56 protein-coding genes (1 of these 56 running past the window's edge) are annotated in these 57,671 nt (G+C 35.6%); 21 read left to right on the top strand and 35 right to left on the bottom strand.

The features are described from left to right. From bioD to C3L50_RS05560, 10 genes are all read right to left on the bottom strand, one after another. A protein-coding gene (gene bioD, locus C3L50_RS05605; protein ID WP_103805186.1) for a dethiobiotin synthase crosses the window boundary here: on the bottom strand, nucleotides 1-547 show its 5' portion. It extends 71 nt beyond the left edge of the window; only the first 547 of its 618 coding nucleotides appear in the window; its start codon is at nucleotides 545-547; its stop codon lies beyond the left edge, outside the window. Beyond that, nucleotides 548-955, bottom strand: coding sequence for a putative signal transducing protein (locus C3L50_RS05600; RefSeq protein ID WP_103805185.1), 408 nt, complete (start codon nucleotides 953-955; stop codon nucleotides 548-550). It lies immediately after the preceding gene. Between the two features lie 5 nt (nucleotides 956-960). Next, a complete protein-coding gene (locus C3L50_RS05595) occupies nucleotides 961-2,118 on the bottom strand; it encodes an aminotransferase class I/II-fold pyridoxal phosphate-dependent enzyme (RefSeq protein WP_103805184.1) in 1,158 nt (385 codons plus the stop codon). Nucleotides 2,119-2,255: 137 nt separating this feature from the next. Next, nucleotides 2,256-2,537 carry a F0F1 ATP synthase subunit epsilon gene (locus tag C3L50_RS05590; RefSeq protein ID WP_103805183.1) on the bottom strand — a complete coding sequence of 94 codons (282 nt, stop codon included), beginning with the start codon at nucleotides 2,535-2,537 and terminating at the stop codon, nucleotides 2,256-2,258. A 77-nt stretch (nucleotides 2,538-2,614) separates the two neighbouring features. Beyond that, nucleotides 2,615-4,126, bottom strand: a complete 1,512-nt coding sequence (gene atpD, locus C3L50_RS05585; protein WP_103805182.1) for a F0F1 ATP synthase subunit beta — start codon at nucleotides 4,124-4,126, stop codon at nucleotides 2,615-2,617. A gap of 247 nt (nucleotides 4,127-4,373) precedes the next feature. Continuing rightward, entirely contained in the window at nucleotides 4,374-5,900 is a 1,527-nt protein-coding gene (locus tag C3L50_RS05580) for an SGNH/GDSL hydrolase family protein (RefSeq protein WP_103805181.1), read from the bottom strand. A gap of 36 nt (nucleotides 5,901-5,936) precedes the next feature. Further along, the gene (locus C3L50_RS05575) at nucleotides 5,937-8,807 is read right to left on the bottom strand and encodes a TonB-dependent receptor domain-containing protein (RefSeq protein WP_103805180.1); all 2,871 of its coding nucleotides are present in this window, start codon (nucleotides 8,805-8,807) and stop codon (nucleotides 5,937-5,939) included. Between the two features lie 269 nt (nucleotides 8,808-9,076). After that, nucleotides 9,077-10,924: a glutamine--fructose-6-phosphate transaminase (isomerizing) gene (glmS, locus tag C3L50_RS05570; protein ID WP_103805179.1), complete on the bottom strand. Its 1,848-nt coding sequence runs from the start codon at nucleotides 10,922-10,924 to the stop codon at nucleotides 9,077-9,079. A 9-nt stretch (nucleotides 10,925-10,933) separates the two neighbouring features. Next, complete coding sequence (locus C3L50_RS05565) at nucleotides 10,934-12,703, bottom strand: DUF4270 domain-containing protein (protein WP_103805178.1); 1,770 nt, start codon at nucleotides 12,701-12,703, stop codon at nucleotides 10,934-10,936. A gap of 20 nt (nucleotides 12,704-12,723) precedes the next feature. Continuing rightward, entirely contained in the window at nucleotides 12,724-13,530 is an 807-nt protein-coding gene (locus C3L50_RS05560; RefSeq protein ID WP_103805177.1) for a glycogen/starch synthase, read from the bottom strand. Between the two features lie 78 nt (nucleotides 13,531-13,608). Between C3L50_RS05560 and panC the strand changes: the two genes are divergently transcribed. From panC to C3L50_RS05535, 5 genes are all read left to right on the top strand, one after another. Next, a complete protein-coding gene (gene panC, locus C3L50_RS05555) occupies nucleotides 13,609-14,487 on the top strand; it encodes a pantoate--beta-alanine ligase (protein WP_103805176.1) in 879 nt (292 codons plus the stop codon). Nucleotides 14,488-14,501: 14 nt separating this feature from the next. Beyond that, on the top strand, nucleotides 14,502-14,852 hold the full coding sequence (gene panD / locus C3L50_RS05550; protein WP_103805175.1) for an aspartate 1-decarboxylase: 351 nt from the start codon (nucleotides 14,502-14,504) through the stop codon (nucleotides 14,850-14,852). Nucleotides 14,853-15,024: 172 nt separating this feature from the next. Beyond that, nucleotides 15,025-16,173, top strand: a complete 1,149-nt coding sequence (locus C3L50_RS05545) for an alpha/beta hydrolase (protein WP_103805174.1) — start codon at nucleotides 15,025-15,027, stop codon at nucleotides 16,171-16,173. A 2-nt stretch (nucleotides 16,174-16,175) separates the two neighbouring features. Continuing rightward, nucleotides 16,176-17,537, top strand: a complete 1,362-nt coding sequence (radA, locus tag C3L50_RS05540; protein WP_103805173.1) for a DNA repair protein RadA — start codon at nucleotides 16,176-16,178, stop codon at nucleotides 17,535-17,537. A gap of 21 nt (nucleotides 17,538-17,558) precedes the next feature. After that, complete coding sequence (locus C3L50_RS05535) at nucleotides 17,559-19,520, top strand: transglycosylase domain-containing protein (RefSeq protein WP_103805172.1); 1,962 nt, start codon at nucleotides 17,559-17,561, stop codon at nucleotides 19,518-19,520. 133 nt (nucleotides 19,521-19,653) lie between these two features. Here the strand turns inward: C3L50_RS05535 and C3L50_RS05530 are convergent, their stop codons facing one another. The 4 genes from C3L50_RS05530 to C3L50_RS05515 all read right to left on the bottom strand — a co-directional run bounded on the left by C3L50_RS05530 (nucleotide 19,654) and on the right by C3L50_RS05515 (nucleotide 23,176). Next, nucleotides 19,654-20,691 carry an aldo/keto reductase gene (locus C3L50_RS05530; RefSeq protein ID WP_165783978.1) on the bottom strand — a complete coding sequence of 346 codons (1,038 nt, stop codon included), beginning with the start codon at nucleotides 20,689-20,691 and terminating at the stop codon, nucleotides 19,654-19,656. Between the two features lie 143 nt (nucleotides 20,692-20,834). Then, a complete protein-coding gene (locus C3L50_RS05525; RefSeq protein ID WP_133158853.1) occupies nucleotides 20,835-21,215 on the bottom strand; it encodes a hypothetical protein in 381 nt (126 codons plus the stop codon). Nucleotides 21,216-21,423: 208 nt separating this feature from the next. Beyond that, complete coding sequence (locus tag C3L50_RS05520) at nucleotides 21,424-22,365, bottom strand: OmpA/MotB family protein (RefSeq protein ID WP_103805170.1); 942 nt, start codon at nucleotides 22,363-22,365, stop codon at nucleotides 21,424-21,426. 46 nt (nucleotides 22,366-22,411) lie between these two features. Further along, entirely contained in the window at nucleotides 22,412-23,176 is a 765-nt protein-coding gene (locus tag C3L50_RS05515) for an exodeoxyribonuclease III (RefSeq protein WP_103805169.1), read from the bottom strand. Between the two features lie 117 nt (nucleotides 23,177-23,293). Between C3L50_RS05515 and C3L50_RS05510 the strand changes: the two genes are divergently transcribed. Then, complete coding sequence (locus tag C3L50_RS05510) at nucleotides 23,294-25,096, top strand: GNAT family N-acyltransferase (protein WP_103805168.1); 1,803 nt, start codon at nucleotides 23,294-23,296, stop codon at nucleotides 25,094-25,096. 27 nt (nucleotides 25,097-25,123) lie between these two features. On the opposite strand, the gene C3L50_RS05505 is transcribed toward C3L50_RS05510, so the two are convergent. The 4 genes from C3L50_RS05505 to C3L50_RS05490 all read right to left on the bottom strand — a co-directional run bounded on the left by C3L50_RS05505 (nucleotide 25,124) and on the right by C3L50_RS05490 (nucleotide 27,531). Next, nucleotides 25,124-25,588, bottom strand: a complete 465-nt coding sequence (locus tag C3L50_RS05505) for a DUF2752 domain-containing protein (protein WP_103805167.1) — start codon at nucleotides 25,586-25,588, stop codon at nucleotides 25,124-25,126. After that, nucleotides 25,563-25,943, bottom strand: a complete 381-nt coding sequence (locus tag C3L50_RS05500) for a DUF4234 domain-containing protein (protein ID WP_103805166.1) — start codon at nucleotides 25,941-25,943, stop codon at nucleotides 25,563-25,565. The genes C3L50_RS05505 and C3L50_RS05500 overlap by 26 nt, the downstream gene beginning before the upstream one ends. A gap of 69 nt (nucleotides 25,944-26,012) precedes the next feature. Next, nucleotides 26,013-26,435 carry a DUF805 domain-containing protein gene (locus tag C3L50_RS05495; RefSeq protein ID WP_103805165.1) on the bottom strand — a complete coding sequence of 141 codons (423 nt, stop codon included), beginning with the start codon at nucleotides 26,433-26,435 and terminating at the stop codon, nucleotides 26,013-26,015. Between the two features lie 151 nt (nucleotides 26,436-26,586). Further along, nucleotides 26,587-27,531, bottom strand: coding sequence for a 2-hydroxyacid dehydrogenase (locus C3L50_RS05490; protein WP_103805164.1), 945 nt, complete (start codon nucleotides 27,529-27,531; stop codon nucleotides 26,587-26,589). A gap of 164 nt (nucleotides 27,532-27,695) precedes the next feature. On the opposite strand from C3L50_RS05490, the gene C3L50_RS05485 reads away from it, so the two are divergent. Next, nucleotides 27,696-28,535 (top strand): toxin-antitoxin system YwqK family antitoxin, encoded by an 840-nt coding sequence (locus C3L50_RS05485; RefSeq protein WP_103805163.1) that lies wholly within the window; start codon nucleotides 27,696-27,698, stop codon nucleotides 28,533-28,535. A 226-nt stretch (nucleotides 28,536-28,761) separates the two neighbouring features. Here the strand turns inward: C3L50_RS05485 and proC are convergent, their stop codons facing one another. The 13 genes from proC to C3L50_RS05425 all read right to left on the bottom strand — a co-directional run bounded on the left by proC (nucleotide 28,762) and on the right by C3L50_RS05425 (nucleotide 39,711). Further along, entirely contained in the window at nucleotides 28,762-29,538 is a 777-nt protein-coding gene (proC, locus tag C3L50_RS05480; protein ID WP_103805162.1) for a pyrroline-5-carboxylate reductase, read from the bottom strand. Nucleotides 29,539-29,550: 12 nt separating this feature from the next. After that, nucleotides 29,551-30,903, bottom strand: coding sequence for a magnesium transporter (gene mgtE / locus C3L50_RS05475; RefSeq protein ID WP_103805161.1), 1,353 nt, complete (start codon nucleotides 30,901-30,903; stop codon nucleotides 29,551-29,553). Then, entirely contained in the window at nucleotides 30,893-31,672 is a 780-nt protein-coding gene (gene rsmA, locus C3L50_RS05470) for a 16S rRNA (adenine(1518)-N(6)/adenine(1519)-N(6))-dimethyltransferase RsmA (RefSeq protein ID WP_103805160.1), read from the bottom strand. Before rsmA ends, mgtE begins: the two co-directional genes overlap by 11 nt. 46 nt (nucleotides 31,673-31,718) lie before the next feature. Then, entirely contained in the window at nucleotides 31,719-32,042 is a 324-nt protein-coding gene (locus C3L50_RS05465; protein WP_103805159.1) for a DUF485 domain-containing protein, read from the bottom strand. Nucleotides 32,043-32,051: 9 nt separating this feature from the next. Further along, nucleotides 32,052-32,375: a DUF4286 family protein gene (locus tag C3L50_RS05460; RefSeq protein WP_103805158.1), complete on the bottom strand. Its 324-nt coding sequence runs from the start codon at nucleotides 32,373-32,375 to the stop codon at nucleotides 32,052-32,054. Nucleotides 32,376-32,447: 72 nt separating this feature from the next. Continuing rightward, on the bottom strand, nucleotides 32,448-34,226 hold the full coding sequence (locus tag C3L50_RS05455) for a tetratricopeptide repeat protein (protein ID WP_103805157.1): 1,779 nt from the start codon (nucleotides 34,224-34,226) through the stop codon (nucleotides 32,448-32,450). Nucleotides 34,227-34,279: 53 nt separating this feature from the next. Continuing rightward, nucleotides 34,280-34,654, bottom strand: coding sequence for a YbbC/YhhH family protein (locus tag C3L50_RS05450; RefSeq protein WP_103805156.1), 375 nt, complete (start codon nucleotides 34,652-34,654; stop codon nucleotides 34,280-34,282). A 58-nt stretch (nucleotides 34,655-34,712) separates the two neighbouring features. Continuing rightward, on the bottom strand, nucleotides 34,713-35,984 hold the full coding sequence (gene serS, locus C3L50_RS05445; RefSeq protein WP_103805155.1) for a serine--tRNA ligase: 1,272 nt from the start codon (nucleotides 35,982-35,984) through the stop codon (nucleotides 34,713-34,715). Between the two features lie 206 nt (nucleotides 35,985-36,190). Next, nucleotides 36,191-36,730: a DMP19 family protein gene (locus C3L50_RS05440; protein ID WP_103805154.1), complete on the bottom strand. Its 540-nt coding sequence runs from the start codon at nucleotides 36,728-36,730 to the stop codon at nucleotides 36,191-36,193. Nucleotides 36,731-36,804: 74 nt separating this feature from the next. After that, on the bottom strand, nucleotides 36,805-37,410 hold the full coding sequence (locus C3L50_RS05435; RefSeq protein ID WP_133158852.1) for a hypothetical protein: 606 nt from the start codon (nucleotides 37,408-37,410) through the stop codon (nucleotides 36,805-36,807). Nucleotides 37,411-37,503: 93 nt separating this feature from the next. Then, the gene (locus C3L50_RS16285) at nucleotides 37,504-37,668 is read right to left on the bottom strand and encodes a hypothetical protein (RefSeq protein WP_165783977.1); all 165 of its coding nucleotides are present in this window, start codon (nucleotides 37,666-37,668) and stop codon (nucleotides 37,504-37,506) included. Between the two features lie 11 nt (nucleotides 37,669-37,679). Then, complete coding sequence (locus C3L50_RS05430; protein WP_103805152.1) at nucleotides 37,680-38,696, bottom strand: PDDEXK nuclease domain-containing protein; 1,017 nt, start codon at nucleotides 38,694-38,696, stop codon at nucleotides 37,680-37,682. 100 nt (nucleotides 38,697-38,796) lie between these two features. After that, a complete protein-coding gene (locus C3L50_RS05425) occupies nucleotides 38,797-39,711 on the bottom strand; it encodes a hypothetical protein (protein WP_103805151.1) in 915 nt (304 codons plus the stop codon). Nucleotides 39,712-39,953: 242 nt separating this feature from the next. On the opposite strand from C3L50_RS05425, the gene metG reads away from it, so the two are divergent. From metG to C3L50_RS16280, 6 genes are all read left to right on the top strand, one after another. Next, nucleotides 39,954-42,014 (top strand): methionine--tRNA ligase, encoded by a 2,061-nt coding sequence (gene metG / locus C3L50_RS05420; protein ID WP_103805150.1) that lies wholly within the window; start codon nucleotides 39,954-39,956, stop codon nucleotides 42,012-42,014. Between the two features lie 69 nt (nucleotides 42,015-42,083). Then, on the top strand, nucleotides 42,084-42,770 hold the full coding sequence (locus tag C3L50_RS05415; RefSeq protein WP_103805149.1) for an HAD family hydrolase: 687 nt from the start codon (nucleotides 42,084-42,086) through the stop codon (nucleotides 42,768-42,770). Nucleotides 42,771-43,077: 307 nt separating this feature from the next. After that, nucleotides 43,078-44,310: a hypothetical protein gene (locus tag C3L50_RS05410; RefSeq protein WP_103805148.1), complete on the top strand. Its 1,233-nt coding sequence runs from the start codon at nucleotides 43,078-43,080 to the stop codon at nucleotides 44,308-44,310. 158 nt (nucleotides 44,311-44,468) lie between these two features. Then, entirely contained in the window at nucleotides 44,469-45,098 is a 630-nt protein-coding gene (locus C3L50_RS05405; RefSeq protein ID WP_103805147.1) for a chloramphenicol acetyltransferase, read from the top strand. Nucleotides 45,099-45,253: 155 nt separating this feature from the next. Continuing rightward, nucleotides 45,254-45,772, top strand: coding sequence for a ferritin (locus C3L50_RS05400; RefSeq protein ID WP_103805146.1), 519 nt, complete (start codon nucleotides 45,254-45,256; stop codon nucleotides 45,770-45,772). Nucleotides 45,773-45,914: 142 nt separating this feature from the next. Further along, entirely contained in the window at nucleotides 45,915-46,088 is a 174-nt protein-coding gene (locus C3L50_RS16280; protein WP_165783975.1) for a hypothetical protein, read from the top strand. Nucleotides 46,089-46,136: 48 nt separating this feature from the next. On the opposite strand, the gene C3L50_RS05395 is transcribed toward C3L50_RS16280, so the two are convergent. Beyond that, entirely contained in the window at nucleotides 46,137-46,565 is a 429-nt protein-coding gene (locus C3L50_RS05395) for an HRDC domain-containing protein (RefSeq protein ID WP_103805145.1), read from the bottom strand. A 24-nt stretch (nucleotides 46,566-46,589) separates the two neighbouring features. Further along, on the bottom strand, nucleotides 46,590-46,922 hold the full coding sequence (locus C3L50_RS05390; protein WP_103805144.1) for a single-stranded DNA-binding protein: 333 nt from the start codon (nucleotides 46,920-46,922) through the stop codon (nucleotides 46,590-46,592). 232 nt (nucleotides 46,923-47,154) lie between these two features. Here C3L50_RS05390 and C3L50_RS05385 point away from each other — a divergent pair, with 232 nt between their 5' ends. The 8 genes from C3L50_RS05385 (at nucleotide 47,155) to C3L50_RS05355 (ending at nucleotide 55,210) form a co-directional block, all read left to right on the top strand. Beyond that, nucleotides 47,155-48,459: a TIGR00341 family protein gene (locus C3L50_RS05385; protein WP_103805143.1), complete on the top strand. Its 1,305-nt coding sequence runs from the start codon at nucleotides 47,155-47,157 to the stop codon at nucleotides 48,457-48,459. Nucleotides 48,460-48,491: 32 nt separating this feature from the next. Next, nucleotides 48,492-49,037: a YfiT family bacillithiol transferase gene (locus C3L50_RS05380; RefSeq protein ID WP_103805142.1), complete on the top strand. Its 546-nt coding sequence runs from the start codon at nucleotides 48,492-48,494 to the stop codon at nucleotides 49,035-49,037. 108 nt (nucleotides 49,038-49,145) lie between these two features. Next, nucleotides 49,146-49,496 carry a hypothetical protein gene (locus C3L50_RS05375; RefSeq protein WP_103805141.1) on the top strand — a complete coding sequence of 117 codons (351 nt, stop codon included), beginning with the start codon at nucleotides 49,146-49,148 and terminating at the stop codon, nucleotides 49,494-49,496. An 18-nt stretch (nucleotides 49,497-49,514) separates the two neighbouring features. Then, the gene (locus C3L50_RS05370; RefSeq protein ID WP_243400346.1) at nucleotides 49,515-51,881 is read left to right on the top strand and encodes a M28 family peptidase; all 2,367 of its coding nucleotides are present in this window, start codon (nucleotides 49,515-49,517) and stop codon (nucleotides 51,879-51,881) included. Between the two features lie 156 nt (nucleotides 51,882-52,037). Next, nucleotides 52,038-53,897, top strand: a complete 1,860-nt coding sequence (locus tag C3L50_RS05365) for an amidohydrolase (protein WP_103805139.1) — start codon at nucleotides 52,038-52,040, stop codon at nucleotides 53,895-53,897. A gap of 49 nt (nucleotides 53,898-53,946) precedes the next feature. Next, complete coding sequence (locus C3L50_RS16210) at nucleotides 53,947-54,153, top strand: hypothetical protein (protein ID WP_133158851.1); 207 nt, start codon at nucleotides 53,947-53,949, stop codon at nucleotides 54,151-54,153. A gap of 1 nt (nucleotide 54,154) precedes the next feature. Continuing rightward, on the top strand, nucleotides 54,155-54,487 hold the full coding sequence (locus tag C3L50_RS05360; protein ID WP_103805138.1) for a hypothetical protein: 333 nt from the start codon (nucleotides 54,155-54,157) through the stop codon (nucleotides 54,485-54,487). A gap of 198 nt (nucleotides 54,488-54,685) precedes the next feature. After that, the gene (locus C3L50_RS05355) at nucleotides 54,686-55,210 is read left to right on the top strand and encodes a hypothetical protein (RefSeq protein WP_133158850.1); all 525 of its coding nucleotides are present in this window, start codon (nucleotides 54,686-54,688) and stop codon (nucleotides 55,208-55,210) included. 222 nt (nucleotides 55,211-55,432) lie between these two features. Here C3L50_RS05355 and C3L50_RS05350 read toward each other — a convergent pair whose 3' ends face one another. Continuing rightward, on the bottom strand, nucleotides 55,433-56,548 hold the full coding sequence (locus C3L50_RS05350; RefSeq protein WP_103805136.1) for an IS91 family transposase: 1,116 nt from the start codon (nucleotides 56,546-56,548) through the stop codon (nucleotides 55,433-55,435). After that, entirely contained in the window at nucleotides 56,527-57,306 is a 780-nt protein-coding gene (locus C3L50_RS05345) for a tyrosine-type recombinase/integrase (RefSeq protein ID WP_243400345.1), read from the bottom strand. Before C3L50_RS05345 ends, C3L50_RS05350 begins: the two co-directional genes overlap by 22 nt. Nucleotides 57,307-57,671 lie beyond the last annotated feature (365 nt).

The following is a 57,671-nucleotide window of genomic DNA, read 5'->3' as shown; positions in this document are numbered from 1 at the left end:
CTTGTTCGATTCTTCCAATACATTTCACTCCAGTTTTATTCAAAATTATCGATTCGGAAGATTTATTTTCATCACCACTGAAAATGATTCCAACGATGTTTAGTTGTCTGTTTTTTAAAGCCTCAATTGTCAATAAAGTATGATTGATACTTCCCAAATAATGGCGAGAAACAACAATAACTTTATAATCTTTTTGGATTAAATCGATAACGCAATCATTGTTGTTTAATGGAACGAGAACACCGCCAGCTCCTTCTATAACCAAATGATTTTTGGTTTCGGGTTCTTTACTATTTTTTAAATCGAGAGTAATTCCGTCTAATTCAGCTGCCAAATGTGGACTGGCTGGCGTGTTGAGCGCATAAGCATTAGTATGGAATTTTGACTCCGTATTTGAAATATAGCTTTTGATTTTATGACTGTCGGAATTCTCCAAATCACCAGCTTGAATGGGTTTCCAATAATCGGCTTGGAGTGCTTCGACAATGATGGATGAGGCAATGGTTTTGCCAACATCAGTAGAGATTCCTGTAACAAATATTTTCATTTAATTGAATTCAAAATTACACTTATTGCATTTGTATTTATGCTTGGAATAAAAAGGCAATGTTCCTAAAAGCAATGAAAAAATGTAAATGATAAGCGATTTCAAATCTTTTACGGAAGTGACCATATCTATTTGCTCTGCCCCACAATTTGGACATTTCAGTAATTTATGATCATCATCTAATGAATATTGACTCACTTGAGAAATAATGTCTTTCGCTTTCGGATAATCCTTTTGGTTAACAAAAAGTTTTACTCCACCGACGGCATTACTGTATAATGGATTGGAATCGACAGTATAATTATCCCGCATAAAAACGGCAATGCCTTCCGACTCTAATTTTCCTTTATAAATTATTGCTTCGGATGAATATTGATATGCCCCTATTAATTCAAAAATATCTTCCATAAATTTTAAAAAACAAAAGTACTCAACAAACTTAAGACTCCAGAGATTTCTTCTTTCGAATTGAAACTATGCAAACAAAACCGTAATCGTTCCTGTCCTACCGGAACCGTTGGCGACAAAATGGCTTTCACGTCAAATCCTTTTTCCTGAAGTTGACGGGCTATCGATTTTACGTTTTCGTTTCCAGGAATAATGGCACTTTGAATGGCTGATTTACTTCTAACAAACATCGGTTTCAATCCTAATAGGTTTTTTTCTTGATTGAAATGAACGATGTTTTCTCGAAGTTTTTCGATGGTTTCTTTTTCGGATTGTAAATTTTGATAAGCCACTAAAATTGTGGCAACCGAATGCGGAGAAAGTCCCGTGGTGTAAATAAAACTTCGTGCAAAGTTGACTAGATAATCACACAATTCCTGACTTCCCACAATGGCTGCTCCGTGACAGCCCAATCCTTTTCCGAAAGTCATTATTCGGGCAAAAACTTTATTTTGCAAATCCAGCATTTGAACTAGTCCTTCACCGTTTTCTCCAAAAACTCCCAAAGCGTGTGCTTCGTCAACCACTAAATAACAGCCGTGTTTTTCAGAAACAGCTACCAACTCATCCATATTCGGGCAATCACCATCCATAGAAAAAACGGTTTCGGTTACAATGTATATGGGTGCTGGGTGTTGGGTGTTGGGTGTTGGGAGAAATTTCAGAAGCAAACGTTCCAAATCCTCAAAATCATTGTGTTTGAATTTATAGGATTTGGCATTCGACATTATAATCCCATCCCGAATGGAAGCATGACACAATTCATCATACAAAATCAAATCGCCTTTTTGAGGAACGGAACTAAAAAAACCCACATTAGCATCGTAACCCGAATTGAAAATCAAAGCCGATTCCGACTGATGAAATTGGGCAATATAATTTTCCGCTTCTTGATACATTTTGTGGTTTCCTGATATTAATCGAGAACCTGTTGCCCCGTTTTGAATGCAATTATTATCCAATAAATACTGATGCGTTTGCTCAAAAATGGTCTCATTTTTTGAAAAACCAATGTAATCATTAGACGAAAAATCGATTAAATTATTGGGCGCAGCCAATTTTCGCAAAGCATTGTTTTGCTTGCGGATTTCAAGTTTGGTTGTGAGATTTTTTGGAAACTTCATAAGGGTAAAGTTAGGAAAAAATGGAACGCAGATGAAACAGATTTGCCAAAGCAAAAACACGGATAAACACGGATTTTTTGACATAAAAAAAGTCACACATTGCTGTATGACTTTTAATTCTTTGCCTTGAAATTGTCTTAGTCTGCTAAAACAATTACTTTATTGTCTTTCATTTCGATTGTTCCCGAAGCAATAGCCAAAGTATAAGTTTGTGGATTTACTTTCGTAAACTTAGCCTCTACTTCCTCAGAAAAATTAAAACTTGGTGCTGCAATTTTCACTAGTCCTTTTCCTAAAATAGAAACAATCGAAGCGTGATTATCCAAAATTTGAAAGCTACCATCAACTCCAGGTAAGGTTACCGAAGTAACTTCTCCTGAAAATAATTTTGCTTCTGGTGATACTATTTCTAAAATCATAATTTTTTAGTTAATAGTTGATGGTTGATGGTTGATGGTTGTTTTCTAACAACTATCAACTAACAACTAACAACCAATTACGCTTCTGCCAACATTTTTTCTCCTGCTTCGATAGCGTCTTCAATTGTACCTTTAAGGTTGAAAGCTGCTTCTGGCAAGTGGTCTAATTCTCCATCAATAATCATGTTGAATCCTTTGATGGTATCTTTAATATCAACCAAAACTCCAGGAATACCTGTAAATTGCTCGGCTACGTGGAAAGGTTGAGACAAGAAACGTTGTACACGTCTAGCTCTTGAAACTGCCAATTTATCGTCTTCAGAAAGTTCTTCCATACCCAAAATTGCGATAATATCTTGCAATTGTTTGTATTTTTGAAGAATTTCTTTTACTCTTTGTGCACAGTTATAATGCTCATCACCAATAATGTGTGGGGCTAATATTCTAGAAGTAGAATCCAATGGATCTACCGCTGGATAAATACCTAACTCAGCAATTTTACGAGACAATACAGTTGTTGCATCAAGGTGAGCAAATGTTGTTGCTGGTGCCGGGTCAGTTAAGTCATCCGCAGGAACGTAAACCGCTTGTACAGATGTAATAGATCCTTTGTTTGTAGAAGTAATACGCTCTTGCATGGCTCCCATCTCAGTTGCCAATGTTGGTTGATATCCTACAGCAGATGGCATACGACCCAAAAGTGCCGATACCTCAGAACCTGCTTGTGTAAAACGGAAGATATTATCAACGAAGAAAAGAACGTCTTTTCCTTGGTCTGAACCTGCTCCATCACGGAAATATTCTGCGATAGACAATCCTGAAAGTGCCACACGAGCACGAGCTCCAGGAGGTTCGTTCATTTGTCCGAAAACGAAAGTAGCTTTAGACTCTCTCATTCCTGGCATATCTACTTTTGACAAATCCCAGCCTCCATTTTCCATAGAGTGCATGAATTCTTCACCGTATTTTATAATTCCTGACTCTAACATCTCACGAAGCAAGTCATTTCCTTCACGTGTTCTTTCTCCTACTCCTGCGAATACTGAAAGTCCACCGTGACCTTTTGCAATATTGTTAATCAACTCTTGAATCAATACTGTTTTACCAACACCAGCACCACCGAACAATCCAATTTTTCCTCCTTTTGCATAAGGCTCAATCAAATCGATTACTTTAATACCTGTGAATAAAACTTCTGATGAAGTTGATAAATCTTCGAATTTTGGAGCTGCTTTGTGAATTGGCATTCCATCAGCACCTTTTTTTGGTAAATTTCCTAAACCGTCAATTGCATCTCCGATTACATTGAACAAACGTCCGTAAACATCTGCCCCGATTGGCATTTGAATTGGAGCTCCTGTTCCAACTACCTCATAACCTCTGCTCAAACCGTCTGTTGAATCCATCGAAATGGTACGAACGGTGTTTTCACCAATATGAGATTGTACTTCAAGAACTAATATAGTTCCATCTTTTTTTGTGATTTCTAATGAATCATAAATTTTTGGAAGTTCAACATCTTTTCCGTTGAAAACTACATCGACAACTGGTCCGATGATTTGGGCAACTTTTCCTATTACTTTTGACATTGCTTATGTATTTATTAAATAGCTATTCAGGTTTATGAATAACAACTAATCGACACTAATCGAGTAGGTTTGTTTTTCAGGTGGCAAAGATAATTTTTTAAAACATAAAAATCAATACTTTTTTTATAAAAAAACAGAGCTTGTTTTAAGTTCTTCTCAAAGAATAGAAATAAACCCTTAAAAAAGACTAAAAACCAAAAAACCACCACATTAGATGTGATGGTTTTTTAATTTATTTTTTTAATTTTTAAAGAGACTTTGGAAATAAAATTCTATAATCTGCTAAACTTATCCCTTTTAAATTTGAACCGTATGTTAGATTTATAGCTTCGATAAATTTATTTGCGATTAAAGCATATCCTCTTGGTGACGGATGAACACCGTCTGTCGAAAATCCTCCCCCTGTTATAAAAGCACTAGTAACCGTAAATCCATTTGCCGAAACACCTCCGTTTGCAATTTGGGTCATCAAAGCGTTTGTATCAACAAATGCAAGCCCTTTAGCCGTTGCAACAGCTTTAATTTTAGCATTGTATGCATCAGTAGCTGTTTTTACTAATGCCACTTCGCTATAAGTTAATGTAGCTTTGTCCTCCATTGGATAAGTTACTCCTATCGTATTGTTATTTGCAGGATACCCTGGTTTAGTTGTACCAATTGTTGCGCCAGAGGTTAACAATATATAGTCTCTAGTTGCAGAAGCATTACTAGCATGACGCGCTTTTCCATACAAAGCGCCTAAAAAAGAAGCTGTTGATAGTGGATAATTGAATGGTGCTCCTTGAAATGCAGCTGTAAACAATGCCGTTGCGTCGTAAGTCAACATTTCGTCTGCTATTAAAAGTGGGTTTGTTGAACTGGCCGTTAGGGTTTGAAAACGAGCCGCTTGTCCAACAGAAGCCAACATACTATTCATAGCTCCGAAAAATGGATTTAGAGATCCAACTTGTGTAGCGTTTAATGGCACTGGATTTGTCGCGATGTAGGTAAAAAAAGGAACTGTATTTACATAAGGAATATTGGCAATAACTCCTTTTGCACCAGATGCAGTTAGTGTATTTACTAATACATCATATGTAGCATCAAAACCAACTCCTGCAGCACCAGCAGAGGGAGTTATAGGATTTGAATCATCACCTCCTGAAGTTGCATAGCCCAAAACATCGTTATTTCCAATCCAAAGCGAAAAGAATGTAGGTGTTTGAGAAGCTGCATAGGCTAAAACCGATGTGGTAGCATTTGGAGCAAAACGAACATAATAAGGATTTGCAGTTCCTAAAGATATCCCAGCTAAACTACCGTAACTTGGTGATAATAAATGAAAACTTTTAGCACCTGGAACACCACAATTATTATAAGGTCCTCCAGAAACTATTGAAGTCATAATCTCTGTTGATGGAGTTCCAGAAACTGGAGTTGGTGCTCCACCGCCTGTTGAAGCCAATCTTGGCCCAGCATACGGCACTCCATTGATTTTGAATCCTCCAATATTGTCGGCCATAAAAGGGATTTTAAATTCTCCGCCACCAACTGTTGCAAATTGTTGTGCTAATATATAAGTGTAAGAGGATTTTTGCCCATCAATAAACAACGCATTGTCAGAATATCCTGCGGTTAATGAATTTCCCAAAGAAACAAATTTCGAAAAATTTGCATTCCCTGCTGTTGGGGCTAATCCATCGGATGTATTATAAACTACAGTTTCAACATCATTATCATTACATGCCATAAAGGTTGCAGCAACCAATAAAAGCCATTTGAAATTTTTTATCATAATCTTATTATTTATATATGTTGTTGAATGATTGAATTACGGATTAATAGTCCAAGAAATAAAATATTGTTGCCCTATTGCTCCAGCACCTAACACTTGAGTATATTCTTTACTTCCAATATTCGTGGCACCTAATTTTAATAAAGATTTCAGTTTTGGCAAACCGTAATTAATTTGAGCATCAACAACTGTAGCTGACTCTATCATACCATCTGCAAAAGTAGATTCCCATAGATATTCACTATTCCATCTTATACTTGCGTTAAATCCAAAGTTTTCGAATAGTTTTTCATTTCCAATGGAGGCTTTAACTCTGTGTTTTGGAGTGTTGAAACCCGCTTCAAAACCTGGATCTTTGGCTTGATCAAAATCAAATTGTGAATAATTGTAATTCATTCCAAAATCATAATAACCAAACATTCTTTTAGAAAGTCCGATTCCAAAACCTAATGATTGTATCTTTAAAGCAGTGTTGGTGTATAATTGATAAGCTCTATAATTTCCGTTACCAAGAGCGTGTAAAGTTTGTACCGCTGGATTTGTTACATAAGTTGGAGCACCTTGAGCAAAATCGAAAGTTTCACTTGCTGTTCCATATAATGGAGCAACAACTGTTAGGTTTCCAATAAAATTGTTATAGGTATTATAGTATCCATTTACATCAATATTCACCTCTTTGTATTGTGAACGATAGCCTAGTTCGATAGCCTGAACTTCTTCTGGTTTAACAAAATTTACATTTGTTTTTTTTAATAATGCGGCTGCTCCGGGTGTATTTCCTGGATTGGCGGCTGCAAAGGCTGCAAAAGCATCAACCGAAGATTTTGTATAGGAATTTAGATAGGCATTTTCACCTGTCATTACTACAGATGAACCACCTGCATAAACTTGTCCAATGGCTGGCGAACCATTTGCAACAGGTCTTGATTCTGAATATCGCAATAAATTATCAGGAGCAGATCCAACTAACACAGCGTTTCCAACATTGAACCCAATATATTGGTCTTGTGTACTTGGGTTTCTAAAACCAGTTTGATAGGAAGCTCTAAAATTGTGCTGTTTTCTTTCACCTGCAGAATAAACTAATGATACTCTTGGCGAATAACTTCCGTCAAAATTTTTGGACTTATCATAGCGAAGCGATCCAGTAAACTTAAATCTATCTTCCAAGAATTTTTTCTGTAACTGTGCGTAAACACCATATTCGTTGTAATAAATTGGCCCATTCGCATCGGTATAAATCCTTCCGTGTGAATTCAATTGATATTGTCTGTAAGAACCCCCTACTTGAATTTCGCCAAATTTAATGAGGTCTTTAAAATTATAATTAGCATCCGAATGATAAATTCTAGAATTGTCAACTAATTTAGATCCTGTCAACACATCAGGATCATTAATAACCTGATTAAATGCGTTTTGAAATTCAGGAGTTCCAGGCATAAATCTTCCCGTATCGGCAACACCTCTAGATATAATATGAGCATTTTCTGGAGTTTGTCCTGCTAATGTAGCTTGAACAAAAGCCCCTGCATATTGACCAAACCAAGTTTTATCATCTTTCCATTTTCTATTTATATTCAATCCTGTAAAAAGCATGTCGTATGATTTTCCGCCATCTTCTGTAGTGGTATATCCTCTAACAAAAAAGTTTTTCCCTTTAACTTCAACTTTATGTTGCGACATATAAAAATTATTCAAATAATAGCGATTGGCTCCTTGATAAACTGCATTTCCAAAACCAAATTTACTTTGCCAAATGACTTCCAATCTTTCGTCTCCAAGAGGTCTTAAATGAAAAGAGAAATCTATTTTAGTGTTGGCAGCCTTGTTATCGGTTAAATCTACTTCATTATAACCTGTTCTACTGACATTATAATTAGGCAATAAATTTACTGCCGAACCTGGTATCAACCCCAAATCTGCTAGTGATTGTCCAACAGCTTTTATATTTGTAGAAGCTTCATCACCATAAACATTCATACCATCATAATTCACATCACTTCTGGTTATTCCTTGCCCTTGACGATTTTTATCATCATAGTTTACTGCAAACCAATCGGTTCCTTTCATAAAAGTCATATTTACTTTTGCGGCAAAATACTTATTGAAGGCATGCGCCATTCTTATTCCAAAATCATGATAGTCATTAGTACCTGCTGCTTTTTGGCTTGTAGCTCCATATTTTAAATACGTCGAAATACCTTGATAAGTAAAAGGACTTTTGCTATTCATAAACATTATTCCATTAAAAGCATTTGCACCATACAATGCCGAAGATGCTCCAGGCAATAACTCTACATTTTGAACATCGATATCTGAAATTCCAATCATATTACCCAACACAAAGTTCAATAACGGTGAGGAATTATCCATTCCATCAACTAATTGCATAAAACGAGTATTTGCAACAGTTGCAAAACCTCTTGTATTGATTGATTTGAAAGTCAAACTACTAGTATTCATTTGAACTTCTTTCAGGTTTTCTAATCCTTCATAAAAAGTTGGGGAAGCCGTTTTTTTGATTTCCTTAATTCCCATTCTTTCAATAGTTATTGGAGATTCTAAAACTCTTTCAGGAGTTCTTGATGCAGCAACTACAACTTCATCTAAAGTTGTTTCTGAATCGGCCAGTTTTATTGTGACATTTTGATTGTTTGATGTAATGGTTACTTTTTTAGTTTGATGTCCCAAACTTGTAATTTCTAATGTAAAAGGCAGTTTTAATGAAGACGTTAAAGTAAATTTTCCATCAGCATCCGAGACAGTTCCTGCCTTGTCTCCAACTACTTTTATATTGACACCAGGAATAGGTTGATTATTAGTTTCTGTAACAGAACCTGTTATTGTGTTTTGAGCAAAAGAGATGCCGCAAAAAAACAACGACAAAACAAGTAAATAGTTTCTCATTTGATTGAATTTTGTTAGTTAATGCAGCCAAAGTACAAATATTTTTCATATTATTAAAAAAACGTTAAAATAATTTAATAATATATAATTACACTATAAATAACTATATCAAAAATCATTAAATTAATTTAGGGTATTTAGTTAAAATGATGTGATTTGTTATGCAAGCATACAATAATAATGTTTTGAAAATAGATATTTCTCAAAAAAATGCATAAAAAAAGCGAGGTGAAAAACCTCGCTTTTAATGATAATATATACTATATTACTTACTCAACAGTCACTGACTTTGCAAGATTTCGGGGCTGATCTACATTACAACCTCTCAAAACAGCAATATGATAAGACAATAATTGTAAAGGAATAGTGGTAATTAATGGCGATAAAGCATCGGAAGTCTCAGGAATCTCTATGATATGATCTGCCAATCCTCTCACTTGAGTATCGCCTTTTGTAACTACCGCTATAATGATACCACTTCTAGATTTAATTTCCTGAATATTACTAACAATTTTGTCGTAATGTCCTTGCTTAGGAGCAATAACAATTACTGGCATACGTTCATCTATCAAGGCAATTGGACCGTGTTTCATTTCCGCTGCAGGATACCCTTCGGCATGAATATAGGAGATTTCTTTGAGTTTTAGTGCGCCTTCTAATGCAACAGGAAAATTATAACCTCTTCCTAAATACAAACAATTATGAGAATTTTTGAAAATTGTAGCAATTTCTTTGGCCTTATCGTTAGTCTCTAAGGCTTCTTTTACTTTTTCAGGAATAATTTCTAATTCTTGCAAGTATCTATGAAAATCGGTTTTAGACAATGTTCCTTTAGCTTTGGCTAAACGCAAGGCCATCATTATTAAAACGGTAATTTGAGTAGTGAATGCTTTGGTAGATGCAACTCCAATTTCTGGACCAGCATGGGTATGTGAACCAGCATGGGTTTCTCTAGAAATAGATGAACCAACCACATTACAAACACCATAAACAAAGGCACCTTTCTCTTTGGCCAATTTTATTGCTGCCATTGTATCGGCAGTTTCTCCAGATTGAGAAATAGCAATAACAACGTCTTTACTATTTATAATTGGATTTCTATATCTAAACTCTGATGCGTATTCAACCTCAACAGGAATTCTTGTAAACTCCTCTAAAATATATTCTGCAACAAGACCTGCATGCCAAGAAGTTCCACAAGCTACAATAATGATTCGCTCTGCGTTAAGAAATTTTTCTAAATTATCTTCAACACCCGACATTTGAATAATCCCTTCGTTTGCATGAAGTCTTCCACGATACGTATCGGTTATTACATCAGGTTGTTCGAATATTTCTTTTAGCATAAAGTGGTCGTAACCGCCTTTTTCTATTTGTTCCAAATTCATTTGAAGCTCTTGAATATAAGGATCAACTAAAGAATCGTCTTTAATTTTTCTTATTTTCATAGGCTTATGCAATCTGATATTAGCCATTTCTCCGTCTTCTAAATATACTGCATTAGAAGTATATTCGATAAATGGTGAGGCATCAGATGCTATAAAATATTCTCCTTCGCCAATTCCTATTGCTAACGGACTTCCCAAACGGGCAACAACAATTTCGTCAGGGTTTTTTTTGTCAAAAACAGCTATTGCATAGGCACCAAACACTTGATTTAAGGCTACTTGAACTGCTTTTCCTAATTTTAAATTCTCCTTTTTTTGAACTTCTTCTATAAGATTCACCAGCACTTCAGTATCAGTATCTGAGTGAAAAACATAGCCTCTTTTTATTAATTCTACTTTTAAAGGAGCATAGTTTTCGATAATTCCATTGTGAATAATCACTAAATCTCCCGAGTTCGAAACGTGAGGATGGGAATTCACATCATTTGGCACACCGTGAGTTGCCCAACGAGTGTGTCCTATGCCTATTGTTCCGTTAGTTGAAATTTCTTTTAAGGCTTTCGCTTCTAGGTCAACAACTTTTCCTTTTGTTTTAGAAAGCTTTATATCATTTCCATCATACAGCATTACGCCTGCACTATCATATCCTCTGTATTCCAGTCTTTTTAATCCTTTTATTACAATAGGATAAGCTTCTCTATAGCCAATGTATCCAACAATTCCACACATAGATTAGGTTTAATTAGTTTTTGTATAATAAATCTCTAGTTTTATTTTTTTGTTCTCGGGCAAATTAGTTGAAGTAGCACCCGTTCCATAAAGTATAGTTCCCAATGGATTCATTACGCTAGCTTTTGGTGCTTGAGTAAACAGTCCACTTGATGTTTTCAATTTATAAAAATCTGCAACATTGATATCTTCAGTAACAACTACAGCCAACTTGACATTTTTTGCATCGGAGTTTATTATTAAATTCCTAATATGATTGGTAAGATTAATTTTATATGAAGCCCCTCTTTTAGTTGTTGCATCATTTGTTAAAAATCCGCCAAACGCATATTTTGAGGTATTTTTATCGTTTGTTGCTGCTGCTAAATAATAATCTAAAACAGTAGTATCATTAGTATAATCATACAAATAAATTCTATTGGGTTCATAGCTTTTTTTAAATTCTGTGTTGTCTGCATCAACATTCAAAACCAAATTAGCTTGATTAATTAACCATCTCCTTTTAATGGAGTGATAAATTTGACCTTGAGTATCATCAATTAATGGATATCTAATGTCTTCTAATTCATCTGAAACTCCATTTGAACCGTTTTTCTTGGTATAAATTAAATAATAACCAGATTTTGGATCTCCATTAGATTGAAGAGGAATAACATTCCCATTTTCGTCGATTGGTTCTTTGTTTGAATTTTTAAGAACTTCATAACTATAATTATCTGCTGGATTAAAAAGGTTCAGTACTGCTAACGAACCTTCGCCTCCTTTTAAATACAATCTTTCGTCACCAGCACTTTGGTTTGGATTGCTTGTGGCTGTATTATAATTGGCATTTGTATTGGTTTGTTCCAGTAGATTTGCTGTGCTACCTGACATATTAATGACTAAAGTTTTTTCAACTTTTGTTTTATCAGTCGTAGAAGTATCTTCTTTATATTTAATAGTGATTGTCCCTTTTGCAAAATTGATATTGGCCAGAGCGCCTTTATCTGCACCTGATTGTTCTACTTTAAAATACAAGCCTCTAAAATAATTGATAAAAACATCGTTGGTAGTCAAACTTCCTGCTGGAGCATTGAGTATTTTATTTTTAAAAAACTCAACATTCAAATTCAAACGCATACTAGGAGCGGTTCGGGTAGTCACCGCGGCAGTTTTACCATCGGCTGAGGCTGGAGTAACAAATCTATTCTCTCTAGGGTTAAAGAAAAACTCGTCGTTTTGTTCCTTTTTTGAAGCATGATCATTCAAGCGTGTTCCAACTTTATAACTATCAAATTCTGAATCTTGATTGGTATAAAAAATCTGATCTACTCCGTTTTGTTTTCCCATATAACGATTCGATTCATATACACTCAATTTTATTTTGGCCTTTGGCTCTCCATAAATAGAGTCTAATTCATACTCACTATTACCTGTTGTTGCATTAGTCGATTTTAATGTACTAAAATAAGGGATGTCAACTACAACACTATCAATTACTGCATTAGGTCCAAAAGTTGGATTAACATTAGCTAATGCTAGTTGTGTAACAAAATTGGCAGTAGTTTTCCCAAATGCAGGATTATCATAAATTCCCAAAGCATTTATGGGAAGATTACTTGATTGAACAGGAGTGATTTTTTCGTTATAAGCTATTACACTTGTGTTATATTTAGCCAATTCGAAGTGATTTTCACCAATTAATGCATCACCTATTGCACTATACTCTTTGTCACACGAAACGAAAAGCAGGATACTAACAAGAAATAATAGAAACTTGAAAATGGAATTATTGTGCATGTTTACTTGAGAATGTTAATTTATAGAACAAAATTTTTATAGAAATTACAATACGTTTCAGCGAATTTATCTTTCGAGGCGAAAGGTAAAAAAGGTTTTCCTGAAGATTCTATAAATTTTGTTAAACTTGAAGACAAGTTGTCTGAAGCAATAATTACGGCATCCGAATGATTGATAGTAGCCTTCATAATATTTTCGTAATCTGGCGATTCAAGATCTGAAATAGATTCGTTTGGAACACCATCAAACTTAATTTTATTAATCATTTCTATATCTAATGTACCTTCAAAAGACTGACTGTAAACCGATGTTACGATTTTTGTTTCTGAAAATAAAGCTTCATTTTTATAAAAATGCTTCATATAAATAGGCAACATTCCAGCCATCCAACCATGAACATGAATAATATCTGGAACCCAATTTAATTTTTTCACAGTTTCGACAACTCCCTTGGCAAAGAAAATGGCTCGTTCATCATTATCAGGAAACATCAAGCCTTCTTCGTCCGTGAATGTCGCTTTTCGTTTAAAATATTCATCATTATCAATAAAATAAACCTGAATTCTTTCTTTTGGAATCGAAGCCACCTTTATAATCAAGGGCATATCCAAGTCATTTACAACTAAATTCATACCTGAAAGGCGAATTACTTCGTGCAATTGATGTCTTCTTTCGTTTATATTTCCATATCTCGGCATGAAAATTCTGATTTGTCCGCCTTGATTATTAATCATTTTTGGGACTTCGTAAGACATTGAAGAAACCTCATTTTCAGCTAGATAAGGCACTACTTCAGATGATACATATAATATCCTCTTATCTTCCATATTGTAAATTACTTAATTTATTGGCAATAAAAACCATGCAAAATTACAAAAATTTATGCAGTTCTCGACTAAAATATTATGTTTGCAAATTATTTCAATAAAACACCTATGCATATTTTCTACGGAAAAGCTGCTTTAATAGACTTTTTAAAATCTATTAAAACAAATCAGTCCTCGATAGGCTTTGTACCCACAATGGGTGCTTTACACCAAGGTCATTTGTCATTGATGCAACAATCAATATCAAATAATGACATTACTGTGGTGAGTATTTTTGTGAATCCCACACAATTTAATAATCCCGATGACTTAGCAAAATATCCGAGAACATTAGAAGAAGACGTCAAAAAAATAGCTACTTTAAACCCCGAAATTATTGTTTTTGCCCCAACAACCGATGATATTTATGAAGGACAAACCATTTCTCAATCTTTCAATTTTGACGGTTTAGAAAATCAAATGGAAGGAAAATTCAGACCAGGTCATTTCAACGGTGTGGGCACCATTGTAAAACGTCTTTTTGAAATTGTCGAGCCCACAAACGCTTATTTTGGCGAAAAAGACTTTCAACAATTGCAAATTGTAAAAAAGATGGTTGCCAAAAACAAAATGAATGTTACTATTGTTGGTTGTCCAATATTTAGAGAACCAAACCAACTGGCAATGAGTTCTAGAAATGCTCTTTTAACTCCAAAAGAAAAACAAGAAGCTTCAATTATTTTTAAAACATTAATTGAATCTAAAGAAAAATTTCAAAAATATAACGCCAAAATCGCAACTGATTATGTTCAAAAATCATTCGGAAATAACCCTACTTTTACTTTAGAATATTTTCAAATTGCCGATGAAGCAACTCTTTTGCCTTGTTTAAGAAAAAATAAAAACAAGAATTACCGTGCTTTTATAGCCGTATTTGTTAATAATATCCGATTGATTGATACCATTTCATTAAATTAATTTACTTTTGCGACATGCAAATACAAGTAGTAAAATCAAAAATACACCGTGTAAAAGTCACTGGAGCCGATTTAAATTATATCGGCAGCATCACTATTGACGAAGCATTAATGGAGGCTTCAAACCTTATCGAAGGCGAAAAAGTATCCATTGTAAACATCAATAATGGCGAACGACTTGAAACTTATGCCATCAAAGGCGAGAAAAATTCGGGCGAAATAACTCTTAATGGTCCCGCTGCCAGAAAAGTACAAAAAGACGATATCATTATTATCATTTCCTATGCAACTTTAGATTTTGAAGAAGCCAAAACTTTCAAACCTTGGATTATTTTCCCCAATGAAAAGGACAATTCGTTGACATAAAAACCCTTTATCTATCCACCTGTTTTCAATCCTTTTCTTGCTTGAATATTTTGGATATATTCGCTTTTTAGATAGTTTACTTTTTAAAAAAGCAACTAAAAAAATAGTATATTGCTGCTCTTTTCGACCCCTAAAAATTCGAAAGAAATTAATTTCCTAAACCCCAGAAATTATGAAACAGTTACTACTATTTTTGTTTTTTTCAATCCCTGTTTTTTCGCAAAAAACGACCGAAACATTCGTTTCAACTCAATTAGGCGAAAGCAGACAAATCACTATTGGACTACCCGATTCCTACGAAAAAAACCCAAATAAAAAATATCCAATACTCGTTTTGCTTGACGGCGATTACTTGTTCGACCCGTTTTATGGCGCTTTAAATTATGGTGCCTATTGGGAAGATATGCCCGAAACTATCATCGTTGGAATTAACCAAAACACAAATGAAGAACGAATAGACGATAGTAATTATGATGATGGAAACGGCTTACCTTCTGGAAAAGGCGCAAATTTCTTCGCTTTTATTGGTGGTGAATTGCTTCCTTATATTGAAAAAAAATACCGTGTTGCTCCCTTTAGAATCATTGCCGGACACGACACAACAGCAGGTTATTTGAACTTTTTCCTTTTTAAAGATTATTCGGTATTTAATGCCTACATTTCATTAAGCCCAGAACTTGTACCTGAAATGGATACCCGAATTCCAGAACGATTTGCGGCATTAAAACAGCCTCTTTTCTACTATCAATCTACTGGCGACGGCGACATAAAAGACATTTTAGAATCGGTAAATAAACTCGATACAAATATCAAAACCGCCAACAATCCTTTGATTAATTACAAATATGACTCCTTCAAAGGTGCCTCTCATTACTCTTCGGTTTTGCATTCCATACCAAATGCTTTGTACCAAATTTTCGACTGTTACAAACCCATTTCTATGACCGAATTTTCAGGAAAAATTGTAATTCTTCCAAATGACCAAACCAAGTATTTAACTGACAAATATGACTTAATCACAAAAACATTAGGTCTTAAAATTCCTGTGCGACTATCCGATTTTAAAGCCATAGAAGCTGCAATTCTAAAGAACAAATCCTATTCTGAATTAGAAAAATTAGCTGAAATTGCAGGAAAAAATTACCCGAAATCAATGCTGTCCGATTATGAATTAGGATTAATGTATGAAAAAAATGGAGATGCAAAACGAGCAGCAAAAAGCTATCAAAAAGCTTCGCAATTAGAAGAAATTGGCGATTTAACAAAAGATATGATGATGGAAAAATTTGATGAAATGCAAAGTCTAACCACAAAAAAATAAGAATGTCTAAAGTAAAAACTTCTTTTTTTTGCCAGAATTGTGGCGCTCAATATTCGAAATGGCAAGGCCAATGCAATTCTTGTAAAGAATGGAACACGATAGCCGAGGAAATTATTCAAAAAGAGGAAAAAGTAGCTTGGAAAAGCGAATCGACTTCTAATTCCAAAGCACCAAAACCCTTGCGAATAAACGAAATTGATTCTGCCGAGGAAATCCGAATGAACACCACCGACGGCGAACTCAATCGTGTATTGGGTGGAGGAATTGTTCCAGGTTCATTAATCCTTTTGGGTGGCGAACCTGGCATCGGGAAAAGCACGCTTCTGCTCCAAATTTCTTTAAAATTACCTTATAAAACCTTATACGTTTCGGGCGAAGAAAGCCAAAAACAAATTAAAATGCGTGCCGAAAGAATCACGCCAAACGGAGACAATTGCTACATTCTAACCGAAACCAAAACCCAAAATATCTTCAAACAAATTGAAGCGATTGAACCCGAAATCGTGATTATCGATTCCATCCAGACCCTTCATACCGATTATATCGAATCGACTCCGGGAAGTATTTCGCAAATTCGAGAAACGACTGCCGAATTGATCAAATTTGCCAAAGAAACCAATATTCCAGTAATTTTAATTGGTCATATTACCAAAGACGGAACTATTGCTGGACCCAAAATTTTGGAACATATGGTCGATACGGTTTTGCAGTTTGAAGGCGACAGAAATCACGTATATCGCATTTTGCGTTCGCACAAAAACCGTTTTGGCTCTACCGCCGAAATCGGAATTTATGAAATGCTAGGCAGCGGTTTACGAGAAGTTTCGAACCCTTCCGAGATATTGATTTCGCACAAAGACGAAGAACTTTCGGGGACAGCAATAGCTACAACTCTCGAAGGAATGCGTCCGTTGATGATCGAGATTCAATCCTTGGTCAGCACGGCAGTTTATGGAACACCGCAACGCAGCACCACGGGTTACAACGCAAAAAGGTTGAATATGATTTTGGCCGTATTAGAAAAACGTGCTGGCTTTCGTTTGGGAGCCAAAGACGTTTTCCTGAATGTTACAGGCGGAATCTCGGTGGATGATCCTGCGATTGATTTGGCAGTTGTTGCCGCCATTTTATCCTCGAATGAAGATATTCCCGTAAACAAAGATTTTTGTTTTGCTGGCGAAGTGGGTCTGTCAGGTGAAATTCGTCCTGTAAACCGTGTCGATCAACGCATTCAAGAAGCCGAAAAACTAGGATTTTCGACCATTTTTGTATCCAAATACAATAAGATTGCCTTGAAAAATACAGGAATCCAAATCAGATTGGTGGCGAAGATTGAAGATGTGGCGAGTGAATTATTTGGGTAAAACAAGAAGTATTTTAAAATTATGAAAACGCGAAAACAAAAAATATTTCTAACTTTAAAAATAATAGCAGCAACTTTTGCCCTGCTTATTATTGCTCTTTTTGTTTTTCGTGATGCCTTATTAAAACAAACCATCGCCAAGGTTTCCTTTAAAATGGCAAGCGAATACGACAGTGATTTTTCTGTAAAAGAGGCTTCTTTTGTGGGACTATCGGGTTTGAGTTTTTCAGATATTGTTTTGGCTCCCAAAAATGCCGATACGCTTTTCAACATCCATAAAATGAAAACCAGTGTCAATTTATGGCGATTGTTGGTGGGCGATGTACAATTGGGAACCTTAGAAATCGAAAATGGTTATGTACAATTAGTCAAAAACAAAAAAGGACGCAATTTTGATGCTTTTCTGAAAAAAGATGAAACCGCTAGCAATACCAACGAAAAAAGAGATTACGCCAAATTAGGCTATCGCATCATTTCGAAAGTATTGAATCTGATTCCAACGGATATGAAAGTGGAAAATCTTTCGTTCAAATTGGATGACAACGGCAGAAAAACAACAATTAATTTTCAAAAACTGCGATTAGCAAACAAGCAATTGGAAACTTCTGTTCAAGTCGCAACCAAAGCTTTTATACAACAAATTCGAATTGCAGGTTTTGCCGATCCAAGAAATAAAACGGCCGATATTCGAATTGTTAATATCGATACGGGTGCTATCAAATTGCCTTACCTAGGCGAACGATTCGGATTGAAATCGAGTTTCGATTCCATTCGGTTGAACGTTCAAAACATAGACAAATCAGGTGGCGAATTGCATATTGACGGCTTTGCTTCTATTGCCAATTTGATGATTAACCACAAGAAAATTGCCAGCAAAGACGTGGTAATCAAAAACGCAAAATTCGATTATCGATTCTTGTTGGGTTCCGATTTTATTTCTATTGACAGTAGTTCTACAGTGCAATTCAACAAAATAAAATTCCATCCTTATTTGGCTTATGAAACTGAGGAAGACACGATTTACAAACTCAAAGTAGCCATTCCAAAAATGAAAGCGCAGGATTTTATTGTGTCGCTTCCCGATGGTTTGTTCACGCATTTTCAGGGAATGGAAGCCGAAGGCAATTTCGAGTACAATCTCGACTTTATGTTCAACAAAAACAAGCCAAATCGATTGGTTTTTGACAGTAAACTCAAGAAAGAAAACCTGAAAATCACCAAATATGGTGAAGCCAACCTGAACAAACTCAACGGCGAATTTGTGTATCGAGCCATCATTCAAAATGTATTGCAGCGACCCGTTTTGGTAGGAGTTGAAAATCCCAATTATACGCCTTTGGATCAAATATCGCCTTATTTGCAAAAATGCGTTTTAACTTCTGAAGACCCTTCTTTTTTCTCGCATCGTGGTTTTATCAACGAAGCCTTCAAACAATCGATTCTTAAAAATATTCGCACCAAGAAATTCTCTCGTGGGGCTAGTACCATCAGTATGCAATTAATCAAAAACGTATTTCTTACCCGCGAAAAAACCCTTTCTCGAAAACTAGAAGAAATCCTCTTGGTTTACATTCTTGAAAATAATAGAATCGCCAGCAAAGAAAGAATGCTAGAAGTCTATTTCAACATTATCGAATGGGGACCTGATGTCTATGGCATTGGCGAAGCAGCCCATTTTTATTTCCAAAAAACACCAGCCGATTTAACCCTAAAAGAATGTTTATTTCTAGCCACGATTGTTCCAAAACCAAAGAAATTTATGTGGCAATTTGACAACGAAGGCAACTTAAAATCTTTTGCTAACCAACAGCAAAAATTCCTAAGCAATTTGATGTTGCGAAGAGGAATTCTGACCGCCGAAGACACCATCGGACAATCTATCCCGTTGCAACTTACAGGAAATGCCCATTCGCTTTTGAATTTAAAAGTACAAGATTCTGTTCCAGCAGATTCTTTGGCGGTAGAGACACCTTTTGAATTTTGATTCTTTGCTTTTTTGGACACAGATGACACAGATTGAAACGGATTTACACAGATAGAAATTAAAAAAGTCCACAAAGAAAAATAATTTTCTTTGTGGACTTTGTGCCTTCTTTGTGCCCTTTGTGTTTAAAAAACTAAGGCGCAGGATCAGGAATCACGGCCTGAACCGCATCGATTTCCTTTAAGATTTCATCCGACAACACAACATCAATTGCTGCAATGTTTTCTTTTAATTGTTCCATCGTTGTCGCGCCAATAATGGTGCTGGTCACAAAAGCTTGTTGGTTTACAAATGCCAAAGACAATTCAGTTAAACTCAAGCCATTTTTCTGGGCAACTTCATTATACAATCTGGTAGCTTCGGCAGATTGTGCGCTGTTGTATCGGGCAAATTGTGGAAATAATTTGATTCTCGCATTCGGATGACTTTCGCCAGACAAAAATTTTCCAGACAAAACTCCAAAACCCATTGGCGAATAAGCCAACAATCCCACATTTTCCCTCCAACAAACTTCGGCATTACCTACTTCGAAAGATCGGTTTAACAACGAATACGGATTTTGAACGGTTTTAATTCTAGGTAAATTATTGTATTTGCTTTCTTGCAAAAAACGCATAATCCCCCAAGGTGTTTCGTTCGAAAGTCCGATGTGGTTGATTTTTCCTTGTTTGATAAAACTTTCCAAGGTTTCTAAAACCGAATGAATATTATCTTCCCAAGCATCGTTTTGCACTTTAAAACCACGCTGTCCAAAGAAATTGGCTTTGCGTTCTGGCCAATGCAATTGGTACAAATCGATATAATCGGTTTGCAAGCGAGTCAAACTTTTGTCAATGGACAAGGCAATACTTTCTGGAGAAAAATCCATATTTTCTCGAATGTAAGCCAAGCCAGGATTGGGTCCAGCAATTTTAGAAGCAAGAAAAATTTCTTCTCTTTTTCCTGATTTTTTGAACCAAGTTCCAAGGATTTTCTCAGTACTTCCGTAAGTTTCTTTGCGTCCTGGAACCGAATACATTTCGGCAGTGTCAAAAAAATTGATTCCTTTTTCGAGTGCATAATCCATTTGAGCGTGACCCTCAGCTTCGGTATTTTGTTGACCAAAAGTCATTGTACCAAGGCAAGTTTTGCTAATTTTTATGTCGGTATTGGGTAAAGTAGTGTATTTCATTTTTAAAAATTTATGCTCAAATATACGAATGAATTTCCAATGAAAAAGGTTCAGAGAAAAACGCTGAACCTTATTTCTTTTATGAGCTTTGTCAAAGTTTGAAACTTTGACAAAGCTCTAATAACGTTCTGGTAGTAGTAGTTTTAATCATAAAGTTCTTCACCTTCTTTTATTGATTTATCAAACCTGAAGTCTACTAAAGTTCCTTTTTGAGTTTTTCCTTTTCCAATAATTTTTAAAGTTTTATTGTTAGATAAGTCAATAACTCTAATTCCAACTTCATATTTTTCACCATTAGCAAAATAAGTGTCATAGATTACATATTTAGTTTTTTCAATTGTAAATGCAACATAATTAAGATCAATACCTTCGTTTTCTATTCCTCCACCTCTTAGCCAATAAGAATATTCAAATTTGTTCCAACTCGATTTGTCTTTGGTGTTTGGGTATTCTAATTCAATGTTATTCTTTGTTCCAAATCGATAGACAATGTACTTTCCCGTTTTATCACTACAAAGAGTCATTACCTTTCCATTGTTAGTTTGGAAAGAATAAATTATCTTTTCATTCTTTAGTACAAATTTCTGTCCAAATAAATAGTAATTTGGAAAAAAAAGAAAAGCGAATATTATAATCAATTGTTTCATTTTATTTTTTTCGCGTGATTTGTGGTACTATTACCGCCAACAGTGCGATTTGTCAAAGTTTAAAACTTTGACAAAACTAGATTTCTTAATTGATCTCCTTCAACATTTCGGCGATTTCGTCTAATCTTGGAGTCAAAATAATTTCGATTCTACGGTTTTTGGCTTTTCCTTCTGGAGTGGCATTGCTGGCCAAAGGAGAAAATTCGCCACGACCAGCAGCTGTTAAATTTCGTTTGTTAATAGCCTTGTTTTCGCTTAAAATACCAACAATTGCGGTAGCTCTTTTGGTCGATAAATCCCAGTTATCGGCAATGGGTCCTGAACCTCCATAAGGAACATCATCGGTATGACCTTCAATCAAAACTGAAATATCTGGATTGTCGCCCAATACTTTTCCGACCTCAACAACGGCTTTTTTTCCTTCAGATCCTACAGCCCAACTTCCTGAATTAAACAAGAGTTTGTTTTCCATAGAAACATATACTTTTCCGTTTTTTTGCTCGACTGTCAATCCTTTTCCTTCAAATCCATTCAAAGCTTTCGAAAGGGTTTCTTTTAGTTTTCGCATACTCGCTTCTTTGGCAGCAATCAAATCTTCTAATTCTTGCAAACGTTTCGCATTTTTATCTAATTTTTCTTGTTCCAATGCCAATGCTTTTTCTTTGGCAGCCAATTGTTCTAATAATTGACGATTTTTGGCCATATTGGCTTTCAAAGATTCATCGCTGTTTTTTTCCAAAGCGGCGTACGAATCTTTCAAAACATCCATTTTTTTGTTTAAAGCGGCATAATCGGCTTGCACTTTATCGCGTTCTGCTTTTACTTTTTCTAATTCTTTTTTTGTGGCTGCTTGATCCAATTCGAGTTGGCTTTTTGCTTTTTTCAGCTCTTCATTTTCTTCAGAAATACTTTTATTTTCTTTCTTCAAATCGGCATATTTGCTTTCTAAATCATTGTATATTTTCTTGGAAACACAAGAAGTAGAAAGTGCTAGAATCAGCAATCCGAGGGAAATTCTTTTTATCATTTTTACTGTTTTTTTATTGAAATTGAATTTGACTTTTGAATTTGATTTACTCTATCTCTACCAAACTCGGACAATGGTCAGAATGCTTGGCTTCGGGTAATATAACGGCTCTTTTAATTTTTTGTTTTAAAGGTTCGCTAACTAAACAATAATCGATGCGCCAACCTTTGTTCTCCAACCTTGCCGATGGAAATCGCATCGTCCACCAAGTGTAATTATTGGGTTCTTTGTTCAAATGTCGGAAACTGTCGATGAATCCACTTTTCATAAAACCGTCTAACCAAGCTCTTTCTTCGGGCAAAAATCCTGAAGTTTTCTTGTTTCGAATAGGATCATGAATGTCGATTGCTTCGTGACAAATGTTATAATCGCCACAAATCACAAGGTTAGGGACTTCTTTTTTCAGTTCGTTGATGTAATTCTGAAAATCGTCCATATACATAAACTTGTGTTCCAGTCTTTCGCTATTGGTTCCAGAAGGCAAATACAAACTCATTACCGAAAGGTCATCAAAATCAACTCGGATATTTCTTCCCTCGAAATCCATATGCTCGATTCCAGTTCCAAAAACTACGTTGTTGGGTTTGATTTTCGACAAAATGGCCACTCCGCTGTAGCCTTTTTTGGTAGCGGGAAACCAGTAATGATAGGGATAGCCGGCAAGTTCAAAATCTAAAAGTGGAATTTGCTCTGGTGTGGCTTTTATTTCCTGAAGGCAAATTACATCGGGATTGGCTTGTTGCAACCATTCGATAAAACCTTTGGAGATTGCAGATCGAATGCCGTTGACATTATAAGAAATGATTTTCATTGCGTTTTTATTTGTGATTCAAAAGTAATGAAAACAATAAAGATTGATGCCAAAAATAGATAGAAAATAGAGTTTTTTGCTATCTTTGTTTCTTGCTCAAAAAAACATACGCTACCTATGGGTTTAGTAACCGCAAAAGAAGTTGCAAAAGCAATAAACACAGATAAATATGGAATTTTAGGTACTTTTTCGGGATGGTTGCTGATGAAAGTCTTGAAAATTTCGACCCTAAATAAAATTTACGACAGAAACAAACACTTATCAGAAGTGGAGTTTTTGAATGCCATATTGGATGAGTTTCAAATAAAATTTGAAATTCCAGAAGAAGATTTTAAAAGATTACCAAAAGATGGGGCTTACATCACTATTTCTAACCATCCGCTTGGAGGAATTGACGGCATTTTACTCTTGAAATTAATGTTGGAAAAAGAGCCTAATTTTAAAATTATAGCCAATTTCCTTTTGCATCGCATCGATCCGATGAAGCCTTACATCATGCCCGTAAATCCTTTCGAAAATCACAAAGATGCCAAGTCGAGTGTGATTGGAATTAAAGAAACCTTACGCCATTTGAGAGACGGGAAACCACTAGGAATGTTTCCGGCTGGCGAAGTTTCGACCTACAGAGATGGTAAACTTGTGGTTGACAAAGAATGGGAAGAGGGCGCTATAAAAGTAATTAGAAAAGCTCAAGTTCCTGTTGTTCCTATCTATTTTCATGCTAAAAATAGTGGATTGTTTTACTTTCTTTCTAAAATAAGCGACACTTTGCGAACTGCCAAATTACCTTCCGAATTATTGACTCAAAAAAATAGAGTAATCAAAGTTAGAATTGGAAAACCTATTTCAGTATCAGAACAAAACGAGCTCACTTCAATAGATGAGTATTCAGAGTTTTTAAGACGAAAAACCTATATGTTGGCCAAACCTTTCGAAAAGGAAACACCGTTTTTGCCAAAACCCAATTTAAAACTACCCAAGAATCCAAAAAAAATAGCTACTGCTGTTAATCAAGACAAAATGATTACAGAAGTAAACTCCCTAAGAGAAAAAGATTGTCGATTATTGGAAAGCAAAAACTATGAAGTCTTCTTTGCCAAAGCCGAAGAAATGCCAAATATCCTTCAGGAAATAGGTCGATTACGAGAAATTACTTTCAGAGAAGTGGGCGAAGGAACCAATGAATCTACCGATATCGATTCCTACGACACCCACTATCGTCATTTGTTTTTATGGGATGGCGATGCCAAAAAAATTGCTGGGGCCTATCGAATGGGGCTGGGTTCTGAAATTTATCCAAAATATGGAATTGAAGGGTTTTATTTAACAGATTTGTTTGGGTTTGAACCCGAATTACACGACATGCTTCACCATTCTATCGAAATGGGTCGTGCCTTTATCATCAAAGAATACCAACAAAAACCGATGCCTCTTTTCTTGCTTTGGAAAGGAATTATTCACATTACGCTGCGTCATCCTGAACATAAATTCTTGCTTGGAGGCGTGAGTATCAGCAATCAATTTTCGAATTTTTCGAAATCGCTGATGATTGAATTTATGAAGTCTAATTTTTATGACCCCTATATTGCTCAATACATTCATCCTAAAAAGGAGTTTAAAGTCAAGCTAAAAGACGCCGATAAGGATTTTATTTTTGATGAAGCCGAAGCCGATTTGAACAAATTTGACAAATTGATTGACGAGTTAGAGCCAGGTTCTTTGCGTTTGCCCGTTTTGATCAAAAAATACATCAAACAAAATGCTCGTGTCATTGCTTTTAATGTTGACCCACTATTCAATAACGCTATTGACGGATTGATGTACATTCGAATTTCTGAAATTCCAGATAGTACTGTAAAACCTGTTATGGAAGAATTTCAAGCAGAATTAGAAAGAAAATTAGCAGAGAAGGAAGAGTAATCAGATGGCAGAAGACGGCTTAACTCTTTACCTCCAAATAGACTGACATATAATATCGTCAATCGAATGATTCTTGATGAAATAAATAATTCTAATAAAATGATACGTTGCTAGAAAAAGAGCCAATCCATAGGCTAGTTTTTTATTGAACAACAACTGTGTAAAATATTCTTTTTTAGTAATCAATTCGGCAGAAAGTACACCAATTGTTGCCACACAAAAAAGAATCACAAAAGGGCCTAAAATATGATAATACAAACTTTTTTGTAAATCGCCCTCATATAAATAAACCAACGATTTTGTGATGCCGCAGCCCGGACACGGAAAACCTGTAAGCATCTTTAAAGGGCAAAGCGATTGAGCCGTTTCGAGATGATTGTCCTGATGAAAAACAATTAAAAAAAACGGAACCATCAGCGTGATAAAGGCGCCGATGATTCCGTAGATTTTACGTTTAAATTTTGTATTAATTGTATAATTTATTGATGTCATTTTGAACAATCATTGCTGCTGCCATTGGAAAGAAAAACCCTAAAACTATCAATAAAGTAGAATCGTCTTTTTGCGGATAACCAATGCGTTTATACACTTCTGGCAGTCCTTCCTTGCCTGCTAAATAAAAGAAATAAACGTTTATAGGAAAACAACATCCTGCAAAAATAGCGATAGGAGACGAAATAACTTCACGCCCTGTCACTGCATTTAGCACTTCGGCAATTTTAATATTCCAATAAATATGATACAATCCGCAGGTGACAAATCCTAAAATTAATACTAAAATTGGGTCAACTTTGAATACTGGTATTGGGTTGTTTGGTTTATTCCAATGTTCTGTAATGGTTTCCATGGTTTGTTGATTAATTGGTTTTGGTAAAATTATAAAATTTATTGAAATACTGTAGGTTTCAATTATTAATTATGCTTCGGTTGTACCAATTTCGCTGATTGAATCCAGTTGAGATTTAGGATCTGATCCATATTGATTTGTACCGATAGTTCCTTCTGTAAAAAATAAAACTAACAACCAAATTGAACCTATTAAAGGAATTAATATAATAAAATAAAACCATCCACTCTTATCTACATCATGCAATCTTCTTACTATTACTGCAAAAGCAGGAATTATGGTCAATAAAGTGTATATCGCAAATACAATATAGGCCGCTACAACTCCTCCAAATGTATTATCAAATAACGAACCTATTACAGCACCAATAATTAGTGATGACAATAAAATTATTAAATTAAATAAGTGAAAATACCAATACTCACTTCGTCTTGCTCTTCCTTTAAAATTTGCGTAATTTTCGAAAACTACTTTTTTGTACCATTCAATCATATTTAATACTATTAATTGTTATTACCTACTCTTGTGGATTTTCGGTTGCTCCTCGTTTTTCATTGGTTTCTGAACTCCGTTTGAAGTGCTAATATATAAAATTTAAGGAAAAGTAGTATTATAAAATCTTAATTTTTTGATTTAATGAATTTTAAGAATATAGTTTATTGATTTTATCCACAATTACCTGTGCTAATCGTTCGTGACTTTCAAATGTCCAGCCGGCTATGTGTGGCGAGAGAATTACATTTTTCGAATTCAATAAATACTGGAAAGCTTCGGGAGTTTCTTTATCTTGAAAAAGAGTTTCGAAAGACAGTTTTTCATACTCCAAAACGTCTAAACCGGCTCCGAGAATTTTACCTGTTTTCATCGCTTCGACTAAATCGGCAGTGACTATGTTTTTGCCACGAGAAGTATTGATAATCCAGAACGGTTTGGCGAAAGCCTTGATAAAATCGGCATCAACCATTTTGTCCGTTTCGGGTGTCCAAGGTATGTGCAGGCTTAAAACATCTACTTTTTGCTGAAATTCTTCGAGCGAAACTTGTCGTGCATTTTCATCGCCCACATTTTCCAGAATGTCGTAACACAATACTTCTACCTCAAAACCTCGCAGTTTTTTGGCAAAAGATTTCCCCATATTTCCGTAACCTATAATCCCAACGGTTTTACCATCCAATTCGTGACCACGGTTTTTTTCCCGGTTCCAATGTCCTGATTTTACTTCGTTGTCGGCTTGATTCAAATTGTTGAAAAGCGACAAAATCATTCCCAAAGTATGTTCGGCTACGGCATTTCGGTTGCCTTCCGGTGCAGCAATGAGTGCGATGTTTTTGGATAATGCATAGTCGCAATCGATGCTTTCCAAGCCTGCTCCAACTCTTGCAATAAATTGCAAATTGGTGGCTTTGTCCAGAAATGTTCGATCGATTTTGAACCGGCTGCGGATAACGATACCTTGGTAATCGTGTATTTTGGCTTCGATTTCCGCTTTGGAAGAAGTAAAATCTTTGTGGTTGGTAAATCCTGCTTGTTGCAATTGTTCCCAAAGTACGGGATGATTGCTATCGATGTGGAGGATATTGATATCCATAAAAAGTGTTGCTAAATTTGACATTCCAAAATAACAAAAAAAATGCGGTTAATCCTTTTATCAAGAGGAATTAGTAGTACAATTTTGTAAGTTTGTATGATGAAATAAATTTTTAAAAGTCATTTTCACTTATTTATATACTACAAATATCAAAAACCTATTTTATGTTTAAAAAATTATTTCTATCTATATCATTATTGTTTTTGTTATCCTGTTCTAATAAAAAGACTGAATACGACACAAATGGTAACAAGACAAAAGAATATGAATTGATAAACAATAAAATATCTGGTGTCTACAAAGAATTTTATAAAAATGGTGATTTAAAAGCTATTCACAAATATAAAAATGGAATAAGAACGGATTCATCCATCTATTACAACAATAAAGAAGAAATAGTTTTAATTGATAAATATTTAAAAAACAACATACTTTATCAAAAAGAGTTTAATAACAATGTGTTAATATCAGAGGGCAAGTGTTCATATAAAACTCAATTAGACCAATATTCATATGTCAATCAAATAGACAAATGGAAGTATTATAAAAAAAATGGCAAGATTGATAAAGTAATTGAATATATAAATTTATGTGGTAAACAATACAGTAATCAAGGCTGGTATTTTGATAATAAAGGAGACACAATAAAAAAATATGGTAATTATTTTGAAATTAAGTTTTTACCAAAAAACTTCAAGAAAAAAGAAGTTGTTTGTATACAAATGATTTATAAACCTATAATTTATCTTAATTCTGATGTGATGCTTTGCTTTGATATAGAAAATAAAGTCTCTAAAGATTTTTGCAATATCCATAAAGTGAAATTAGCTAAAATTTACAAAACATCAGAGATTCTCAAAACATATGTCAAGTTTGAAAGTAGTGGTCAAAAAAATCTTCGAGGTTACATCAAAGAGTTTTTTAATAAACAAGCAACTGAACAAGACTCAATAACATCCGGTGAAAGATACCTTTACTTTGATATACCAATAAAAGTTGAATAATATTCAAACACCATATTATTGCAATTGTTCCCAAAGTGTGGGATGATTGCTGTCGATGTGGAGGATTTTTATTAGACCTAACAGGTTTTTAAAACCTGTTAGGTCTTGTAAGTCACTCTTTCGCATTAGGGATGGCAGTGGAGCTCTCCCGATTTTTCATCGGGAAGCGGGAACGTACAGCCCGACCACGCTGGAACGATAGTGGAAGCGTGGGAATGCCCAAAAATTATCCCTTGATTTTCTTTAAAGCTGCTTTGATTCCGCGAACCAATGAGGAACTGAATCCGTGGGTTTCCATTTCACTCAAACCGGCAATCGTACAGCCTTGTGGCGTTGTTACTCTATCAATTAATTGTTCTGGATGGATGTTTTCTTCCAAAATCATTTCGGCAGCCCCTTTTACGGTTTGGGCTGAAATATCCAAAGCCGTTTTCCAGTCGAACCCGATTTCGATTCCAGCTTGCATCGATGCACGAATGTAACGCAAGGCAAAAGCCGTTCCGCTGGCTGCCAAAACGGTCGCTGCATCCATCAATTTTTCGTCGATAATGGGTGCAGTTCCTAAATCTTTGAAAAGAGCAACGACATTCTGAGCTACCTCTTTGTGTTTTTCGTTGAATGCAATACAAGTTGCCGAAGCGCCAAATTGAGCTGCAATATTGGGCATAATTCGAATGGCATAATTGGAATCTCCTATCTTTTTTTGCAAATTTTCAATCGACAATCCGCTTACTCCAGAAGCGACTACTTTATTTGAAATTACGGGAAGAATCTCCGCCAAAACGGTATCAACTTGATAGGGTTTGATGGTCAGGATAATAATATCTGCTTCTTGAATATTGTGTTTGTTGTCTTTTGAAACAGTCACACCCAATTCCTCTAAATACAGAATACTAGCCGTATTTCTTCTGGTTACGGTAATTTGGTTATCCTTTGAAAATTTGGCCAATCCCAATGCTACGGAAACACCCAGATTTCCTCCTCCAATAATATGTACTTTCATTTTGTATATGTATTAAAAACCTAAAATCAATCTGGCTATTGTAAAATAAATAAGAATTCCGCAAATATCATTGCTGGTCGTGATAAACGGCCCTGTGGCAAGTGCAGGGTCAATTCCGAATTTATCCAATAATATGGGGACAAATGTTCCGATAAGCGATGCGATAATAATTACAGAAATCAAGGCAATGGTCACAATAATTCCTATTATAAATTCCACGTTCAAGAGAAAATGGCTTCCCAAAAATAGTATGGTAGCCAGAATTACTCCATTCAACAAACTCAAGGAAACTTCTTTTATCAATCGGTTGAACAAGGAACCACTTAAAGTATCGTTCGCCAAACCTTGCACAATAATTGCCGAAGATTGCACACCCACATTTCCTGCCATTGCGGCAATTAAAGGCGTGAAAAAGAATAAATTTCCGTGATTGATCATTGCTCCTCCAAATAATCCGAGAACTTTTACGGAGACAAAACCTCCCAAAAGAGCCAACACCAACCAAGGCAAACGGGCTTTGGTCAACTCCAAAATGCTGTCATCTGCTTCAACGTCTTGCGAGATACCGGCAGCCAACTGGTAATCCTCGGTTGCTTCGTCCTTGATTACGTCCACGATGTCATCGATGGTGATTCGTCCTACCAATCGTCCCATTTCATCCGTAACGGGAATGGCTTCCAAATCGTATTTTTGCATGATACGAGCCACCTCAACGTCTTCGGTATCTACATTTACCCAATTTAATTTTTTGATATAAACTTCGCTAATGGGTGTTTTTGAGGATGTTGTCAACAAATCCTTGAGCGACAAACGCCCCAAAAGTCGGTCTTCATCGTCCACCACATAAATGGAATGGACTCTGGAGATATTTTCAGCCTGAATTCGCATTTGTTTGATACAAGTGAAAACGTTCCAGTTTTCGTTGACTTTTACCAACTCTTTGTGCATAATTCCACCCGCAGTATCTTCGTCATAACGTAGCAAATCGACAATATCCTTGGCGTGTTCCACGTCTTGAAGTTCCGAGATTACTTCCTGCTTTTTGCTTTGCGAAAGCTCGGCAATAATATCGGCTGCATCATTAGTTTCGAGTTCATCGAGTTCTTCGGCAATTTCTTTTGGCGAAAGTCGGCTCAATATTTTCTCCCGCAAATCGTCCTCTAATTCGAGAAGAATTTCGGCAGTTTTTTCAGAATCCAACACCTTGAAAATGTATGTGGCTTCGTCAAAATCAAGCTCGTCAAGGATTTCGGCTACGTCAGCATGATGCAAGTCATTCAATAAAACTTCCAGTTGCTGGTCGTCTTTGTTTTGAATAAGCTGCTCTAATTCGTGTATTAGTTCTTTGCTGACTTTAAACTCCATCCGCTTCTATTTTTTGGGTCAATTCTATAAATTGTGCTACGCTAAGTTGTTCTGGACGCAGGTTAAAAACTTCGTCTTCTCTTAAAATGTCGGACAAATTTAGTGTTTTTAAACTATTTCTCAAGGTTTTTCTGCGTTGCTGGAAAGCGGTTTTCACGACCGTAAAAAACAACTTTTCGCTGCAAGGCAAACTGTAATCTTCTTTTCTGCGCATTCGCATCACGCCCGATTTTACTTTTGGTGGTGGATCAAAAACGTGTTCGCTTACCGTAAACAAATATTCGGTATCATAAAAAGCTTGCGCCAAAACGGAGAGAATTCCATAGGCTTTACTTCCCTTTTTTTCGCAGATGCGTTCCGCCACTTCTTTCTGGAACATTCCCGAGAATTCCGGAATTTGATTCTTGTATTCCAATACTTTGAATACGATTTGCGTGGAAATATTGTATGGAAAATTGCCAATGATAGCCAACTGTTTTCCTTTGAAAACCTCGTTGATGTCGTATTTCAGGAAATCTTGGGAAATGATTTTGTCTTTCAATTTATCATAATGAACACCCAAATATTCTACCGATTCGGTATCAATTTCGATCACGTAGGTATTGATTGGTTTTTCCAATAAATATTTGGTCAAAACGCCCATTCCCGGACCAATTTCCAGAACATCTTCGTATCCTTCCAAACTCAAGGTGTCGGCAATGTTTTGTGCCACGCTTTCATCTTTCAAGAAATGTTGTCCCAGGTGTTTTTTGGCTTTTACTTTTTCCATAATTGTTTTTTTAAACCACAAAGGCGCAAAGGTTTTATTCTTTTATTTATATCCAAGGATTTTTATTCTTTTTTGTTACCGTTTCTATGGTATGAATACTCCAAACCAACAACCCCGGCTTTCCAATTTTTAATAATCTTTCATCCGAAACATTATTTTCTTTTGCCCAAAGAATCCATTTTTTTACTAAAATGCTCCAAGAAATCCAGCCAAAAATAAAAGCTATCAATAAATTTAATCTTAAAGATAAATCGGCAAATTCAAGTAATCCAAAAAAAACAGCCAACATAATTACAGTAATTGGCAAATTCACAGTAAGCTGTCCTCTTATGAGTACATCGAAATCTGAAAGCATTTTGTTATTTGTCATTTTTGCTTTTTAATTATTCTGGAAAAATTCCGAAATCACTTCCAACTCAGTTCGGAAAGAAAGCATTTTGTCTCCAAATAATCGCACTCCTTCTTCACGCAATGCTTCTGCTTCTGTTTGGTAATATTTTTGTAAAGTCTCCCTGCTATCCGTTAAATATTGAACGGAATACGTAACACCTCCCATTTCTTCTTCAATTAAAACCCGCGTCATTTTGGCCGACGTAAATTTTCCCGTAGCCAGCATTTCTGGAATGTGTTTGTGTTGCATCCAAATCATCCATTGGTCGTGAACGCTTTCGTGTATGTTGGTGGTAACGTTGTAAATGATCATTCTGTTTATTTGTTTAACTGGTTAATTGTTTAATCGGTTAACCAAATAAACGATTAACCGATTAACCCTTTTTCAAAGATTCTTGTCTCCCCGCAATTGCCGGTATTCCTTTCGGGCATCGACAAAATAAATACTGTCCTGATGATTGAAAATTATTTTCTCATAAAGCGGTTTTGCTTTTTCAGCGTCTTTTAATTTATCATTGTAAATTTCTGCCGAAAAAAATAATGCTTCATCAATGTAAATTCCATCGCTATGTTGGTCAATAATATTCTGGTATTGGCTTAAAGCCAAATTGTATTCGCCTTGTTTTTCGTAAACTTTTCCCAAACGCAACAAAGTCACTGCTTCGATTTCTTGCCCTTTGAAGCTTTTTAAAATCGCCTGAAACTGCGCTGTTGCTTCCTGATTCCTGTTTTGATACAAGAGATAATCACCTTTGGCAAATTGTTTCAAGGCCGTTTGGGTCGAATCGGCAACGGTGTTGTCGCTGATTAAAAGGAAATATTCCAAGGCATCGTTGGCAATCAATTGCGTGCTCGCCGATTTCAATTCCTTGAATTGTTTGGAAGCCCACACAAAATCACCTTGAAAATAACTCGTTTTGGCCGCCTTCAAACTCGCTTCGTGCGCCACGGCATCATTCTTTAAATCCTCTTCAATCTGCGAATAATAAATCAATGCCTGATTGAATTTTTCTTCGAAAAGGAAAATATCGGCCAACTCCATTTTGGCTTGAGCCTCTTCATAAACATTCAATTGCAATTCGAGCGCTTTCTTGATTATGGCTTTTCCTTCTTCGGGTTTGCTCAAATTAAAAGCCACAAAATGCGCCTGAATCAGCTGCAAAGATAAGCTAATTGGAGTTATCCCGTATTCCGTCAGCAAAGCTGTTAATTCCGTGTTGATGGTGGCAAAATCCTTTTCTTGTGCCTTGTCAATTTTCATTTCCATCAAATAAGAATTTGCTTGAATGAGCAACTCCAAATCTTTGGTGTTTTCCAAGACAAATCCCAGAATTTCCTTGGCTGCTTCGGTATCGTCTTCTTCGATGGCGAGTTGGGCTAAATTGATAATACTGGAAAGTGATTCCGGATTGCGTTTATAGACTGCTTTTTCCTGAATGAAGGCTTTTCCAAACTCTTTTTGCTGAACGTAATACCAGCTCAAATATTCGTTCCAAAAAACATCTTGGTTTTTCTGAGCTCTTGTAATTAAAGCTTTTCGCAAGGTTTCGTTGAAGTTTTCATCGCCTTCTTCCGCCATAAAACGAGACAGTTGATTTTGGATTTGAATCGAATTCTGAGGATTGGCATACGCTTCGTCCAAGAAAGTGGAAATCATCATTTCGGTGTTGCCTAATTGCCCGTAAAGCAACGCAATTTGGTAATTAAAAGGAAATTTTGGATCTAAGGTTAATGCCGTTTGATAGGATTTCAAGGCATATTCCAACAATACTTTTCTTTCGAAAGAATTGGCAATTCCATACACCTCGTTTGGATTTTTCTTGATTCTTTCTATTGCCTCGTCGTACTGTTTTTTTGCGGAAGCCTCGTTCTTTTGCAACTGGTAATTATAACCCAATTCCACTAAAAGGCTACCTTGTTTGTATTTGTCAAGCCGCTCTTTTATCAATTTTTCCGAAGCGGAAAAGTCTTGTAATTGCTGGTAACAGTCAACGATTCTATTGAAATACTGGTAGTTTTGTGGTGTTGCTTTTAATAATTCCTCGAAACTGATTTTGGCTTTCTCGAAATCGCCTTTGTCATAGTAATATTGTGCTAATTGCTCGTTTTGCGAAAAACAAACCAATGAAAAAAACAAGGCGATATGTAGAAAGAGTTTTTTCATTGATTTTAGAATTATTACTTAACCATATAAGGCATTTAAGGTCATATAAGAAATTATTTTCCGTGAATTATCTTTAAAACCTGAGCGTTTCTAGCATCAATAATAATTAAAAAAGTTCCTCCCAAACTTCCTTCTGGTAAAGTTCCTAAAATTACCCAATAGTTTTTTATTAGATACTTTTCATAAGGCTTTTGTTCTTCAATATTTGCTTTTCCATAAATTTCGAAAAGAATGGCTTCTGCAATTTTAATCGCCGTGTTACTATTTTTTACTATTAACTCTTTGTTGTCGACAAGATTGTCTCCTGGTTTATTTGCTAAAACCGCATCCAATTCTTCTTTCGCATATTTTTCACCCAAATGAGTTCTATTATTTTGGGCAAAAGAATTAATTGTAAAAGCCAAAAAAATTACGAGTAAATATTTCATAAGTCTTTTTTATTATACTAATACTTATATGACCTTAAATGCCTTATATGGTGAAAATTTAATCAATAATATCAAACCCGCAATACGGACGCAAAACCTCAGGAATTACAATGCCTTCTGCAGTCTGGTAGTTTTCCAAAATTCCTGCTAGAACTCTTGGCAAAGCCAATGAACTTCCGTTTAGGGTGTGTGCCAATTGAGTTTTTCCGTCTTTGCCTTTGAAACGCAATTTCAAACGATTCGCCTGGAAAGTCTCGAAATTGGAAACAGAAGAGATCTCCAACCAACGCTCTTGCGCCGTAGAATACACTTCGAAATCATAAGTCAAAGCCGATGTGAAACCCATATCGCCGCCACAAAGACGCAAAATTCGGTACGGTAATTTCAATTCCTGCAAAATATTTTTCACGTGTTCGACCATTCCGTCCAAAGCTTCGTAGGATTTGTCGGGATGCTCGATTCGCACGATTTCGACTTTGTCAAATTGGTGCAAACGGTTCAAACCACGAACGTGAGCTCCATAAGAACCGGCTTCACGACGGAAACAAGGTGTGTAAGCCGTGGTTAAAATTGGCAATTCGTTTTCTGCCAAAATCACGTCACGAAACAAATTCGTTACTGGAACTTCTGCCGTTGGAATCAAGTACAAATCATCGGTTTTGTCGTGGTACATTTGCCCTTCTTTGTCCGGCAATTGTCCAGTTCCGTATGCCGAAGCTTCGTTGACCATATGTGGCACCTGTACTTCATTGTAACCTGCAGCGGTGTTTTTGTCCAAGAAATAATTGATCAAGGCACGTTGCAACTTGGCTCCTTTTCCTTTGTAAACCGGAAATCCTGCGCCTGTTATTTTGTTTCCTAATTCGAAATCTATAATGTCATATTTTTTTACCAGTTCCCAATGTGGCTGTGCGCCTTCTTGCAAAACTGGAATATCGCCTTCTTGGAAAACATTCAAATTGTCGTCTGCTGATTTTCCTTCAGGAACAATATCTGCTGGAAGGTTCGGTAAAGTGTATAGTTTCTCTAAAAGATCGGCCGCAAAAGCATCTGCTTTTTCAGATAAGTCTTTGCTTTTTTCTTTCAACAAAACGGTTTTTTCTTTGAGAATGGAGGCTTTGGCTTTCTCACCAGCCTTCATCAATTCGCCAATGTCTTTGGATAATTTATTAGATTCGGCCAAAGTATTGTCTAATTCTACTTGGGTAGCACGACGGGTTTCGTCTAGTTTTACCACTTCTTCCACAACGCTTTTGGCATCCATATTTCTTTTTGCCAAAGCTTGGATTACTTTTTCCTGATTTTCTCTAATAAATGCAATTTGTAACATATCCTGATTTTTAAAAAGCTAACTTTATATTAACGGGAGCAAATTTAAGGAAATGTTTGGTAGAAATAAGACAAAAGTTTTTTAAGAAAAGCTATATCACGAAGATTCGCAAAAGAGTCACAGAGATTCACGAAGTTTTCTATAATTATTCAAAATTCTTCGTGTTCTTTAGTTTTTTTCTTGGCGTGTCTTTGTGAAATAATTACCTATTCCCTCTTAATCTCGTGACCCACAAATTCTTCCAAAACTTCGAACATTTCGTCCACTGAAAGCACTTCGGTATCGGGATGAGATTTTAGGAAATTAGCATTCAAGGCGATTAGATTTTCATCCAATTCGAAGAAAGTATCATTTATCAACATATCTCGTACCGGGTTGACACCTTCGAATTTTCCTTTCAGGAATTTATCCAATTTAATGTTGCTCATCAAACGGATTTTTTTGGCATTTTCTTGAAATAAAGCCAAGTGTTTTTCGGCTCCAATCAAGGCCAATCCTTCTTCAATTAATTCGTTGAGTTCCTTGTTCCATTTGGAATCATGCACAAATTGGGCAAAGTTTCCCTGAATGTATTTCGAGGCATAATAATCCAGATAATAACTCATCAGGGCATCTTCGTGAATCAAGTCGTCGTCTATTTTTTCCTCTCGCATCAGGTTGATGACCGAAATATTGGAGTTGATGATGTCTTGAGGATTTTCGCTGTTGACTGCGGTTTCCGAGATAATGATTCTGCCGAATTCCATAGGGTTTGTGTTTGAAGGTTTGCGGCAAATTTCCGTTAAATAAAAGCAGAAAAGAAATTTATTGCCTTTTTATATTATTTATAGTTTCCTAAACCTAATACTAATCCGAGTCCGACATAATTGTATTTACCAAAATTGCCAAACAATTTTAATCCATAACCAAAATCTGTACCCCCCTTTTTACTGAAAAATTTTAAGTTAAACTCATAAGGAAAACCCAAAGTGGTTTTAGAATATATCTCGGTAGCATTGGATTTAAAAATACTGAAAGTGTTTACATCTACATATTCTGAATAAAAAAGCACTGACAATCCTGCACTTGCACTCAACGACATACCACCAAAAGGACGGTAAAAACCTACCGTAATTGGAAAACTATCCAAACGATAGTGCTTATAATAATTTAAATTTGTCCCTTCTTCCACATACTCCAAGCCTCCTTGTTTGTTATCCATAACATAACCAAAACCGAATAAAACATTAGCATACATTGCATTAATGCTTCCACCTCCTGCAAAACCATCGACATAACCAAAAGCGCCTCCTGCAAAGAGATCAAAATACCCAATTGAAGATTTGGCAGCGTTTTTTGGGATGCTATCATTAGAGAATTCAACTTGTGAAAAAATTGTACTCACCGTGAATATCGAAAAAAAACAACAAAAGTAGAACTGTCTCATATTGATTTCGATTAAGTTAATAACATACAGATAGTTAAAGGTATAAAAAATATCAACTCCAGTAAAGTTGTTATTCATTTATTATAATCGCATTTACCCTAAATCATCTGCCTTCTTTTGCTGATTCATTTTGGCAACCAAGGCTTTCAATCGTAAGGCTTTTTCTTTTTTCTCTTCTTGTAATTTAGCTTTTTTCCGATTGAGCAATTTGGTGTGCAAAGCCTTGTTTTTGGTGTTTTTTTCAGGTCCTTTGGGCATAGTTGATAGTCTTAGAATTTCTGATTCTTATCTTCTTCAAAATTTTCCAATTCTTTTTTTACTTCTTCTAGTAATTGTTTTTCGGTTGGAAGGTATAAATTGTATTGACTGGCTATGATGTTTTTATTGTTTTCGGGTAAGGAAAATTTAACCACACCATCGTTTTTATTGGCGCAAAGTAAGATTCCAATGGTTGGATTTTCGTTGTCGTTTTTCTCAATTCGATCGTAATAGTTGACATACATTTGTAACTGACCTATGTCTTGATGGGTCAATTTTTCGGTTTTGATTTCGATAATTACGAAGCATTGCAACAAGCGATTGTAAAAAACCAAATCCACAAAAAAATCATCCCCATCGATATGAATTCGTTTTTGTCTGGCGATAAAGGCAAAACCATTTCCCAACTCCAACAAAAAATCTTGCAGATGCGTAATAATAGCCGTTTCTAAATCTCTTTCATAGTAGGAAGCTTCCCGTTTTAACTCCAAGAATTCCAAAACCATTGGGTCTTTTATAATCTGTCTGGCATCCGATGGCAATTTTTCGTTTCTAGCCACCGCCAAAACGTCTTTTCTGTCGCTACTCATCAAAAGGCGCTCCCAAAGACTCGTATTTATTTGACGTTCTAATTGTCTGGATGTCCAATTATTTTTGACACTTTCGGCAATATAAAATTCTCTTTTGTCGTCATTATCAAGCGAAAGCAACAACTTATATTGTGTCCAATTCAATTGCGTCCGCAGTGCGGACACAATTGGGAAGGTGCGGTAAAACTGGCGATACCAATTTAATTGGCGATAAGAAAAACCACTTCCATATTCAGGTTGCAATTGCTCTGCAAGGAATTTTATCAAATAGGTTCCGTAATCGGCGCGGTCTTTTCCTTGTTGTTCTTCTTCAAAAATACGTTTGCCAATTGTCCAATACATAAGTGTTCGCTCATTGTCCACAGCTCTTATGGCTTTGTCTTGGGCAGTGGCAATAATCGCCTTTATATCTGGAATTATGGATTGATTTTGAAGCATTTGGAATGAATTATTGATGTGTTACAAACATACTGAAATTTAGGTAACTTATATTAAAAATTGAATTGTGTCCGCAGTGCGGACACAATTCAATTTTTAATCAATAATTTGTTAAAAATCTAAGTCTATCTTCTGAATTAAATAGATATATCTTTCCATTGAATTTTAAAACTTGCGATTCCTTTTTATTTTTATGAATGATTTTATCATTATTTTCATTTTCAAAATCTGTTATTTTTCCTTTTTCGTATTTAAAAAATTTAGAAATTTTTAAATCAAAAAAACCATTCGTTGCACTATCAGAAATACTTATTGTTGAATTTCGGGTTTCTTTTTCTAAAACATCTCCATCTAATGAATCACTGTTTTCAATTTGAATTGGATATGCATATACTAATTTTATAATTTTATTTCCATCCAATGCTAGTATAGAAAATTTAGTTTCATCATAACCAACATCGTGAGCACTTACATAATAAAGAGTTGATAACATGATTCCTGTAATATTTTCATTAAGTTTAATCAATTTTTTAAAAATTTCTGTTTTTTCAACTTTTAGAGCTTCATTTTCATAAACACAAGATTCATCATCTAGTACTTTATCAATTATCCTACCATTAGATTTATTGACAAACACATAGATTCTTTCGAGATAGTCACCATCATTTTCTTCCCAATTTTCAATACCCTCTTTCCATTTTTTAGCTACGTAAGTTATAGTAAAAAAAGCTGTTTCATCACTATAAACTATTGAACTTGTTTTATTAGTTTCAATATCCTCATATTTAATTTTCAAATTAGTTGCCACTTTTGACAACAAAACTAAATCCAATTCTTTGGAGAAATCTGAATCTTTTTCATAATTATAAATAGGTGTTTCTACTTCTTTTATTTCAGATTCTTTTGGAGTAATTACAACTGAATCTTGTATTTTTTCTGGTTCAATTGGTTTTTCACTTTTCCCGCAAGAAATTAAAAATAAAAGTGTTACAATTGTAAGAATCTGATTTTTCATAATTTGATGTTTCTCTAAAACAAGTCAAATATAACATTTTCTTACAAATATCAGTTCTGCAAACTAAAGAAAGTTATGGCAAAACCAAATCCCCTAGCCCCGATAGCAGTGAAAATCCTTTTGCTTTTTCCTTTAAAAAGCAAAAGATTGCAACGTATAGCGGGAAACAGCTCCTAATCCTTCGACTTCGCTCAGGATGACAATAAATAATTCCTTATTTTTGCAGCAAATTAAACTGAATTATGTTACAGAATCCAAAAAGATATACCATTACGGCGGCATTGCCTTACACTAACGGACCCATTCACATTGGGCATTTGGCGGGTGTTTACGTGCCTTCGGATATTTATTCTCGTTATTTAAGATTGCAGGGAAGAGACGTTTTGTTTGTTTGTGGAAGCGACGAACACGGCGTGGCGATTTCGATGAAAGCCAAAAAAGAAGGCGTTACGCCCCAGGAAGTAATCGACAAATACGATGGAATTATCCGAAAATCTTTCTCGGATTTTGGAATTTCGTTTGACAATTATTCCAGAACTTCGGCCAAAATTCATCACGAAACGGCTTCGGAATTTTTTAAAGCGCTGTACGACAAGGGTGATTTTATCGAGGAAGTGACCGAGCAATTGTATGATGCCAAAGCAGACCAATTTTTGGCAGACCGTTTTGTGGTGGGAACTTGCCCGAAATGTGGCAACGAAGAAGCCTATGGCGACCAATGCGAAAAATGTGGTTCGACCTTGAATGCCACGGATTTGATTAATCCAAAATCGACCATTACGGGAGAAACTCCTGTTTTGAAATCGACTAAACACTGGTTTTTGCCTTTGGATCGTTACGAAAATTTCTTGAAAGAATGGATTCTCGTTGGTCATAAAAATGACTGGAAACCCAATGTTTACGGACAAGTAAAATCCTGGATTGATGGTGGCTTGGAACCTCGCGCGGTAACTCGCGACCTCGATTGGGGAATTGATGTTCCTGTTGAAGGTGCCGAAGGAAAAAAATTATACGTTTGGTTTGACGCGCCAATTGGCTACATTTCTTCTACGAAAGAATGGGCTGCTAGAGAAGGAAAAGACTGGGAACCGTATTGGAAAGATCAGGATACAAAACTGGTTCACTTCATCGGAAAAGACAATATTGTTTTTCATTGCATCATTTTCCCGGCGATGTTGAAGGCAGAAGGAAGTTATATTTTACCGGACAATGTGCCTGCCAATGAGTTCTTGAATTTGGAAGGAAACAAATTATCCACGTCTAAAAACTGGGCGGTTTGGTTGCACGAATATTTGGAAGAATTTCCAAATCAACAAGACGTTTTGCGTTATGCTTTGACATCGAATGCGCCGGAAACCAAGGACAACGATTTTACCTGGAAAGATTTTCAGGCGAGAAACAACAACGAATTGGTAGCGATTTTTGGAAATTTCATCAATCGTGTGGTGGTGTTGACCAATAAATATTACGAAGGAATTGTTCCAACTCCAAACGAACTTTCGGAAGTGGACGAACAAACTTTGACCGAATTAAAAGCCTATCCAGCGGTGATTTCGAGTTCGATAGAGCGTTACCGATTCCGTGAAGCTTTGGGCGAATTGATGAATGTTGCCCGATTGGGAAATAAATATTTGGCCGACGAAGAGCCTTGGAAAATGGTAAAAACCGATCCAGCTCGCGTGCAAACCCAAATGTATGTGGCTTTGCAAATTGCGGCTGCTTTGAGTTCACTTTGCGAACCTTTCTTGCCTTTCACGGCTGCAAAATTATCCAGAATTCTTAATATCAAAAATCCAATAGATTGGAAAACGGTTGCTGATGATTCTGATTTAATTCCAGCCGGACATCAAATTGGCGAAGCAGAATTGCTTTTCGCCAAAATTGAAGACGAAGAAATCCAAAAACAAATAGACAAATTGGAAGCCACCAAAACCGCCAACACTGCCGAAAACAAAGTCGCAGAACCTCAAAAAGACCTAATTCAGTTTGAGGATTTTGCCAAAATGGATTTGCGTGTGGGAACGATTCTCGAAGCCGAAAAAATGCCGAAAGCCAACAAATTGCTAATCCTGAAAGTAGATACCGGAATTGACGTTCGCACGATTGTTTCGGGAATTGCCGAGAGTTTTAAACCCGAAGACATCATTGGAAAACGAGTGACTGTTTTAGTAAACTTGGCTCCAAGAAACCTTCGTGGCGTGGAAAGTCAAGGAATGATTTTGATGACCAACAACGCCGAAGGAAAACTGGTGTTCGTAAATCCAGATGCGGATGGTGTTGCGAATGGCGAAACGATAAATTAAAAATTAGCCACCAATTCACGAATTTAAAAAACTTTAAAAATTCGTGAATTCGTGGCAAAAAAAATAAAAATGAACCTAAAAGTAATTGCCTTCGACGCTGACGACACCTTGTTTGTAAACGAACCTTATTTTCAGGAAACGGAGAAAAAATTTTGTGGGTTGATGAGTGATTATTTGTCACATCAAGGGATTTCGCAGGAACTTTTCAAGATTGAAATAGACAATTTGAAAATCTACGGCTACGGAATTAAAGCGTATATTCTTTCGATGATTGAGGCGGCGATGAAAATTTCGAACAATACCATTCCTGTTGAAGTCATTGAAAAAATCATCGAATACGGCAAAGAATTACTCGAAAAACCCATCGAATTATTGGACGGCGTGGAAGAAACCTTGCAAGCTTTGCACGGAAAATATAAACTCGTTGTCGCGACCAAAGGCGATTTGTTGGATCAACGCCGCAAACTACACAATTCGGGATTAGGCCAGTATTTTCACCACATCGAAGTGATGTCGGACAAACAGGAAAGGGATTATTCGGATTTGATGAAACGTTTGGAAATTCAACCCGAGGAATTTTTTATGATTGGCAACTCGCTGAAATCGGATGTTTTGCCGGTTTTGGCACTTGGCGGACACGCCGTTCATATTGCGTTTCACACGACTTGGGCTCACGAAAGAATCGATTTCAAGGTGGAACACGAAAATTTTTATGCTTTCGAAAAAATAACCAACGTCTTGAAGATTTTAAGTTAAATGCAAAAAGGATTTTTCGAACAATTCACTCATTAGACTTAATTAAAAAAGTGCAAGTCAAAGTTTGAAATAAAATTCTAATAAATTTTTTTCTATTCCCCCCAAATTTTAAATCGTGTCAAATGAACTAATAAATTGGCACAATTTTAGTAAATGAAAAAGTATGAAAAAACTACTTCTTTTTTTGCTTCTAACATACAAATCAACATTGTTGGGTCAAACAATATTGACTTCTTTTCCATTAGATTTGACACATTCGAAAGAAAACAACTAAATCCTAACTGTTGAGAATATACGAACACACAATGTGTTTGTTTTTGCAACAGATAAAAAAAACATCACCATTTTAAAATACAATAGTGCTTTATTTCTAACCGATCAATATAGCTTACAAGTAAATCAAAACTGTAAATCATTGATTGGATATAGTTTTGGCGAAGATGGAAACCCAACTCTTTATTGGTCTTCGGAAGGATTTAATACTATTTTAATTGTCAAATATTATTTGGAAAACAAAACTTGTGAAATTTTAAATTTTAAATATTCTTTTTGGGATCAGGATGTAGTCGCATCATTTCAGAAGAATAATATGTTTTATATTCTTTCCAAATACAAATATAAGCAAGCACTAAATGTCCATACTTTTAGAGATAAAAAGGTAGAAGAAAGAATTTTTGACTTTTCTGGTTTTAAATTTCAAAATCAAAATACCCAATTCTTGACATTTAATCAAGTCATTATAAAAAATCCCATTGAAAAAATTGAAGTGGATGATTATAATCCTTTGTACAAAAGCACCAAAAAAAGTAAAGTATATATGCTGGAAGACGAAATTATTTTAACATTGGATCATAACTCAAAAAAGACCCAAGTATTTGAACTTAATTTGAAAAGCCACGATTTAAACGAAAAAACATTCATTCAATCAAGCCTTCAAACGCCCAAAAAAATAAGTAATTCATTCTATCAAGATGGCAAGCTTTACCAAATTAACGCCAGTGAATCGGAACTTTTGCTCGATATAAAAGATTTTAATACTAGCCAAACCATAAAAAGCGTTAAAGTCTCCGAAAATGAAACAATTTCTTTTAATAACTCCCCATTAGTCATTCAAAAAGACAACAGAAAACCAATAGAATTAAAAAAAACAAAAAAATTTCTTGAACATCTATTCCTTTTAGATATAGGTTTATCTGTTTTTAAAAAAAATCTAAATACTTTGATTGCTGTGGCTGGAACTCCAAAAGAGGAAGAACCTTATAAGCCATCTGCTTTGGATTACGAATTTTTTGGAGGAAACGTTCCCTACATCTATCATACTGAAAGTGTTTATTTTGAAAGCATATTGGATTCTAATTTTGAGTTCATACATCAAAAAGAAGAGCCTCATGCTATTGACAACATTTTTTATTTTTTAAACACAAATAAAAAAATAACATCAAAAAGCATATTAAAATTTAAAGATTTTTATATCTTAGGCTATTACGATGATATTGCAAAACAATATATTATGCGTAAATTTACAGATGGATTTTTTTGAGGAAAAACTTCCACTCGAAGCGATTTGATGATAGTCAACTCACAAAAATAGGTTCCGTTTCATACCACTTGGGCACACGAAAGAATTGATTTCAAGCTGCAACACGAAAACATTTACACCTTCGAAAAAATAATGAATATTCTAAAAATAATACAACTGTGAAAACCCTTTTAGATATAGAAAACTGGCCCAGGAAAGAACATTTTCAATTTTTCAAACAATTTGAAGAACCTTTTTTTGGTTTAACCCTTGAAATAGATTGCACCAAAGCCTATGCCACTGCCAAAGAATTAGAATCTTCCTTTTTTGTTTATTATTTGCACAAAACCCTGGTTGCCGTAAACACTATTGAATGCTTTCGGTATAGAATACATAACGATGCTATTTACGTTTACGACAGGATTGATGTTTCGGCAACTATACTGCGTGAAGACAACACTTTCGGTTTTTCGTTAATTGAATACTCTCCAAATTTTGAAGTTTTTACAAAAAACGCATTCCAAGAAATGGAAAGAATACAAAACACATCGGGACTTTTGACCCGTGAATTTCCAAACGATAATTTGATTCATTTTTCGGCTGTTCCTTGGGTTAATTTTACCTCACTTTCTCACGCTAGAAGCTATACCTTTCCGGATAGTTGCCCTAAAATATCTTTTGGAAAAATGATGATTGACACTAATGGGAAGAAAACAATGTCGATGTCTATTCACGCTCATCACGGATTGATGGATGGTTTTCACATCGGTCAATTTGTGGATTGCTTTCAGAAATTGATGAATCAATAATTTAGAATACTGTCTTTTTGATAAATTGGGTTCAAAAATTAACTTATTCGAATAAAATAACTCTCCTTTTAAAGAAATTACAAGGATAAAAATCTTTTTTAAACCAATCTATTCTTTGAATTATTTTAATTAAATTTGCTTAAAACAACAAAATTATGCTATCAAAAAATATAGAAGTCGCGTTAAACAAACAAATTCGCATTGAAGCCGAGTCTTCGCAAATTTATTTATCTATGGCTTGTTGGGCTGAAGTAAATGGATTAGAAGGTATCTCACAATTTATGTATGCACAGTCTGATGAGGAGCGTTTACATATGCTCAAGTTAATAAAATATGTTAACGAAAGAGGAGGTCACGCTCAAATTACAGAACTCAATGCTCCAAAAACTTCTTATGAAACCTTTAAAGGAATGTTTGAAGAATTATACAAACATGAAATTTTTGTTTCGAATTCAATTAATGAATTGGTTCACATCACTTTTCAAGAAAAAGATTATGCAACCCATAATTTCTTACAATGGTATGTTGCCGAACAAATTGAAGAAGAAGCCACTGCCAAAACTATTTTAGATAAAATTAATTTGATTGGAGATGACAAAGGTGGTCTTTATTTATTTGACCGAGATATTCAACAAATTGCTGTTACTGCAGGAACAGTAGCTGCACCAAAATAATTTGAATTTTCAAAAATTTTAATAAATACCTTAAAGAAATTGTTTTTCTATAAGGTATTTTTTTTGAAAATAAAATGACAAATCTTATTTAGAATAAATAAAAATAATATATCTTTGTGTTAGATTTTTAACCCTTCACAAGGTGAGCAAGAAAGAAAAGGAAAAAGAGAAAAAGAAGAAAAAGAAAAAAGATCTTCTTAGCAAAATCAAGAAAGCAGAAAACTGCAAATCTACTTGTTGCGAAAAATATAAAAAAAGCGAAAAGAAACGTTGCGATCGCTGTCCTATGCACGATCTATTCAAAAAAGTTTCCTAAATACAAATGCCCTCCGAATGAGAGGGCATTTTTTTTTAATAGTTAATTCTACAAAGCGTTCAAAAGAGAAATAATATCATCTCCATAATTAGCAGTCCTAATTTCTCCAAAACTTTTAATTCGTTTAAGCTCATCTAAAGTTTGTGGTTTTGCTTTTGCAATTGAAGCCAAATGAGAATTATGGCAAATTCTAAAGCCAGACCAGCCTAATCGTTCAGCCAATTCATTTCTCCATTGTCTTAAAGCCGAATAAATTTTCTTTTCTTCGACCGTTAATTCACTTAAATCAAACGAAGACTTAGTTTCTTTTTTAGGTTCATAAAAAACAACGGCCGACCAAAAATCTACAGTTGAAGTAGTTACAAAATTTGTTGAAGTAAGTTTTACCTCAACAGAGTCTAGAAACTCATTCATTTTGTTCTGATCTACCTGACAAAATTCTTTGCTGAGGCGAATGTTGAAAACTTTGATATTCATGACAAACTAATTTAAAGGATTAGACTATTTTCCTAAAAGCAGCACTTCATTAGCCACTACCTCGGTGATGTATCTTTTCTCTCCGTTTTTATCAAGATAATCACTATAGGTCAACTTTCCTCCTATGGCAATTTCCTTGCCTTTGGTTACATATTTTTCGATAATTTCAGCAGTTTTTCCCCAGGCTTTCACTTTGTGCCATTCGGTTTTTTCTACCTTGTCTCCGTTTTCTTTGTAATAAACTTCATTGGTTGCCAATGTAATATTAGCTACTTTTTTTCCTCCATCAAAAGTTTTGATTTCTGGTTCTTGTCCTACGTGACCGATTAATTGTACTGAGTTTTTCATTGCATTCATGGCGTGTAAAATTTAAATTGTTTATATATAGTTTGTTGAATGACTCGTTCCAATCAACAGGGCAAAGATGCGACAGCTCTAAAATTTTATTCGGTTGATAACTGCTTACTTTCGGTTGTAACTATTTGTAACCGTTTGTAAATGGAAATTATTTACTATATTTGATTGATTTATAAAGAATTATTGATTTTTTATACGTTAACAAATTTCAAGTAAAAATCATAAAAAAGAGATGCTTCATAAAATATTAAAATTTACCGACCTTCATTCTGGAGAAGAAGACAAGAAAAAAGTTTTAGAAAATGTAAAATCTAATATCTCATTTCGGGGTTCAAACTTGTGGATTTTGGCCTGCGCTATTGTGGTTGCTTCGATCGGATTGAATGTAAATTCAACAGCTGTGATTATTGGGGCAATGCTCATTTCACCCTTAATGGGACCAATTATTGGTGCTGGATTTGGACTCGGAATGTATGATTCTGAATTGGTGAAGAAAGCATTAAAAAATCTTTTAATAGCCACAATCGTTAGTTTAGTCGTTTCGACAACCTATTTTTATTTGAGTCCTTTCAAAGAAACTCAATCGGAATTATTAGCCAGAACTTCGCCTAATATTTATGATTTATTGATTGCCTTTTTTGGTGGTCTTGTAGGAGTGATTGCTATCACAAGAGTCGAAAAAGGAAACCCGATTCCGGGAGTTGCCATCGCAACAGCATTAATGCCTCCTTTGTGTACTGCTGGATATGGATTGGCCATTGGCAACCTAAAATTCTTTTTGGGCGCTCTGTTTTTATACACCATAAACTGTGTCTTTATTTGCATTTCAACTTTTCTAATCGTTAAATATTTAAAATATCCAGCAGTAAAACAAGTCGATGTCAAACGTCAAAAACAAATAAAATATGGCATTTCTGCCTTGACTCTAGCCTTAATGTTACCCAGCATCTTTTTTGCTTATACCCTATTTGATGAGAAAAAAACGAGTCAAAAAATCAATCTTTTTATTGAAAATGAATTTACAAATAAAGGTTATACTATTTTGTATAAAAACATAAATCTAAATACCAGTCCTAAAAAAATTGAACTTGCTTTTTTAAGACAAAAATTTAATACTAACGAAATTAAGTCACTTAACAAATCCCTAAACAATTATCAAATTGAGAATACAGAATTGCATATTAAACAAGATACAATAGACATAAAAAAATATATTATTGACCAAATCCAATCTGGAAAAACAAATTTGGACACCAAAGACATCACAATCAATCAATTGAAAAATGAAATTGCATCCAATACATACAACAATAAAGAATTACTGGAAGAAATAAAAATCATTTTCCCCCAAGTCGAAAACATCTCGATATCCAATCATAGCTTTATTAAAAATAAAGACAGTGCTTATGTTCGCCCCGTTTTAATTTACGATTCTAAGACCAATTTAACTGATGAATCCAAACAAAAACTAAAGTTGTGGTTGCAAAAAAGACTCTCCAAAGATAAAATTGAAATTTATAAACAAGAAACCAATTAACAGATAAGGATTGTTTCTAAAATTAAAGAAAAATGAACCTTCAAACCCTCGAAAAACTAAAATTCCCAATTGGTGAATTTCATAAAACCGATTCTATTTCAAAAACTGATATAGAAAATTGGATTGCCACTATTGAAGCTTTTCCATCCAAAATAAAAAGTCTGACCCAAAGTCTTTCTATCGAAGAATTGAACTGGATTTACAGACCAAAAGGATGGTCGATAAAACAAGTCGTGCATCATTGTGCCGACAGTCATATGAATAGTTTGATTCGATTTAAACTGGCTTTAACCGAAGATGTTCCCGACATAAAACCCTATGAAGAGCAACTTTGGGCTGAACTCGCCGATGGCAATTCGAATGATATTTCTCCATCACTTCAAATCATCGAAGGTGTTCACGCTCGTTGGGTGCTACTTTTGAAATCTTTTGGAACAAAAGAATTAAAGAAACAATTCTTTCATCCTGGCAATATGAAAATAGTTAGTTTGGAGGAAAACATTGGGGTTTATGCTTGGCATTGCAACCACCATTTGGCACATATTGAACAAGCCTTGTTGTATAAAGGTCAGTTTTAAGAAATAAATGTCAAACCATTAAGAACATTAAGGCTCAATAAGAAAAAACAAAACTTAATTTTCTTAATGCTCTTAATGGTTTAAAAAAAACGGTAAAAAAGAAAAACTATGAACAAAACCTGCCTAGAATGTGGAGACAAAATTGTGGGTCGAGAAGACAAAAAGTTTTGCAGCGATGGTTGTCGCAATGCCTACAACAACAAAATTAACAAAGACAGCACCAATTTTATGCGCAACGTGAACAACAAATTGCGCAAAAATTACCGCATTCTATCGGCATTAAATGTGGATGGAAAAGGAAAAACCACCAAATCAAAACTATTGAGCAAGGGATTCGATTATGAGTTTTTTACCAATATTTTGCAGACCAAAACAGGAAATACCTACTATTTCGTGTACGACCAAGGCTATCGCGCATTGGAAGACGACTATTATATGCTAGTCAAAAAAGAAATTTAGAACCCAATTCTATCCCCGATGAAAAAAAACTATTCCTCTATATTATCCGTATTATTTATTCTTGGTTTCCTTGGATTTGTCTTCTTCACGATGATGCCTCAATGGACATCGGCCGAAGATGATTCGCTTTCGGAGTTTTCGACCCAAAGAGCTTTGGAACAAGTGAAAAACATTTCGCAAAAACCGCATTTTGTAGGTTCCGAAAATCACGATGTCATCGCAAATTATTTGGTAAAAGAACTCCAAAATATGGGTTTGGAAACTTCCATTCAAGAAGGGAATTCCTTTTCGGATTGGGGAACTTTGACCAAATGCAAAAATATTCTAGCTCGAATAAAAGGTAGCAACAGCAACAAAGCCTTGCTCCTGCTTTCGCATTATGACAGCGCACCGCATTCCTATTCTTTCGGCGCGAGCGATGCTGGTTCGGGCGTGGCAACGATTCTCGAAAGTATTCGCGCTTTCGTTTACAACAAAAAACAACACAAAAACGACATCATCATTCTGTTTACCGATGCCGAAGAATTGGGATTGAATGGCGCGGCACTTTTTGTAACCCAACATCATTGGGCAAAAGAAGTCGGTTTGGTCTTGAATTTTGAAGCCCGAGGAAGTTCCGGCCCAAGTTATATGTTGATGGAAACCAATGCCGGAAATGCCGGATTGGTCAACCAATTTGCTGCTGCCAACGCCCAATATCCCGTTTCAAATTCCTTGATGTACAGCGTTTACAAAATGTTGCCCAACGACACCGATTTGACAGTTTTCAGGGAACAAGGCAATATTCAAGGCTACAATTTTGCCTTTATCGACGGGCATTACAATTACCACACGGCGCAAGACGACCTCAATCATTTGAGCAAAAATACCTTGGCACATCAAGGAAAATACCTGATGCCGTTGTTGGATTATTTTTCGAATGCCGATTTGAACAGCACCCAAGCCACTGAAGACAACGTTTATTTTTCGATTCCATTTAGTTTCATCAGTTATCCATTTAGTTGGGTTTGGCCAATGGTGATTATCGCATTGGTAATCTTGCTTTTTTTGATTTTCATTGGCATTGGCAAACGCATTTTGTTTTTTCCTGAAATGGCGAGAGGATTTATTCCGTTTTTGGGATCACTAATCGTTTCTGGATTAGTTACTTTTTTGGGATGGAAATTATTGCTGATTCTCTATCCACAATACAACGATTTGCTCAACGGATTTACTTATAACGGACACGATTATATTGCGGCTTTCACGCTGTTGAGTTTGGCTTTTTGCTTTGCATTTTACCAAATTTTCTCTTTCAAAAAAGTGACGATGAACCATTTTATCGCGCCATTATTCTTTTGGATTCTCATTAATGGATTGCTGGCTTTCTTCCTAAAAGGCGCAGGATTTTTGATTATTCCCGTTTTCTCGGGATTGCTGATGTTGGCTTCTTTTGTATTAACTCAAAAGTCGAAATGGGTTTTGAACCTCTTTTTGGGCATTCCGGCCTTGCTGATTCTTGCTCCATTTATCCAAATGTTTCCGATAGGTTTGGGGCTTAAAGTTTTGTTTGGCAGCGCCATTCTAACCGTCATTGCTTTTGGATTGTTGTTGCCCATTTTTGGCTCGTTTATACGAAAAGGAAAAGCTTCGTTACTGTTTCTTCTACTGGCAATTGGATTTTTCGCCAAAGCCCACTATTTCTCGGGTTATGAAGCAGGGAAAGCCAAATCCAATAGTTTGGTTTATATTTTGGATGCCGACAAAAACAAGGCCACTTGGGCTACTTATGACACCAATCTCGATGAATGGACCAAAACCTATTTAGGCCAAAACCCTAGAGATGCCGCGGCATTAAGCTCCATTTCTTTGCCCAGCAAGTACAATTCTTTTTTTACTTTCACTGCCAATGCACCAATGAAAGTGCTGTCGAGACCAAGCATCGAATTCCTGAAAGACAGCATTATTGGCGGCAATCGCTATTTGAAAATCCGAATCACCCCCACCCGAAAAGTGAATCGTTATGATGTTTTTGCCAATGAAAACCTAGTTATTCAAAACTTCAAGGCCAATGGTTTGTCTTTATTGGGACAAAAAGGTTCCAAATACGAACGAAAAGGCAAGAAATTGTTGAGCTACTATGTGGTGGATCAACTTCCATTGGAAATAGAATTTAGCGTTGCCACTTCGAGTGTTTTGAATTTGGATTTACTGGAAAGTTCTTTCGACTTGATGAATAATCCATTATTTACAATGGCAAAAAGAGCCGATTGGATGATGCCGACGCCTTTTGTGTTGAATGATGCCGTGATTATTAAACAGAAAATAAAACCTTCGCCAAAAACGGTTAAACCGATTTTTGTGAATGCTGGAAATGCGGTTATAAAAGATAGTTTGAGAAAATGATTATAGACTTTTTAAATAAAAAAAACATTTATAATTACAATTCATATTTTTATATCTTCACAAAAAAATCTTTAACCATATCATTTTAAGCGAATTATCTATATTTAAGCTTTAATTTTTTTTACACGGAATATTAACCAACTTGTTTTACACATTATGAAAAAAACATTTTTATTGCCTATTATTTTATGTTTCTTCTACAACATAAATAGCTCCGCCCAGACACTACAAGATATGAGTAGTATTATGACTGCTGATAATCAAATTGTAATTTATACTGCTAAGGAAATTATTACTATGGATTCTTCAAGACCAAAAGCTGAGGCTGTGGCAGTACAAAACGGAAAGATTCTAGCCGTAGGGACTAAGGAAGAAGTAAGCAAAATATTAGGTGATAAAAAAGCACGATTGGATAAAACATTTAATGATAAAGTCATAGTGCCTGGATTTATTGCACAACACGACCATCCTGTTTTAGCAGCACTAACTATGGCTTCTGAAGTACTTTCCATAGAAGATTGGGAATTGCCTGATGGAACTGCAAAAGCAGTCAAGGATAAAAATGATTTTATGACTCGTTTAGCTGCCGCTGAGAAAAAAATGGAGGATCCCGAGGAAGCCTTGGTTACTTGGGGCTATCATCCCAATTTTTATGGCAAGCTTACCAAAGCTGATTTAGATAAAATCAGTACGACTAGACCTATTTTGGCTTGGTTACGTTCTTGCCATGAAATGGTAATGAATAGCGTTGCTCTTGAAAAATATGGGGTGACTTCCGATTTAATAAAAACCTGGGGCGAAACCCCACAAAAACAATCGGTATTAGCTGAAGGCCGTTTTTGGGAACAAGGTATGTTTGCCGTAGCACCTAAAATAGCAACGGTTTTGGCCACCCCTGAAAAACTACAAAAAGGCTTATTCATCACCAGAGATTACATGCATTCTAAAGGAATTACTTTTGGGAATGAACCTGGAGGAATTTTAGTAAAACCTTTGCAAGATGGCGTAAATAGAGTGATGTCATCGGATGAGATGCCTTTCCGTTGGAGTTTTATGGCCGATGGAAAAACCTTATGCGATAAATACAAAGATGATAAGCAGGTAATTGAAGAAGCAGAGAAATTGGAAAGTTGGTACAATGGAAGAACATCTTTGGCAAAAAAACAAGTGAAACTGTTTTCAGATGGTGCTATTTATTCTCTTTTAATGCAAGTGAGAGAACCTTATACTGACAAACATCACGGCGAATGGATGACCGATTTACCTGTTTTTGAACGTGCTTTTAAAATATTTTGGGATGCAGGGTATCAAATTCACGTTCACGTAAATGGTGATGCCGGTTTGGATCGCGTATTGAATACTTTAGAAAAAAATCAAAAAGCGAATCCTCGTATTGATCATCGTACAGTGATTGTTCACTTTGCTGTAAGTGCGAAAGATCAGGTTGACCGATTGGCTAAATTGGGTTGTATCGTAAGCGGAAATCCATATTATCCTGTAGCCTTGGCAGATAATTACAGTAAAAATGGTTTAGGTCCAAAACGAGCAGAAAGCATGGTACGTATGGGAGATGTAGAAAGAGCTGGGGTGTCTTATTCTTTCCATAGCGATATGCCTATGGCACCAGCAGACCCTTTATATTTAATGTGGTGTGGAGTAAATAGATATACAACAGGAGGCCGCGTAGTTGCTCCCGAACAAAAAGTTTCCAGAGAAGGAGCCTTAAAATCTGTCACTATTGACGCAGCATATTCCTTAAAGGTGGAAGATCAAATGGGATCACTTGTGGTTGGAAAATTGGCTAATTTCACCATTCTTGAAGAGAATCCCATTAGTTGTGATGCCATGAAAATCAAAGACATCAAGGTTTGGGGTACGGTTTCTGAAGGAAGAAAACAACCTGTTGGCGGTAAGTCCACCAAAGTATTATTGGGCTTCAATACAAGTGAACTCGATGACTTTTCGCAAGGTGCTTTAGATCATGTTTTGAAAATTCTAGCGGCACACGAAGATTAAAAATTCTAGTCAATTATCATGTTAAGAATATTTCAAATAGGATGGGTTGTTGGCTTATAGTCTGGAATATGTACCAATTATAGTACCCGTTTTAGCAATGCACATTTCAAGTCATTTTAGTGTCGTGAATACAAAAGGTTTGGAACTTTTGAAAATTAATGCCTCTAAACCAGATTCCAAAGGAGGATTGATTCCTCGTATGCCGAAAAGTAAAAAACCTAATGTTGTGTTGGAAGAACTGGCAGGTATTCCTTAATATGCTAAAAATTCTTATCCCAAAAGATGCTAAAATTGGAGATTATTTTATGGATAAAGGGCAAGAAATGGCACTAAGTTATTATACCACTTCGAGTGTTTTGAATTTGGATTTACTGGAAAGTTCTTTCGATTTGATGAGCAATCCGTTGTTTCAAATGGCAAAAAGAGCCGATTGGATGATGCCAACGCCTTTTGTTTTGAATGATGCCGTGATTATTAAACAGAAAATAAAACCATCGCCAAAAACGATTAAACCAATTGCCTTGAATGTTGTAAATGTAATTCAAAAAGATAGTTTGGGGATTGAAAAAGACAGTTTGAGGAAACCGTAATAATATATAATCACAAATTGTGATGACATATAAACAGTAGAAATACAATTCCAGCAGGAAATTAATAGCTATATTAGCTGAAAAACAGAGCTATTTGTGGCACAAAGTCAACCCAAATTGGGCGGATTGGAGCCATTTTATGGCTGGTATATACAAGTTAGCAGTAATAATTCAGAACAAAAATTCTAAATAGAACTTATGAATAAAAAAGCCAAAAGATGGCTATTAATATTATGCTTTTTGTCAATTTTAGTTTTCTTGTTTTTTAAATTTAATGAGAGAATTAAATTGGTAGAATTGACTTCAATTAATGTCGAAACAGAAAACCAATTGGATGTTGAAAAAGTAATAGTTTATCAAGGTTATTATACAATAAACAGAAAAAGTGACGCCGAAATGTTTGACGACAAATATGACAAAGTTGTGTTTGAAGGAAATGGAACTGGAAAAATTAAAACGGAATATGGAGAAAATGATTTTTTAGTAACCTATGACAATAAATATTATTTCCAATTTAGACAGATTTGTACAAACGACAATGACCATTACAAATACAATCTCAAGATTTTAAAGAAAGACAACAGAATTTATTTAAAAGCAGACATTGATGGTGGAATGAACTTTGAAAGAGAAATGAACCTGATAAGCAATGCAGGAAAATTGAGATGTAATAAAATGATTGATGATGAAAAAGGTCATTACAATGGATTGGAATTAGATTAAAATTACTACTGCTAACAGCTAGAGTTTCGTTGCGTGCGCAGCACGAACAATGAGACTCGTGTTGAACGGAACCGAGTACCTGCCGTTAACACTATGGACTTATCGTAAAGTTTTGAGAGAGAATAGTAAGAGGATTTAGTGTCCTCTTTTTTTTGGTGTAGTTTGAGCTTGGTTTTCTTGTGTTTTCCTTCACTTTTGGGCATACCTACCCTTACCCATAAATTAGCTTTTACAGGGAATTGAGTTTTGGCCTCCGCCAAGATACCAAGCAGGCGGACCACGCTGGTCAAAAACGGCTATCCGGTGCAAATTGCCTGTTTTGCAACAAGGACACTTGGGCAAAAAGGGCTTCTTTTCTGCTTTTTCCAAGACTTTTACTTGAAGTTTTTCTTGTAAAAGTTTCAGCTTCTCGCGCTTCCAAGTGCTGCTCAAAAAACCATAATGACGGATTTTTACAAATCGTTTGGGCAAAATATGCAAGGCAAACCGTCTGATAAATTCCTGATGCGTGAGCTTCATTTGTTTCTTGACGCCCGCTACTCGATAATCTTTGTAGTCAAAAGTCACATTTTCGCTGTCAATACTTTTGATTCTGTTATTGCTAATGGCAATTTTATGGGTGTATCGCCCCAGATATTCCACCACCGACTTGGGACTTCCAAAAGGTTTTTTGGCAAAAACTACCCAAGGTTTCTGCCATAATTCCTGCCGAATCCGTTCGTATTTTATAGGCTCTTTCGCTTTTAGTTTTTGGCAATATTTAGCCCTAAACACTTTCGATAAGGCCTTGACTGGAAACAGGAATTTGCCATCGGTTTTACTATTTTGCCATTGCCCTCCTTTATGGATTCCACCTCCTGGAACAATACAATGCAAGTGCGGATGCAAACTCAATTGTTGTCCCCAAGTGTGCAAAACGGCAATCATTCCCATTTGCATTTCCTTGGCTTTGCCAAAGGTTTGCAGGGTTTCCCAAGTCGCTTCAAACAAGGTGTCATATACGATTTTTGGATGATTTATTGCCAAAGAATTGATGCTCTCTGGCAAAGTAAAAACCACGTGGAAGTAAGGAACTGGCAAGAGTTCTGTTTCTCGTTTGTCAATCCACTCTTCTCGATTCCTACCCTGACACTTGGGGCAATGTCGGTTTCTGCAAGAGTTGTAACTGATGCTTAGATTTCCGCAACCATCGCAAGCATCGATATGACCGCCTAAAGCTGATGTTCGACATTTTTTGATGGACGATAGCGTACGTAGTTGCCAAGTGTTTAAACCTAGATTTTCTATCTTTGTTCCTAACTGCCCAAGTACATCCGCTACTTCAAAGAGCCGCTGCATTTTTTAAAAAGGCTATCTAATGGACTAAAAATGCGTTGGCTTTCGAGTTGGGCAATCTGTAAATACTCTAAGGTAGTTTCTAAATTTTGGTGTCCCAAAAGATCCTTAAGGGTAATAATATCCATACCGTCTTCGAGTAAATGTGTGGCATAACTGTGGCGCAGTGTATGGACATGAACTTCCTTTTTCACACCCGATGCCTTAGCCACTTGCTTGACCGCCCATTGTACACCACGCTGACTGTAACGACTATCAAAATCACCTCCAGCCCGTTCAATAGGTTGACCGTTGAAGATATAATCCTGGGGTTTTTCGGCTTCGATGTACTTTTTGAGCCCTCGAATCAAGTGTTCCGATAGCGGAACATAGCGGTCTTTTTTGCCTTTGCCCTGCACTACTTTGAGCTGTCTTCTATCGAAATCCAAATCCTGTAATCGTACGCTTCGAACTTCCATACAACGCAATCCACAACCATAAAGCAAACCAATAAGAATGCGGTGTTTGAGTAATTTTGCATTTTGCAACATTGCCCAAACTTCTTCCTTGCTCAATACAACGGGAAGCGTTTTCTCATGTTTTATCGAGGGCAAACGCAGAAATTCATACGGTAATCCTTCGGATTTGAGCAGAAATCGAAGACCGTAAACACAATGTTTAAAGTAAGTTTGCGAGGGGGTTTTGGACTTTTTTTGTTGGTAAAACAAGTAGTCCTGAACTTGTTCGGGGTCCAGCTCCGTTGGGATTTTTCCAAAATACAATGAAATTGAAGCTACATGACGGGAGTAATTATTGAAAGTACTTTGGCTTCTGCCTAAAACCGAAATAGTGCGCTCAAAACGATTTATGAGTTCCTCAAATCCCGGAACTTCTCGCTTGGCTTGGTTTAAGATTTTGTTCTCTCTTAAATCTTCAGGATGCTTTTTTTTGTTGTCATAGTTTACGAATTTTAATTATCTTCGTAAGGTACTAAATCATCGCGAGTGCTACCGAAGGTTTAGTTCAACAGCGGTAGCTGTTGCGCAACCTCACTCAAAAACTAAACTTTCAGAATCAGTATAAAAAACAACCTCGTTTAAGCACATTTAAGCGAGGTTTATTTTTGGTTTTATGTTGTAGTTTTTAA

Source organism: Flavobacterium alvei (genome assembly GCF_002920895.1).
GTDB classification, from domain to species: Bacteria; Bacteroidota; Bacteroidia; order Flavobacteriales; family Flavobacteriaceae; genus Flavobacterium; species Flavobacterium alvei.
The sequence above is the reverse complement of the archived record's forward strand: the minus strand, read 5'-3'. Positions and strand labels throughout refer to the sequence as shown.

Excerpts from the sequence above, each read along its gene's own strand:
- C3L50_RS05600 (WP_103805185.1), bottom strand. The coding sequence starts at position 955 with ATGGAAGATATTTTTGAATTAATAGGGGCATATCAATATTCATCCGAA.
- C3L50_RS05595 (WP_103805184.1), bottom strand. The coding sequence starts at position 2,118 with ATGAAGTTTCCAAAAAATCTCACAACCAAACTTGAAATCCGCAAGCAA.
- C3L50_RS05590 (WP_103805183.1), bottom strand. The coding sequence starts at position 2,537 with ATGATTTTAGAAATAGTATCACCAGAAGCAAAATTATTTTCAGGAGAA.
- atpD (WP_103805182.1), bottom strand. The coding sequence starts at position 4,126 with ATGTCAAAAGTAATAGGAAAAGTTGCCCAAATCATCGGACCAGTTGTC.
- C3L50_RS05580 (WP_103805181.1), bottom strand. The coding sequence starts at position 5,900 with ATGATAAAAAATTTCAAATGGCTTTTATTGGTTGCTGCAACCTTTATG.
- C3L50_RS05575 (WP_103805180.1), bottom strand. The coding sequence starts at position 8,807 with ATGAGAAACTATTTACTTGTTTTGTCGTTGTTTTTTTGCGGCATCTCT.
- glmS (WP_103805179.1), bottom strand. The coding sequence starts at position 10,924 with ATGTGTGGAATTGTTGGATACATTGGCTATAGAGAAGCTTATCCTATT.
- C3L50_RS05565 (WP_103805178.1), bottom strand. The coding sequence starts at position 12,703 with ATGCACAATAATTCCATTTTCAAGTTTCTATTATTTCTTGTTAGTATC.
- C3L50_RS05560 (WP_103805177.1), bottom strand. The coding sequence starts at position 13,530 with ATGGAAGATAAGAGGATATTATATGTATCATCTGAAGTAGTGCCTTAT.
- panC (WP_103805176.1), top strand. The coding sequence starts at position 13,609 with ATGTTTGCAAATTATTTCAATAAAACACCTATGCATATTTTCTACGGA.
- panD (WP_103805175.1), top strand. The coding sequence starts at position 14,502 with ATGCAAATACAAGTAGTAAAATCAAAAATACACCGTGTAAAAGTCACT.
- C3L50_RS05545 (WP_103805174.1), top strand. The coding sequence starts at position 15,025 with ATGAAACAGTTACTACTATTTTTGTTTTTTTCAATCCCTGTTTTTTCG.
- radA (WP_103805173.1), top strand. The coding sequence starts at position 16,176 with ATGTCTAAAGTAAAAACTTCTTTTTTTTGCCAGAATTGTGGCGCTCAA.
- C3L50_RS05535 (WP_103805172.1), top strand. The coding sequence starts at position 17,559 with ATGAAAACGCGAAAACAAAAAATATTTCTAACTTTAAAAATAATAGCA.
- C3L50_RS05530 (WP_165783978.1), bottom strand. The coding sequence starts at position 20,691 with ATGAAATACACTACTTTACCCAATACCGACATAAAAATTAGCAAAACT.
- C3L50_RS05525 (WP_133158853.1), bottom strand. The coding sequence starts at position 21,215 with ATGACTCTTTGTAGTGATAAAACGGGAAAGTACATTGTCTATCGATTT.
- C3L50_RS05520 (WP_103805170.1), bottom strand. The coding sequence starts at position 22,365 with ATGATAAAAAGAATTTCCCTCGGATTGCTGATTCTAGCACTTTCTACT.
- C3L50_RS05515 (WP_103805169.1), bottom strand. The coding sequence starts at position 23,176 with ATGAAAATCATTTCTTATAATGTCAACGGCATTCGATCTGCAATCTCC.
- C3L50_RS05510 (WP_103805168.1), top strand. The coding sequence starts at position 23,294 with ATGGGTTTAGTAACCGCAAAAGAAGTTGCAAAAGCAATAAACACAGAT.
- C3L50_RS05505 (WP_103805167.1), bottom strand. The coding sequence starts at position 25,588 with ATGACATCAATAAATTATACAATTAATACAAAATTTAAACGTAAAATC.
- C3L50_RS05500 (WP_103805166.1), bottom strand. The coding sequence starts at position 25,943 with ATGGAAACCATTACAGAACATTGGAATAAACCAAACAACCCAATACCA.
- C3L50_RS05495 (WP_103805165.1), bottom strand. The coding sequence starts at position 26,435 with ATGATTGAATGGTACAAAAAAGTAGTTTTCGAAAATTACGCAAATTTT.
- C3L50_RS05490 (WP_103805164.1), bottom strand. The coding sequence starts at position 27,531 with ATGGATATCAATATCCTCCACATCGATAGCAATCATCCCGTACTTTGG.
- C3L50_RS05485 (WP_103805163.1), top strand. The coding sequence starts at position 27,696 with ATGTTTAAAAAATTATTTCTATCTATATCATTATTGTTTTTGTTATCC.
- proC (WP_103805162.1), bottom strand. The coding sequence starts at position 29,538 with ATGAAAGTACATATTATTGGAGGAGGAAATCTGGGTGTTTCCGTAGCA.
- mgtE (WP_103805161.1), bottom strand. The coding sequence starts at position 30,903 with ATGGAGTTTAAAGTCAGCAAAGAACTAATACACGAATTAGAGCAGCTT.
- rsmA (WP_103805160.1), bottom strand. The coding sequence starts at position 31,672 with ATGGAAAAAGTAAAAGCCAAAAAACACCTGGGACAACATTTCTTGAAA.
- C3L50_RS05465 (WP_103805159.1), bottom strand. The coding sequence starts at position 32,042 with ATGACAAATAACAAAATGCTTTCAGATTTCGATGTACTCATAAGAGGA.
- C3L50_RS05460 (WP_103805158.1), bottom strand. The coding sequence starts at position 32,375 with ATGATCATTTACAACGTTACCACCAACATACACGAAAGCGTTCACGAC.
- C3L50_RS05455 (WP_103805157.1), bottom strand. The coding sequence starts at position 34,226 with ATGAAAAAACTCTTTCTACATATCGCCTTGTTTTTTTCATTGGTTTGT.
- C3L50_RS05450 (WP_103805156.1), bottom strand. The coding sequence starts at position 34,654 with ATGAAATATTTACTCGTAATTTTTTTGGCTTTTACAATTAATTCTTTT.
- serS (WP_103805155.1), bottom strand. The coding sequence starts at position 35,984 with ATGTTACAAATTGCATTTATTAGAGAAAATCAGGAAAAAGTAATCCAA.
- C3L50_RS05440 (WP_103805154.1), bottom strand. The coding sequence starts at position 36,730 with ATGGAATTCGGCAGAATCATTATCTCGGAAACCGCAGTCAACAGCGAA.
- C3L50_RS05435 (WP_133158852.1), bottom strand. The coding sequence starts at position 37,410 with ATGAGACAGTTCTACTTTTGTTGTTTTTTTTCGATATTCACGGTGAGT.
- C3L50_RS16285 (WP_165783977.1), bottom strand. The coding sequence starts at position 37,668 with ATGCCCAAAGGACCTGAAAAAAACACCAAAAACAAGGCTTTGCACACC.
- C3L50_RS05430 (WP_103805152.1), bottom strand. The coding sequence starts at position 38,696 with ATGCTTCAAAATCAATCCATAATTCCAGATATAAAGGCGATTATTGCC.
- C3L50_RS05425 (WP_103805151.1), bottom strand. The coding sequence starts at position 39,711 with ATGAAAAATCAGATTCTTACAATTGTAACACTTTTATTTTTAATTTCT.
- metG (WP_103805150.1), top strand. The coding sequence starts at position 39,954 with ATGTTACAGAATCCAAAAAGATATACCATTACGGCGGCATTGCCTTAC.
- C3L50_RS05415 (WP_103805149.1), top strand. The coding sequence starts at position 42,084 with ATGAACCTAAAAGTAATTGCCTTCGACGCTGACGACACCTTGTTTGTA.
- C3L50_RS05400 (WP_103805146.1), top strand. The coding sequence starts at position 45,254 with ATGCTATCAAAAAATATAGAAGTCGCGTTAAACAAACAAATTCGCATT.
- C3L50_RS05395 (WP_103805145.1), bottom strand. The coding sequence starts at position 46,565 with ATGAATATCAAAGTTTTCAACATTCGCCTCAGCAAAGAATTTTGTCAG.
- C3L50_RS05390 (WP_103805144.1), bottom strand. The coding sequence starts at position 46,922 with ATGAATGCAATGAAAAACTCAGTACAATTAATCGGTCACGTAGGACAA.
- C3L50_RS05385 (WP_103805143.1), top strand. The coding sequence starts at position 47,155 with ATGCTTCATAAAATATTAAAATTTACCGACCTTCATTCTGGAGAAGAA.
- C3L50_RS05380 (WP_103805142.1), top strand. The coding sequence starts at position 48,492 with ATGAACCTTCAAACCCTCGAAAAACTAAAATTCCCAATTGGTGAATTT.
- C3L50_RS05375 (WP_103805141.1), top strand. The coding sequence starts at position 49,146 with ATGAACAAAACCTGCCTAGAATGTGGAGACAAAATTGTGGGTCGAGAA.
- C3L50_RS05370 (WP_243400346.1), top strand. The coding sequence starts at position 49,515 with ATGAAAAAAAACTATTCCTCTATATTATCCGTATTATTTATTCTTGGT.
- C3L50_RS05365 (WP_103805139.1), top strand. The coding sequence starts at position 52,038 with ATGAAAAAAACATTTTTATTGCCTATTATTTTATGTTTCTTCTACAAC.
- C3L50_RS05360 (WP_103805138.1), top strand. The coding sequence starts at position 54,155 with ATGCTAAAAATTCTTATCCCAAAAGATGCTAAAATTGGAGATTATTTT.
- C3L50_RS05355 (WP_133158850.1), top strand. The coding sequence starts at position 54,686 with ATGAATAAAAAAGCCAAAAGATGGCTATTAATATTATGCTTTTTGTCA.
- C3L50_RS05350 (WP_103805136.1), bottom strand. The coding sequence starts at position 56,548 with ATGCAGCGGCTCTTTGAAGTAGCGGATGTACTTGGGCAGTTAGGAACA.